Source organism: Burkholderia sp. AU32262 (genome assembly GCF_020419985.1).
Classification (GTDB): Bacteria; Pseudomonadota; Gammaproteobacteria; order Burkholderiales; family Burkholderiaceae; genus Burkholderia; species Burkholderia semiarida.
In genome coordinates this window covers 228881-285902 of the sequence record NZ_JAIZRS010000001.1, presented here as the reverse complement: position 1 = coordinate 285902, position 57022 = coordinate 228881, and the positions used below count along the sequence as shown (strand labels likewise).

The window sequence follows — 57022 nt, the reverse complement described above, 5'->3', positions numbered from 1 at the left end:
GGTCGATCGTGCGCTCATCCTGAAGGCCATCACGCGTTCGCGAGGCTCCCATGTCTGAAATGATTCCGCTCGGTACCTGGGTCGACCAGTCCGTTCACTACCTGCTCGACCACGACGCGAAGACGTTCGACGCGATCGGTCAAGCGATCGAAGGGCTCGCCGCATTCGTCGAGCATGGCCTGCAGGCGATCCCGATGTGGCTGATGATGGCGATCTTCATCGGCGTCGGGCTGTGGCGGGTGGGCTGGCGCTTCGCGCTGTTCACGACCGCGTCGCTGCTGCTGATCTTCGCGACGGGCTTCTGGGACCAGACGGTCATCACGCTCGGCCTCACGCTGTCGTCGACGATCATCAGCCTCGTGCTCGGCATCCCGCTCGGGATCTGGGCCGCGAAGAGCAAGTGGGTGGCCGCGATCGTGCGTCCGATCCTCGACCTGATGCAGACGATGCCGGCCTTCGTCTACCTGATTCCGGCCGCGATGCTGTTCGGTCTCGGCCGCGTGCCGGGGATCCTGTCGACGGTGATCTTCGCGATGCCGCCGGCGGTGCGCCTCACGAGCCTCGGCATCCGCCACGTGAACCGCGAGATCGTCGAAGCCGGCCAGGCATTCGGCTGCACGCCGTGGCAACTGCTGTACAAGGTGCAGTTCCCGAACGCGCTGCCGTCGATCATGCAGGGCGTGAACCAGACGATCATGATGGCGCTGTCGATGGTGATCATCGCGTCGATGGTCGGCGCGGGCGGCCTCGGCAACGACGTGCTCGCGAGTATCCAGCGCCTCGACATCGGTCTCGGCTTCGAAAGCGGTCTGTCGGTCGTGCTGCTCGCGATCATTCTCGACCGCATCACCGAGAGCTTCGGCCGCGCGCCGGGCACCGCGAAGGCGCCGCTGTTCTCGGGCCTCAAGCAGCTCTTTCGCGTGAAGGCTTCGCCCGCGCAGGCCTGATCTCCGGCGGCCGGCAACGCGCCGGCCGCTCACCCTGAATGGATAACGGCTCCCGCGGCGCAAGCCGCAGGGCTGACCTTCTGCAACCTCCTCGCCAGGAGACCGATGTGACGTCCGCCGTCGCTGTCGCGCCCGCCGCCTGCGTTTCACCGGTTTCGTCCCTCGCCCATTTCGGCTTTCTGACGCTGCCGAACTTCTCGATGATCGCGTTCTCGAGCGCGGTCGAAGTGCTTCGGATGGCGAACTACGTCGGGCGGGCGGATCACTACAAGTGGTCGATCTACTCGCTCGACGGCGCCCCCGCGCATGCCAGCAACGGCATCGCGGTGCGGCCCACGCAAGCGCTCGACTACGACGACCTGCCCGACGTGATGATCGTGTGCGGCGGCATCCGCATCCGCGACGTGGTCGACGACGGCGCGCGCGATACGCTCACGGCGCTCGCCGAGCGCGGGCTGCCGCTCGGCGGCATCTGCACGGGCGCGTACGCGCTGATGTCGAGCGGGCTGCTCGACGGCTATCGCTGCACCGTGCACTGGGAGAACCTGTCCGCGCTGCATTCCGAATTTCCGCAGGTGGGTTTCGCCGACGAGTTGTTCGTCGTCGATCGCGACCGGCTGACCTGCACCGGCGGCACCGCTCCGCTCGACCTGATGCTGAACCTCGTCGGCATGCGGTTCGGCCAGCAACTGGCCGCGCAGGTCTCCGAGCAGTTCATCCTCGAGCGCATCCGCAGCTCCACCGATACGCAGCCGATTCCCGTCGATGCGCGGGTCGGCTTCTCGCGCGCGGAGCTGATCGAGGTCGTGCGGCTGATGGAGGCGAACATCGAGGAGCCGCTGTCGCTCGAGGAACTCGCGCGGCTCGTGCGGTTGTCGCAGCGGCATCTGCAGCGCATGTTCAAGGTGTACCTGAACGTGTCGCCGACCCACTATTACCTGACGCTGCGCCTGAAGCGCGCACGCGACCTGCTGCGCACGACCGATGCGTCGATCGCACGCGTGACGGCGGTCTGCGGCTTTCATTCGCCGTGTCATTTCAGCAAGGCATACCGCGCGCAGTTCGGCCATGCGCCGAGCTACGAGCGCCGGCTGCCGGGGCGCTGAGCCGGGGCAATCGGACGGTCCGCGACGTCGCCGGGATCGCGGCGCGCGGCTTCAACAAACGATCCCGCATTCAAGCAAACGACATCACTTTGAGGAGAAGCAAGATGAAGCGCCTATTGATCGCAGCGGTGTGCGGAATCGGGATGACCGCGCCGATGTCGGCCGTTTATGCGGCCGATCCGCCCGTGTGCAAGAACGTGCGCTTCGCGGATGTCGGTTGGTCCGACATCGCGGCGACCACGGGCCTCGCGTCGACGATGCTGCAGGGGCTCGGCTACAACCCGACGAAGACGATCGCGTCGGTGCCGATCACGTTCGCGGGGATCAAGAGCAAGCAGATCGACGTGTTCCTCGGCTACTGGTCGCCGACGATGGACCCGATCATCCAGCCGTTCACGAAGGCCGGCACGATCAAGGTGCTCGCGACGCCGAACCTGACCGGCGCGAAATACACGCTCGCGGTGCCCGACTACGTGTACCAGGGCGGCCTGAAGTCGTTCGCGGACATCCAGAAGTACGCGGACAAGCTCAACGGCAAGATCTACGGGATCGAACCGGGCAACGACGGCAATGCGCTGATCAAGAAGATGATCGACGGCAACCAGTTCGGCCTCGGCAAGTTCAAGCTGGTCGAGTCGAGCGAGGCCGGGATGCTGGTCGAGGTGAATCGCGCCATCCGCGACAAGCAGTGGATCGTGTTCCTCGGCTGGGAACCGCATCCGATGAACGTGCAGATGAAGATCGACTACCTGACCGGCGGCGACGACGTGTTCGGCCCGAACTACGGCGAAGCGAAGGTGCTGACGGCGACGCCGCCCGACTACGCGCAGCGCTGCCCGAACGTCGCGAAGTTCGTGTCGAACCTGCAGTTCACGACGGCGATCGAGAACCACGTGATGGTGCCGATCATGAACAAGCAGGACCCGAACAAGGCCGCCGCCGCGTGGCTGAAGGCGAACCCGGAGGCGCTCGACAAGTGGCTGGCCGGCGTGACGACGATCGACGGCAAGCCGGGCCTGCCGGCGGTGAAGGCGTATCTCGGCGCGCATTGACGGTGACGTGTCGGGCTGGGCGGCCGCGGCGCGAAGCCTGACCTGAATGTTGAGCCGGCGTAAGCGGGGTGACCTGCTTGCGCCGGCTTTTTGCTGCCCGCTTCACGCTCGCGCCGACGGCCAGCGCAAGCCCGTTATTAGCGTGAACAGGCCCTATACTGCTCGATCCCCGATCGAGGAGACGGCAATGATCCGCAACCCGCTTGATGCATCCGGACGGCAACACGCAGCCGGCACGCGGCCGAATGGCGCGACCGTTTCGGCCGACACAGGCTGCGACCGGACAATCCGGTACGTCGGCCGTTCATTCGCATGAAGCGCATCGAACAAGTCGTGCTCGCGGCGGATCTCGCGGGCACGGCGGTGTTCGCGATCGAGGGCGCCAATGCGGCGATCGGCGCCGGACTCGACCTGTTCGGGGTGATGGTGCTGTCGCTCGTCGTCGCGCTCGGCGGCGGCGTGATTCGCGACCTGCTGATCGGCGCCCGCCCGCCGAGCGCCGTGAGCGACTGGCGTTATCCGGCGCTCGCGTTCGCGGCCGGGCTGTTCGCATTCGTGTTCCATGCGCGGGTCGCGTCGTTCTCGCCGTCGCTGCTGACGATGCTCGATGCGGCCGGCCTCGCGCTGTTCGCGGTCGCGGGCGCGGTGAAGGCGCTCGAATTCCGCGTCCACCCGTTCATTGCCACGCTGATGGGCGCCGTGACCGGCTGCGGGGGCGGCGTCGTGCGCGATCTGCTGCTCGCACGGATACCGGTCGTGCTGGTCACCGACATCTACGCGAGCGCGGCGCTGCTCGGCGCGGTCGTCGTCGTGCTGTGCCGGCGGCTCGGTTGCCCGCCCGTCGTCGCGGCCTTGCTGGGCGGGCTAGCGTGCTTCGCGCTGCGGATGGCGGCGGTGCGTTTCGGCTGGCAGTTGCCGAAAATCGCCGCGGGGGCGTAGGCCCCGGCTCACGACCCCTTCGTCGCCGCCGGCACGTCGAACACGCGATCGAACGCCCACTGGAACACGAACGCGTAGCAGAAGAAGAACGCGAACAGCCCGATATCGACGACGAATGCGTCGAACCACGAGATGTCGAGCCACCACGATACGACCGGCACGAGGATGAAGATCAGCCCGCCCTCGAATCCGGTCGCGTGCAGAATCCGCCGCCCGAGCGTACGTGCCGGCTGCCGGCGCGATGCTTCCCAGCGCTCGAACAGCGCGTTGAAGATCATGTTCCACAGCATCGCGATCGCCGACATCGTCGCCGACAGCGCGCCGGAGTAGACGAGGTCCTGCTTGAAGATCGCCGCGATCGCGGGCGAGATGCAGGAAATGGCGATCGCTTCGTAGAGCACCGCCTGTGTGATGCTGCGCGGTAGGCCTTGCACGGGTTCCTCCGGTTCGAGGTCGACCGTCGCGGCACCATGCCGCGACGCCCCGCAAGGCTAGTCGCGTTGCGCAGCCGCTTCAATTCACCTAATCTCACCCCGATTGAATCGAATTCAACCCGGCCGCATCTGGCCCGCGAGGCCCCGTGTTCTCGAAAATTCCCCTGACCGCATTGCGTGTATTCGAATCGTCGGCGCGGCTCGGCACGTTCAAGGCCGCCGCAGACGAGCTGTCCGTGACGCCGGCTGCCGTGTCGCACCAGATCAAGTCGCTCGAGAGCCGCGTCGGCGTGCTGCTGTTCGAGCGCGGCGCAGGCGGCGTGCGGCTGACGGAAGAAGGCGAGCGGCTGTTTCGCGCGAGTCACGATGCGTTGCTGGCATTGAGCCGCGGGCTCGATGCGGTGCGTCCCGATGCGGCCGACGAGCGCCCGCTCGTGCTGACCACCACGCCCGCGTTTGCGGCGATGTGGCTGATTCCGCGTCTCGGCGCGTTTCGACGCGTCGATCCGCACCTGCACATCAAGGTCGAAACAGGGAATGCGCTCGTCGATCTCGAACGCGATGCACGCGTCGATCTCGCGATTCGCGCGACGTCGCGCACGTTTCCCGCGCTGCACGAGATAGCGTTGATCGACGAGTATTTCGGCGCGTATGCGGCCGCCGGGTTCGATGCGCATCGCGCGGACGCGCCGCTCGACCTGATCGAGACCGTGTGGGATACGCCGCTGCCGGTGTCGGTCGACTGGGCGTCGTGGTGTCGTGCGGCGGGGCGAGAAGCGTGGCTCGAACGCGCGGTGTTTCGCCATTACGACGACGAGCATTACGCGTTGCAGGCCGTGCTGCACGGGCAGGGTATCGCGCTGCTCAGCTCGGTGCTGGCCGCCGAGCATGTCGAGCGCGGCGCGTTGATGCCGATCGAGCCCACGGTGCGGCTCGACGGTGCGCGCTTCGTCGCGTTGTGCCGGCCGGGGCGCGAGCGCGAGCCGCAGGTCAGGCGGTTTCTCGACTGGCTCGAAGCCGAAATCGCACGGACGCGCGATGCGGTGGCGCGGATGGCGCCGGACGAGCACCGCGCCGCTACCCGAACCTGACGCAATACACCGGCGGCAAATGCGCCGATACCTGCTGCCAGCGCTCGCCGCCATCATCGGACGTCCATAGCCCGCCGGTCGTCGACGCCATCGCGAGGCGCGTGCCGGAATCGTCCACCGCGAGCCCGTGCCGGTACACGAGGTCGTACGCGGGCGCGGCCGGCAATCCGTTCGACAGGCTCTCGAAACTGCGGCCGCCGTCGCGCGTACGCGTGACGACGAACCGGCCGTTCACCGGAATCCGGCACGCGTCCTTCACGGCCGGCACGAACCACGCGGTATCCGGTTCGTGCGGATGCGCGGCCACCGCGAAACCGAAGCTCGACGGTTGTGCTTCGATCCGCCGCCAGTGTTCGCCGCCGTCGGTCGAGCGGAAGATCGCGCAGTGATGCTGCGTCCACAGCACGTCCGGATTGGCCGCGCACTGCACGACGCGGTGCGGGTCCTGCATGTTCGGTTCGCCGCGTCGCTCGGGCGGCATGTAGTCGGCTTCCATGCCTTCCGCGGTCACGCGCCACGTCGCGCCGCCGTCCGCGGTCTGCCACACGCCGCCGCACGAGATGCCGACGGCAACGTGCCGGCTGTCGCGCGGATCGACCATCACCGAATGGATGCCCGGCGCGTCGTACCCGCCGCCGCCCCATTCGGCGCGTTCGGGGCGATCCCACAGCGGGCGGTTGAGTGCCCACGAATCGCCGTGATCGTCGGAACGGAACAGGCCGCCGGGAATCGTGCCGGCCCACAGCACGCCGGGCTCGTCCGTGCCGCCGGTTTCGAGCGACCAGATTTGCTGAAGGGTCCACGGCGGCTGCGGCGACCCGGCAGGCTCGTCGTCGGTGTCGCCGCTGCCTGCGTGCGGATCGGCACGGGTCGGCGACGCGTCGGCGGGCTGCGGCGGATAAACCGGGGCTGCACATTCCTCCCAGTCGGTGGCGCCTGCGCGCAGGCGATGCAGTTTCACGCCGAAATGGCCGAGATTGAGCGCCGCATACAGCGTGCCGTCGCGCGGGTCGGCGAGCGCCATGCTGACGGGCTCGCCGATGAAATGCGGTTCGCCGAGCGTCCAGCCGCCATGACCGTCTGGTTGCAGGACGAACAGGCCCTTGCGGGTGGCGACGAGCAGTCGATCGTTCATGTGCAGTGTCTCCGGATGGTCCGCCTTGGCGCGACGGCGTTTGGTATCGGGGATGCGCCCGTACATCGGTCCCTTTATCCGCCCGTCAGCGCCTGCACGACATACACGCGGCTGGCGTCGCCGAGCGCATCGGACAGATGCTGCCGGTCGCGGATCGGCTGGCCGTCGATGAATACCGACAGGTGCTTTCGCAGCGCGCCCTGGTCGTCGACGATGTAGCCGCGCAGCCGCGGCTGCTCGCTGAAAATGGTGTCGAATGCTTCGCCGACCGTATGCGCGTCGATGTCGCGCTCGGGCGTTTCGACATGCCGCTGGATCGACGCGGCGAAAAAGAGGTGCGCCATGGCGGTAGCTGGCAGGAGCCGCACGAAGGGACGGCTTGTAGTGTAGGCGATCCGGCGGGCGCCGAAAGGCGGAACGGAGCCGCCGTGCGCGGCGCGCGCGGGGTGGCGGCGGCTAAACCGGAATCGACCGCCCCCTGATCCGGATCCCGAGCCGCACGACGCCGATCACCGCATTCGACAGCCACGTGAGCCAGCGCGGCATCCCGCGCCGGCGGATATCGAGCAGCAGCACGATCCGCACGGCGTCGCTGTCGTTCCACACCTCGTGCGTGAACGTGTCGTCCCACAGCAGGAAGCGGCCTTCGTCAAGCCGGTATTCGCGGCCGTCGACCTTCAGCACGGCGGCCGGCGTGCCGTCCGCGCGCTGCGGCATCGACAGCACGAGATAACCGCGCAGGATGCCGCGAAACGGCCCGCGATGCGGCGGGATGTGTTTGCCGGGCGCGAGGAACGACAGCGATGCTGACAACACGTCCGGGGACGCCGCGACGAGCGACGCGACGGTCGGGCAGCGCGACAGGTTGCGCACGAACGGCTGGCCGTACGCCTGCATGATGAACATGCGCCAGTCGCGTGCGTCGTTGGCCGAGATGTCGTACTGCTCGCGCATGATTTCGTGAAAGCGCGGGATGCGCGGCATGTCGCGTGCGACGTCGAGCGCCTCCGCGCGGATCGCGGGCCATGCGCGCACGAAACGCTCGGCATCCGGGAATGCGGCCGCGTCGAGCACCGCGCCGCTGTCGATATGGCGGTCGTACAGCGTGCGCAGCAGGGCGGCTGCATGGTCGTAAGCGGCGGACATGGTCGATCGACGGGTGGCCCGGATGAAGAGGTGATCAGTCTGCCCGAAGCACGGCGGGCATTGCGTTACGTCAGGTTACGCCGGCTGACGAATGAATGACAGTTCGGTGAAGGTCCGGCAGGTGCGAATGGAAAGGCCGGGAATAAACCGCGTTCCTCCGTCGTCATACGCGTGTAGCACGTCGTCTCATTGACTGATGAAGGAGTGGAACATGAACACGCACTGGCTGGTGGCCGCCACGGTGGCGGCGATTTCTCTCGCAGGTGTCGCGACGCAAGCGTCGGCACAGGCGCTCACGCGCGAGCAGGTCCGGCAGGAACTGATCGATGCCGAAAACAACGGACTGCGCTTCGTGACCGATACGTCGTATCCGGACGTGAGCCCGCTGTTCCAGCAGCAGGCCGAACGGATGCCGGAGCGTCAGGCCAGCACGGCCGTCGGCGGCGATCCGGCCACGTCGTCCGAAGCGGGCAAGCCGGCGGCGACGTCGCCGCGTCGAGGCGCCGCCGCATGCGTCGGCCCCGCGAGCTTCTGCGCGATCTATTTCGGAAGCTGATCCATCCGCCTGCCTCCGCAGGTCACGCATGTCCCGTGGTTGATCGCTACGTCACATTGAAGGAGTTCATGATGAAAATTTATATCGCAGTACTGATGATGGTCGGTACGATCGCCGGTCAGTCGGCATTCGCGCAAGCGGCCGCGCCGCTGACGCGTGCGCAGGTTCGGGACGAACTGATGCGCGTCGAAGCGGCCGGGTACGACCCGGCGAAGGGTGACGACGGCGCGTATCCGGCCGATATCCAGGCCGCTCAAGCGAAGCTCGCCGAGCAGGACCGGGCGCGGATGGCGGCGTCCGCCGCACCGGAGGCCGGACCCGGCATGCCGGCGCAGGTCGCCAACTAGGTGCCGACATGTACCCGTATTGCGCGAGGCCGTCGGCATTGCGACAGAGCGAGGCACGCGCGCAGCGTGTCGCGCGGAGACGAATCGTGGGGAGCGGTGGTGCGGCGTCATCGCGGCGCCGATGCGCGCTTCATGCAGGCGGGTGTGGTGCGACGCGCGTCGTCGCGCGTCGAAAAAACGCCCGGGCCGCGTCGATGCGGCCCGGCGCGCCGCAAATCAGCGCCGTTCGTCCGCGATATGGCTGCGGATCACGTCCGCGAACGACGTGTCGCCCTTCAGCCCGAGCGCTTCCGCGCGCGACGTATCCCAGCGGCCCGGCCAACTGCCGACGATCTTCTCGACGCGTTCGTCGGGCACGTGGCGGATCAGCTTCACGACCTCGTCGCCCGCGACTTCGCGCAGCGCCGCGATCATCTCGTCGACCGACACCGACAGCCCCGGCAGGTTGATCACGCGCTTGCTGCCGAGCTTCGCTCCGTCGATTTCGCATCCGGCGACGAGCGCGTCGATCGCGCCGCGCGGCGACAGCAGCCACAGCCGCGTCGAGCCCGGCACCGGGCACACGCTTTCCTCGCCGTTCAGCGGCTCGCGGATGATGCCGCTTGCGAACGACGACGCGGCCGCGTTCGGGCGGCCGGGCCGTACGCTGATCGTCGGCAGCCGCAGCACGCGGCCGTCGACGAAGCCGCGCCGCGCGTAGTCGCACAGCAGCAGTTCGGCGATCGCCTTCTCGGCGCCGTACGACGATTGCGGATTCAGCGCGGTGTCGTCCTGCACGACGTCGGGCAGCGTGCCGCCGTATACCGCGACGGAGCTCGTGAACACGACGCGCGGCCGGTGGCCGCGTGCGCGGCACACTTCGAGCAGCGTGCGCGACGCGTCGAGGTTGATCCGCATGCCGAGATCGAAGTCGGCTTCGGCCTGCCCGCTGACGATCGCCGCGAGGTGGAAGATCGCGCCCGTCTGCGTGTCGATCGCGCTGTCGAGCACCGCGCGATCGGCGATGTCGCCGACGATCGACGTCACGCGCGCGTCGCCGAAATCGCTGCCCTTGACGACGTCGAGCAGCACCAGTTCGTCGATCTTCTCGATACGGCCGTCGGGGCCGGTGAGTTCGCCGCGCTCGAGCAGCTTGCGCGCGAGACGCTGGCCGAGAAAGCCGGCGCCGCCGGTGATCAGTACTTTCATGTTCGTTGCCCTATGTGGAATACGGGAATCACAGGTACGGCTTGATCCAGCCGAGACCTTCGGACGTGCCGGCCTTCGGCCGATACTCGCAGCCGATCCAGCCGTCGTAGCCGAGCGCGTCGATCAGCGCGAACAGATACGGGTAGTTGAGTTCGCCGACATCCGGCTCGTGGCGTTCCGGCACGCCCGCGATCTGGATATGGCCGATGCCCGCGAAATCGCGCTTGAGCTTCATCGCGAGATCGCCTTCGACGATCTGGCAGTGGTAGCAGTCGAACTGCACCTTCACGTTCGGCGCGCCGACTTCCGCGCGGATCGCCTGCGCGTCGTCCTGGCGGCTCAGGAAATAGCCGGGCATGTCGCGCTGGTTGATCGGCTCGATCAGGATCGTGATGCCGTGCGCGGCGGCGGCCTGCGCGGCATGGCGCAGGTTCGCCAGATAGGTGTCGCGATGGCGCGCGCGGTCGGCGCCCTGCGGCACCATGCCGGCCATCACGTGCAGCTTCTTGTTGCCGATCACGCGCGCATAGTCGAGCGCCTGGTCGATGCCGCGGCGGAATTCGTCCTCGCGGCCCGGCAGCGATGCAATGCCGCGTTCGCCCGCGGCCCAGTCGCCCGGCGGCGCGTTGAACAGCGCCTGTTCGAGGCCGTGCGCGTCGAGGCGCGCGCGGATGTCCTCGGCCGCGAAGTCGTACGGAAACAGGTACTCGACGGCCTTGAAGCCGTCGTGGGCGGCAGCGGCGAAGCGTTCGAGGAACGCATGCTCGGTGTACATCATCGAGAGGTTGGCGGCGAAGCGTGGCATGGCAGCGGGTCCTGTGTATGAATGGGGCGGGGCGCCGCGCGCCCCGCGTCGAATGACGGCGGCCGGATCAGCGGTTCACGAGTTTGGCGGGCGTGAGCCACACGGCGATCGCGCCGATCACGAGCATCGCCGCGAGCACGTACATGCCGGAGGCGGTGCTGTGCGTGACGTCCTTCAGGTAGCCGATCACGTACGGGCTCGCGAAACCGGCGAGGTTGCCGACCGAGTTGATGATCGCGATCCCGGCTGCGGCCGCGGAGCCTGCGAGAAATGCGGTCGGCAGCGACCAGAACAGCGGCGCGCAGGTCAGCACGCCGCCCGCCGCGAGCGACAGGAACACGATCGAAACCGCCGTATTGTGCGAGTACGACGCGGCGACCGCAAACCCGATCGCACCCATCAGCGCCGGCACGATCAGGTGCCAGCGGCGTTCGCGGCGCTTGTCCGCGCTGTGGCCGAAGACGTTCATCACGACGATCGCGACGACGAACGGAATCGCCGACAGCAGGCCGATCTGCAGCGTGTCGGTGATGCCGGTCGATTTCACGAGCGTCGGCATCCAGAACGTGAGCCCGTACTGGCCGGTGACGAACGCGAAGTAGATCAGCGACATCCACCACATGCGCGGGTCCGAGAACACGGCCTTCAGCGAATGGCCGTGCTGCTGCTGTTCCTGCGGCTGCGCGGCGATTTCGTCTTCGAGCAATTGCTTCTCGCGCTCGTCGAGCCACTTCGCGCCGCGGATGCTGTTGTCGAGATACAGGATCGTCGCGATGCCGACGAGCACGGCCGGCACGGCTTCGATCATGAACATCCATTGCCAGCCGTGGAAACCCGAGCCGCCGTGGAAGCGCTCCATGATCCAGCCCGACAGCGGGTTGCCGAAGATGCCCGACACCGGAATCGCGGACATGAACACCGCGATGATCTTCGCGCGGCGATGCGACGGGAACCAGTAGGTGAGGTACAGGATCACGCCCGGATAGAAGCCGGCTTCCGCGAGGCCGAGCAGGAAGCGCAGCACGTAGAACTGCGTCGGCGTCTTCACGAACGCGAACAGCGCGGACAGCAGGCCCCACGTGATCATGATCCGCGCGATCCAGATGCGCGCGCCAATGCGGTGCATCAGCAGGTTGCTTGGCAGTTCGAATAGAAAGTAGCCAAGAAAGAAAATCCCCGCGCCGAGCCCGAACACGGTTTCGCTGAACGCGAGATCCTGCGACATCTGCAGCTTGGCGAAGCCGACGTTCACGCGGTCGAGATACGCGACCACGTAGCAGAGCATCAGGAACGGCACGATGCGCCAGAACACTTTCTTGTAGGTGCGGTCGAGTTCGCCCGATTGGGCGGCCGCGGCGGGCGAGCGGCTTGCGGCCGCGTCGAGAGCAGTCATCGTCGTCTCCTGGACTATTGTGTGCCTGCGGCGCGTACGCCGCCGGATCGTGTGTGTGCTGACGGAAGGGCCCGCGCACACGGCGGGCATGGGAAGCAGTGCGTGATCCGTGCGGCGGCGCGTTACCAGCGCGCGCCGAAGGTCTCGCGCAGTTCGTCGAGCGCGGCGTCGGACAGCGGCTCGGGTTTCGGTTGCGTCATCAGCCACAGCCGCGCCGTTTCCTCCAGCTCCTCGAGCGCATATGACGCGTGCGACACCGATGACCCCCACATCACGGGGCCGAGGCGGTCGAGCAGCACGCCGCGCACCCGGTCGGCCAGCGCCGCGACTTCGGCCGCGACGGCCGGGTTGCCCGGGCGACGGTAACGGATCAGCGGAATGTGGCCGACCTTCATCACGTAGTACGGCGTGATCGGCGGCAGCACGTCGGTGTCGCGCCACACGCCCGCGAGCGTCAACGCGACCAGATGCGTCGAATGCGTGTGGACGACGCCGTTCGCTTCGGCATTGCGCGCGTAGATGCCGCGATGCAGCGCGAGCGTCTTCGACGGCTTGCCGCCCGATACGGGCTGACCGTCGGTCCCGACCTTCGCGATGTCGTTCGGATCGAGCCGCCCGAGGCACGCGTCGGTCGGCGTGATCAGCCAGCCGTCATCCAGACGCGCGCTGATGTTGCCGGCGCTGCCGACCGCATGGCCGCGCGCATACAGGCTCGCGCCGATCACGCAGATCTCTTCGCGCAGTTTTGCTTCGTCGCTCATCATGCGGCTCCGTCGAGCGCGCGCAGCGCCTTGTCGAAAAAGTCCGTGGTGCCGAAATTGCCGGATTTCAGCGCGAGGCCGAGCGGCTGCGCATCGATGGTGGCGGTGGCCGGTACGCCCGGATCGATCTGCGCGCCGATCTGCAGCGACTTCACGTCGAGCGCCTGCACGACCGCGCCGGACGTCTCGCCGCCGGCGACGACGAACTTGCGCACGCCGAGTGCGCGCAGCCCGCGCGCGATCGCCGCGAGCGTGCTTTCGACGAGATGGCCGGCCGCTTCGACGCCGAGCGTTTGCTGCACGGCCTTCACTTCGTCGGGCGTCGCGGTCGCGTAGATCAGCACGGGCTGCGGCAGGTGCGAGCGCGCAAAGGCGAGCGCCTGGTCGACGACGGGTTCGCCGCGCGATGCCGCGAGCGGATCGATGCGGAAGCTCGGCCGCGCCGCGCGCCATGCGGCGACCTGCGCGTTGGTGGCTTTCGATGCGCTGCCGGCGAGTACGGCCGACGGGCCTTCGATGCGCGGCAGCGACGCCGCGTTGTCGCGCTCGGGCAATTGCTCCGCGCGGCGGAAATTCGCGGGCAGGCCGAGCGCGATGCCCGAGCCGCCGGTGACGAGCGGCAGGCCCGCGCACGCTTCGCCGAGCACGTAGAGATCGCGGTCCGACAGCGCGTCGGCGATCGCGAAACGCGCGCCTTCCGCGCGCAACTGGTCGATCCGCGCGCGCACGGCGGCCGCGCCGAGCGCGATCGTATCGTAGCGGATCAGGCCGACCGCGGACTGCGTCTGCCGTTGCAGCACGCGCACGAGGTTCGCGTCCGTCATCGGCGTGAGCGGATGATTTTCCATCCCCGATTCGTTCAGCAGCACGTCGCCGACGAACAGGTGGCCGCGATAGATCGTGCGGCCGTTCTCCGGGAACGCCGGGCACGCGATCGTGAAGTCGCCGCCGGCCGCATCGAGCAGCGCGTCGGCCACTGGCCCGATGTTGCCCGCGTCGGTCGAATCGAACGTCGAGCAGTACTTGAAGAAGAACTGGCGGCACCCTTGCGCGCGCAACCATTCGTACGCGGCGAGCGATTGCGCGACGGCGTCGGCGGCGGGGATCGTGCGCGACTTCAGCGCGACGACGATCGCGTCGGCGTCGACGATCGTGTCGGCGGCGGCGCCGTCGGCGGGCACGCCGATCGTCTGCACGGTGCGCATGCCGCTCTTGACGAGCATGTTCGCGAGATCGGTCGCGCCGGTGAAATCGTCGGCGATGCAGCCGAGCAGGGGACGGGAAGCGGAAGCGGTCATGGCAGGCACGTCGTTCGAATCAGCGGGCGGGCGGCAGCGTGATGCCGGGGAAAGTCTTGATCACGGCGGAATCGTCCTCGCCGCCGTGGCCGGCGCTCGATGCGCTCATGAACATCTGGTGCGCGGTGGCCGACAGCGGCAGCGGGAATTTGCTGCGGCGCGCGGTGTCGAGCACGAGGCCGAGATCCTTCACGAAGATGTCGACGGCCGACAGCGGCGTGTAGTCGCCGTTCAGGATGTGCGGCACGCGGTTCTCGAACATCCACGAATTGCCGGCGCTGTGCGTGATCACGTCGTACAGCGCGTCGGCATCGACACCTTCGCGCAGGCCCAGCGCCATCGCCTCGGCGGCGGCCGCGATATGCACGCCGGCCAGCAACTGGTTGATGATCTTCACTTTCGAGCCGATGCCGTGCGCATCGCCCAGGCGGTACACCTTGCCGGCGATCGCGGCGAGCACGTCCTCGCAGCCCGCATACGCGGCGGCCGGGCCCGACGTCATCATCGTCATCTCGCCGGAGGCCGCGCGCGCGGCGCCGCCGGACACCGGCGCGTCGAGCATCTGCAGGCCGGCGGCCTCGATGCGTGCGCCGAGCGCGACCGCGAATTCGGGCGCGACGGTCGCGCTCGCGATCACGACGCCGCCCGGCTTCATCGCCGCGACCGCGCCGTGTTCGCCGAACAGCACCGTTTCCGTTTGCGCGGCATTGACGACGAGCGTGACGACGACGTCGCACCGCGCACCCAGTTCGGCCGGCGTCGCGCACGCGATGCCGCCTTCGGCGGCGAACGCCTGCAGCACGGTGTCGCGCACGTCGCATGCGTGCACGCGCAGGCCGGCGCGCAACAGCGAACGGGCGACGCCGAGGCCCATCGCGCCGAGGCCGATGACTCCAACATTTCGTGACATGGTCAACCTTGATCGATTCGGTAGAGGTTCTGGACAACGGCGGCGGGCGCCGCCGGCTTCAGCAGATGCCGGCTTCCGCGAGACGGCGGGCGGCGTTGTACATGTGCGTTCGCGCCGCGTTGCGGGCGGCCATCGGGTCGCGCGCGCGGATCGCGTCGGCGATCGCCGCGTGTTCGTCGCGCACCTGGCGCGAGAAATCCTCGCGCGTCGCTTCGTTGCTGCGCGTGACCTTCACGCCGGCTTCGAGATACTGGTTCAGGAACTGCAGCGTCTTCAGGAAATACGGATTGCCGGTGACGGCCGCGATCGTGCGGTGGAACGCGACGTCTTCCGCGACGCCGTCGCGCCCTTCGGCCACCGCTTCGTCGATCTTGCGCAGCGCGTCGTCGATGTCGGCCATGTCGTCGTCGGTGTGGTGCAGCGCGGCTTCGGCGGCGACTTCGGCCTCGATCGCGCGGCGCACCGCGAGCAGATGCGGCAGCGAGCTTGCCTCGACGGCTTCCGCGTAGTCGATCCGCAGCGGCCGGATCGCGCCGTGCTGGTTCACGAACACGCCGCTGCCCTGGCGCGGCTCGACCACGCCTTCGTTCTTCAGCCGCGAGATCGCCTCGCGGATCACGGTGCGGCTCACGCCGAATTCCTGCGCGAGCACGGCCTCGGTCGGCAGCTTGCCGGTGGCCGAGAAGCTGCCCACTTCGATCTGCTTGAGCAGTTGCTGCGCGACATGGTCGCTCATCGCGCGGGCCGGAATTTTCTCGAACATGATGCTCTGGTTTGTAAGGTGATGTGGTCATCATACAAATTTGAGCGAACATCAGCATCCGGGATAACCCGCGCTTTGCAGCGAATAACGTCGGCTAAATTGGTTGGAACCGGTTCCAAATCGCGCCTAAACCGATGCGAACATGCGCGGTTCCGCATCGGTCAGGAAAGGGCGCGCACCCTTGGAGCGGTCAGTCGGCGATGTCCTCGACCGGGTCGGCCGACGCATCGGGCATCGCGGCCACTTCAGCCACGTCGCCGCCGCGCTCGCGATAGGTCGCCGGCGGCACGCCGAACTGCTTGCGGAATTCGCGCCCGAGGTGCGACGCATCGGCGAATCCGCAGCTCGATGCGATATCGGCGACGGTGCGGTCCGAGCTCGTCAGCAGCCACGCGGCCGTGCGCAGCCGCACCTGCTTCGCGAAGGCCTGCGGGCTCTTGCCGGTCTCGGCCTTGAACAGCCGCTCGAGCTGCCGCGTCGACAGGTCGAGCTTGCACGCGAGTTCCTCGAGCGGCAGCGCGCGCCCGACGTGCTGTTCCATCAGAAGAATCGCGCGCTTGACCTTCGGGTGTGTCGCCGGCTCGAGGCCCGGCGGATGCGGTTGCGGCGCATTGCCTTTCTGCATCTCGCCGACGAGCAGGATGCGCAGCGCCTTCTGCACGGTCGCGTGATCGAAATGGCGCAGCAGGATCGCGGCGGCGACGTCGATCGATGCGCGACCGCCCGAGCACGTGATCCGGCGCCGGTCGATCACGAACAGGCGGTCGGCGATCAGCAGGTCGGGATCGGCGGACGGGAAGCGTTCGATGAAATCCCAGTAATGGAACCAGCTCACGCAGGTGCGGTAGCCGTCGAGCACGCCGGCGCGCATCAGCGCGAACACGCCCGTGCAGATGCCGACGACCGTCGCGCCGCCCGTCGCCGCGCGGCGGATGAAGTCGAGCGTTTCAGGGCCGGCCTGCGGCCCCGAATGCAGCAAGCCGCCGACTACCACCACGTAGTCGAACGGCTCGGCCGCGTCGAACGTCTCCCACGGCGTGATCTGGATCCCGCAGCTCGCGCGCACCGGCGCGAGCGTCTCGCCGATCACGCTCCATGCGCAGCGCACGGGCTTGCTGTAGTCGCCGTCGTCGGCCGACAGCCGCAGCATGTCGACGAAGCCGGAGAAGGCCGTCAGCGTGAAGTTCGGCAGCAGCACGATGCCGAAGCGGATGCGCCGCGGCGCGGGTTCTGCGAGGGGGGAAGCGGGTACGTCGGGGGTCATCGCGGCCAATCTCGTCACGCCGGGCAGGCGGTCTCACTCGTTTCAGTCTGTTTGCGGGTTGCGGCTGCCGGAGGCGGCGCGGATGCAGCCAGCGTCGCCGATCGGCCGCGGCCGGACTTGTGGTTTTCCGTCGCGAACCATCGCCAAAACGCACTTTCCGGGCGGCCGGTGCGCCGCTTGGCGGCGCTATCCCACGCCGATGCCGTTTTTGTTCTATCGGCCGATTTTACGCTTTGATGTACTGGGGCCCAACGACATTTCACGCATGCAACCCAAAGGAAGCCAGATGAACGTCAGCGCGTTCGACTTGTTCAAGATCGGCATCGGCCCGTCCAGTTCGCATACGGTCGGCCCGATGATCGCCGCGTGCCGCTTCGCGTCGCACGTCGAGGACGCGAACCTGCTCGGCTTCGTGCGCCGCGTGCGGGTCGAGCTGTACGGCTCGCTCGGCGCGACCGGCAAGGGCCACGGCACCGACAAGGCCGTGCTGCTCGGCCTCGAGGGCCACCTGCCCGACACGATCGATCCGGACCTGATCGAGCCGCGGCTCGCCGCGATCCGCGCGGAGAAGTCGCTGTCGCTGCTCGGCAAGCAGACGGTGCGCTTCGACGAGAAGGAACACATCGGCTTCTATCGCAAGCTGATGAGCGGCACGAGCATCGTGCATCCGAACGGGATGCGCTTCCAGGCATTCGACGAGCACGGCCAACTGCTCGTCGAGAAGGAGTATTACTCGGTCGGCGGCGGCTTCGTCGTGAACCGCGACGGCGACCGCGTGAACGGCGTGCGCGCGGCCGTCGAAGTGCCGTATCCGTTCCGCACCGGTGACGACCTGATGCGCCAGTGCCGCGAACACGGGCTGTCGATCGCCGAGCTGATGCTGCGCAACGAATGCGCGCTGCGCCCTGCCGACGAAGTGCGCGCCGGGCTGCTCGCGATCTGGCGCACGATGGCTGCTTGCGTCGAACGCGGCTGCAAGGTCGAGGGCGACCTGCCGGGCCCGATGCGCGTGAAGCGCCGCGCGGCCGAACTGTACGGCCGCCTGCGCGCGCGTTCGGAAGAGTCGCTGCGCGACCCGCTGTCGATGCTCGACTGGGTCAACCTGTATGCGATGGCCGTCAACGAAGAGAACGCGGCCGGCGGCCGGGTCGTCACCGCGCCGACCAACGGCGCGGCTGGCGTGATCCCCGCGGTGCTGCACTACTACGTGAAGTTCGTGCCGGGCTCGAACGAAGCCGGCATCGTCGAATTCCTGCTGACGGCCGCGGCGATCGGGATCATCTACAAGGAAACCGCGTCGATCTCCGGCGCGGAAGTCGGCTGCCAGGGCGAAGTGGGCGTCGCGTGCTCGATGGCCGCGGCCGCGCTCGCCGCGGTGATGGGCGGCACGCCGGACCAGGTCGAGAACGCGGCCGAGATCGGCATGGAGCACAACCTCGGGATGACCTGCGACCCCGTGGGCGGGCTCGTGCAGATCCCGTGCATCGAGCGCAACGCGATGGGCGCGATCAAGGCGCTGAACGCGTCGCGCATGGCGCTCAAGGGTAACGGCCAGCACTACGTGTCGCTCGATTCGGTCATCAAGACGATGCGCGAGACGGGTGCCGACATGAAGACGAAATACAAGGAAACGTCGCGCGGCGGTCTTGCCGTGAACGTCATCGAATGCTAACGAAGGATCACTAACATGAGCCGCTACTCGATATTCAGCCTGTTCCGCAACGGCCTCTCGTATCACGAGAACTGGGAAAAGCAGTGGAAGAGCCCGGAGCCGAAGAAGGAATACGACGTCGTGATCGTCGGCGGCGGCGGCCACGGCCTCGCGACCGCCTACTACCTCGCGAAGGAGCACGGCATCACCAACGTCGCGATCCTCGAGAAGGGCTGGATCGGCGGCGGCAACACCGCGCGCAACACGACGATCGTGCGCTCGAACTATCTGTGGGACGAATCGGCCGCGCTGTACGAGAAGGCGATGAAGCTGTGGGAAGGGCTGTCGCAGGATCTGAACTACAACGTGATGTTCAGCCAGCGCGGCGTGATGAACCTGGCCCACACGCTGCAGGACGTGCGCGACACCGAGCGCCGCGTGAACGCGAACCGGCTGAACGGCGTCGACGCCGAATTCCTGACGCCCGCGCAAATCAAGGAAATCGAGCCGACGATCAACCTGAACAGCCGCTACCCCGTGCTCGGCGCATCGATCCAGCGCCGTGCGGGCGTCGCGCGCCACGACGCGGTGGCCTGGGGCTTCGCGCGCGGCGCGGATCGCGCCGGCGTCGACATCATCCAGAACTGCCAGGTGACGGGCATTCGCCGCGAAGGCGGCGCGGTGGTCGGCGTCGATACGGTGAAGGGTTTCATCAAGGCGAAGAAGGTCGCGGTGGTCGCGGCCGGCAACACGACGACGCTCGCCGACATGGCCGGCATCCGCCTGTCGATCGAAAGCCACCCGCTGCAGGCGCTCGTGTCCGAGCCGATCAAGCCGGTGGTCAACTCGGTGATCATGTCGAACGCGGTGCACGCATACATCAGCCAGTCCGACAAGGGCGACCTCGTGATCGGCGCGGGTATCGACCAGTACACGGGCTTCGGCCAGCGCGGCAGCTTCCACATCATCGAAAGCACGCTGCAGGCGATCATCGAGATGTTCCCGGTGTTCTCGCGCGTGCGGATGAACCGCCAGTGGGGCGGCATCGTCGACGTGTCGCCGGACGCGTGCCCGATCATCACCAAGACCGACGTGAAGGGCCTCTATTTCAACTGCGGCTGGGGCACCGGCGGCTTCAAGGCGACGCCGGGCTCGGGCTGGGTGTTCGCGCACACGATCGCCCGCGACGAACCGCATCCGCTGAACGCGCCGTTCGCGCTCGACCGCTTCTATACGGGCCACCTGATCGACGAGCACGGCGCAGCCGCCGTCGCGCACTAACCACCGCACTGAAGGAGAAGGAAACATGTTGCTGATCGAATGTCCGTGGTGCGGGCCGCGCGCCGAATCCGAGTTCACGTGCGGCGGTGAAGCCGACATCGTGCGCCCGGTGGCGAACGAGACCATGACCGACCGCGAATGGGGCGAATACGTGTTCATGCGCGAGAACAAGCGCGGGCTGCACAAGGAGCAATGGCTGCATACGCAGGGCTGCCGCCGCTGGTTCAAGGTCACGCGCGACACGGTCACCTACGATATCAAGGGCTACGAAAAGTTCGGCGGCGCATCTGCCGGCAACGCACACGAAGAGGGCACGAGCAAATGAGCCAGAAAGACCGCCTCGGCACCGGTGGCCGCATCAATCGCGCGATTCCGTTGACGTTCACGTTCAACGGCCGCACGTACCAGGGCTTCCAGGGCGACACGCTCGCGTCCGCGCTGCTCGCGAACGGCGTGCACTTCGTCGCGCGCAGCTTCAAGTACCACCGTCCGCGCGGGATCGTGACGGCCGACGTCGCGGAACCGAATGCCGTCGTGCAGCTCGAAACCGGCCCGTACACGGTGCCGAACGCGCGCGCGACCGAAATCGAGCTGTACCAGGGCCTCGTCGCGACGAGCGTGAACGCGGAGCCGTCGCTCGAGAACGACAAGTACGCGATCAACCAGAAGCTGTCGCGTTTCATGCCGGCCGGGTTCTACTACAAGACGTTCATGTGGCCGCGCAACATGTGGCCGAAGTACGAAGAGAAGATCCGCGAAGCGGCCGGCCTCGGCAAGGCGCCCGAGGTGCTCGACGCCGATCGATACGACAAGTGCTACGCGCACTGCGACGTGCTCGTGGTCGGCGGTGGCCCGTCGGGCCTCGCCGCCGCGCATGCGGCCGCCACGGCCGGCGCGCGCGTGATCCTCGTCGACGACCAGCGCGAACTCGGCGGCAGCCTGCTGTCGTGCCGCGCGGAGATCGACGCGAAGCCCGCGATGCAATGGGTCGAGAAAATCGAAGCCGAGCTGCGCAAGCTGCCCGACGTGACGATCCTGTCGCGCAGCACCGCGTTCGGTTACCAGGACCACAACCTCGTGACGGTCACGCAGCGCCTGACCGATCACCTGCCGGTATCGATGCGCAAGGGCACGCGCGAGCTGCTGTGGAAGGTCCGCGCGAAGCGCGTGATTCTCGCGACCGGCGCGCACGAGCGGCCGATCGTGTTCGGCAACAACGACCTGCCGGGCGTGATGCTCGCGGGTGCGGTCTCCACCTACGTGCACCGCTTCGGCGTGCTGCCGGGCCGCAACGTGGTGGTGTTCACGAACAACGACCGTGCCTACCAGACCGCGCTCGACCTGAAGGCGTGCGGCGCGAAGGTGACGGTCGTCGATTCGCGCGCGTCGTCGAACGGCGCGCTGCCGGCCGCCGCGAAGCGGCAGGGCGTGACGGTGATGAGCGGCGCGGTCGTCACGGCCGCATCGGGCAAGTGGCGCGTATCGTCGGTCGACGTCGCGTCCTACTCGAACGGCCAGACGGGCGGCAAGATGCAGACGCTGCCGTGCGACCTCGTCGCGATGTCGGGCGGCTTCAGCCCGGTGCTGCACCTGTTCGCGCAATCGGGCGGCAAGGCGTGCTGGAACGACGAGAAGGCGTGTTTCCTGCCGGGCAAGCCGGTGCAGGCGGAAACCAGCATCGGCGCGGCGGCCGGCGAATTCGGGCTCGCCCGTGCGTTGCGGCTCGCGGTCGATGCGGGCGTGGAAGCGGCGAAGGCCGCGGGCTTCGCGGCCGCGCAGCGTCCGGCCGCACCGCAGGTCGCCGAAACCGTCGAAGGCGCGCTGCAGCCGTTGTGGCTCGTCGGCAGCCGCGAGGCGGCCGCGCGTGGGCCGAAGCAGTTCGTCGATTTCCAGAACGACGTCGCGGCGGCCGACATCCTGCTCGCCGCGCGCGAAGGCTTCGAGTCGGTCGAGCATGTGAAGCGCTACACGGCGATGGGTTTCGGCACCGACCAGGGCAAGCTCGGCAACATCAACGGGATGGCGATCCTCGCGGGCGCGCTCGGCAAGACGATTCCGGAAACGGGCACGACGACGTTCCGCCCGAACTACACGCCCGTGTCGTTCGGCACGTTCGCGGGCCGCGAGACGGGCGATTTCCTCGACCCGATCCGCAAGACGGCCGTGCATGAATGGCACGTCGAGCACGGCGCGATGTTCGAGGACGTCGGCAACTGGAAGCGGCCGTGGTATTTCCCGAAGAACGGCGAGGATCTCCATGCGGCCGTGAAGCGCGAATGCCTCGCGGTGCGCAACGGCGTCGGCATTCTCGATGCATCGACGCTCGGCAAGATCGACATCCAGGGCCCGGACGCGGTGAAGCTGCTGAACTGGATGTACACGAACCCGTGGAACAAGCTCGAAATCGGCAAGTGCCGCTACGGGCTGATGCTCGACGAAAACGGGATGGTGTTCGACGACGGCGTGACCGTGCGCCTCGCCGACCAGCATTTCATGATGACGACCACCACCGGCGGCGCCGCGCGCGTGCTGACGTGGCTCGAGCGCTGGCTGCAGACCGAATGGCCCGACATGAAGGTGCGGCTCGCGTCCGTCACCGATCACTGGGCGACGTTCGCGGTGGTCGGCCCGAAGAGCCGCAAGGTCGTGCAGAAGGTGTGCCAGGACATCGACTTCGGCAATGAAGCGTTCCCGTTCATGAGCTACCGCAACGGCACGGTTGCCGGCGCGAAGGCGCGCGTGATGCGGATCAGCTTCTCGGGCGAGCTGGCCTACGAAGTGAACGTGCCGGCGAATGCGGGCCGCGCGGTGTGGGAAGCGCTGATGGCGGCCGGTGCCGAGTTCGACATCACGCCGTACGGCACCGAGACGATGCACGTGCTGCGCGCCGAGAAGGGTTACATCATCGTCGGGCAGGACACCGACGGCTCGATCACGCCGTACGACCTCGGGATGGGCGGGCTCGTCGCGAAGTCGAAGGACTTCCTCGGCAAGCGCTCGCTGACGCGCTCGGATACCGCGAAGGAAGGCCGCAAGCAGTTCGTCGGCCTGCTGACCGAAGACGAACAGTTCGTGCTGCCGGAAGGCGCGCAGATCATCGCGAAGGACACGCAGGTGTCGGCAACCGATCCGACGCCGATGATCGGTCACGTGACGTCGAGCTACTACAGCCCGATCCTGAAGCGCTCGATCGCGCTCGCGGTGGTGAAGGGCGGCCTGAGCAAGATGGGCGAGAGCGTCGTGATCCCGCTGGCCACCGGCCGCCGCGTCACCGCGAAGATCTCGAGCCCGGTTTTCTACGATACCGAAGGGGTGCGTCAGCATGTGGAATGAAACGAGAAACCAGGCGCCGGTGGCGGGCGCGGCCGGCGTGACGCTTGAATCGCCGTTCGTCGGCGCGGCCGACGTGCTGAAGGCGCACCAGGCGCGCGCATCGAAGAAGTTCACGCTGCGCGAGCGGCCGTTCCTCGATCTCGTCAACGTGCGCGGCGAGTTGAGCGACCCGGCATTCGTCGCCGCGTTCGAGCGCGTGGTCGGCTGCCGGCCGCCCGCGACGCCGAACACGGTCGCGCGCGGCGCCGAGTACGACGTGCTGTGGCTCGGGCCCGACGAATGGCTCGTGCGGTCGAACGGGCCGGTTCAGGCCGGCGTGCTCGAGGCCAAGCTGGCGGAAGCCGTGCAGGGCTTGTACGCGGCCGCCGTCGACGTCGGCAGCGGCTACACGGTGGTCGAGATCAGCGGCGAACGCGTGCGCGACGTGATCGCGCGCGGCTGCCCGCTCGACGTGCATCCGCGCGTGTTCAAGCCGGGCCAGTGCGCGCAGTCGCACTACTTCAAGTCGCCGATCACGCTGATCCCGACCGGCGACGACTCGTTCGAGATCGTCCTGCGTCGCAGCTTCGCCGACTATTTCGTGCGCATCATGCTCGACGCCGCGGCGCCGCTCGCATCATGAAGCCGTTCGACGAACCGTTCGTGGCGATCGACGCGCCGCGCCTGCGCGGGCGCGGCTGGAGCGTGTTCGTCGACGAACTGAAGGTGCCCGCGCGGATCGGCATCCATGCGCACGAGCACGAGGCGCCGCAGCCGATCGTGATCGATGCGCGGCTCGGGTATCGCTGCGAGCCGAGCGAGCAGGGCGAGTGGATCGACTACGACGGCTATTGCGCGCGCGTCGCGTCGTTCCTGTCGCACAAGCCGCATACGCGGCTGCTGGAGACGCTCGTTGCGGATATCGCGGTGCTGTCGTTTCGCGAATGGCCGGCGCTGGAATCGCTGACGCTGTCGGTGTACAAGCCGAAGATCCGGCCGGGGACGAAACGCGTCGGCGTGTCGCTGGACTGGACGCGCGGCGATTACCTGCGGTGGACGGGAGCCGCGGGGCAGCTTTGATCGAAGGGGGCTGGATCAAGGCACGAGGGAGGTGATCCGGTGACTCCATGGGCGGCGGCGCGAATGCGCCGCCGCACTCGTTTATAGTTCCTGAAATATGAGAACAACGGCCCGTCGCCCGCCTTTGGTGTTTTTGTTCCTGAAATATAGGAACAATTGGCGATCTGGCGGACGATTCACTATAATTCCGATATTCTCGTAACTATGCTGTCGATCGACTTCGATGGCGCTTTGTTCCTGAAATTCCGGAATTATGGCCCGCACCTTACCGCAACCCGTCGCGATACCTGACCCGCTCGCACTGGATCTCACCGCCTTGGGGGCGCTCGTGCGCAACCGGCGCGCGCAGAACCAGATGCGGATCGACGATGCAGCCGACATGCTTGGCGTCTCCAAGGACGTCCTGTCACGCCTCGAAAACGGGCGCGCGGTGAGTCTCGACAAGTTGTTCAAGGTGTTGGACGGCTTTGGCCTGAATTTGCTCGTCGTGCCGAAACGCGACGTCCAGGTGGCGCGCAAGGCAGTGCGCGATCATGCGACGATACGTGCCGCTTCGCCTGGCACGTCCCGTTCGTCCGAGGGGGGGTGATGATCCATCGCCTGCGGATTTCGGCTGACGGCTCGCCGGTCGGACAACTGACCTATGATGCCCGCCGCGACGACTACGGTTTTTCCTACGATCCGGCGTGGCTCGCGCGGGCAGACGCGTTTGCGTTGTCGCCGTGCATTCCGCTCGATGGCGGCAAGCCGCCGGCGGGCGCGATCCAGCGCTTCGTGGGCAATCTGCTTCCCGAGGGCCGCGCACTCGACGTGGCCGCATCGATGTATCAGATATCGAAGGACAACGTCTTCGGTCTGATCCGGATGCTTGGCAAGGAGCCCGTTGGTGCGTTGAGCTTCATTCCGGACGACGATGAGGCCGGGCGGGCGTCCGATCCTCTCGAACCCGTGCGCCGACCGATCTCCGCGGAAGAACTGGCCGACCGTATTCACAAGCGCGATGCGATTCCGTTTCCCGTCTGGGACGATCGGGTGCGCCTGTCGATCGCCGGCCATCAGGACAAGCTGCAGGTGCTGGTCGAAGGCGAGCAGTTGGCCCTAGTGGACGGGGCGCTGAGCAGCTCGCATATTCTGAAGCCCGAGTCGCGCAGCGCGAACGCGCCGTTCATGGTCGCCAACGAGCATTTCTGCATGACGTTGGCGGCCCGCATGGGGTTGCCGGTCGCGCATGTCGAGATTCGACGCATCCCCGAGCCCATTCTGCTGATCGAGCGATTCGACCGGCTCGTGACGACCGATCCGGACGACCCGCAGCGCGCGAGCGCTGTGCAGCGGCTTCATGTCATTGATGGATGCCAGGCCCTCGACTTGCCGGCGACGCTCAAATACGAACGCAATCTCGGCAACAACGCGGACGTGCGCAATATTCGCGAAGGCGTGAGCTTCGAGAAGCTGTTTTCGCTGACATCGTCTCTGGAGACACCGGTCGCCGCGCGCACGGTCATGCTGCGCTGGGCGTTGCTGCAACTGCTGATCGGCAACAGCGACGCGCATGGCAAGAACATTTCGTTTTTTGTCAGCAGCAGCGGGCTCGAGCCGGCGCCGTTTTACGATCTGGTATGCGTGAACGTGTACGGCGACGCTTATGTGCAGGACATGGCGATGGCGTACGGAGATGTATTCCGCACCGAGGAACTGACCGCTTTCGCGCTCGCGGACTTCGCGCATCGCGTGCAGATCCGGCCGGCACTCGTTGCGCGTGAAATGACGCGGATGGCGACGCTGGCGGCGGAACTGGCCCCCGGGCTGGCGGAGTCGGGCGTCTATATGGGTGACGAGCGTGCGTGGGTGCGTCGTATCGCCGAGTACGTGCGAGTGCAGGCGGAACGCGTCATGCGTATTGCGCCCATGGTGCCCAAGGTCGACGTTACGCTACTCTGAGCGTGTGCTTCATCAACCATCGGCACGCCCCGTTTGCGCGCGCGTCGCAAAAACCGGCCTGACTAACGCTATCCGCCGTATTGCGTTCAGGTGCGTGAGAGCCGATGCTGCATCGGCACCGATCGCTGGCGCGCGCGTTGCGTGCAGGAATGACGGGTGACACGGGGCGGGCGGCAGTTCAGTTCGGCTGCGTCAATTGGGCTTCCCACTTCTTCAGGATGCGCACGCGTGCCTGACTGAAACCCACCCAACAATTCAGCCAGGCGTCACTCGGAATCGTCTGCTGCAGATTGGCGGTCTTCACGTAGTCACAAGTATCGCCGGCAAAGTCGGCCCAACTCGTTTGCGATTTCGCCAGCTGGGCGGCAGCGTCGGGGTTGCGTTGGCGGAGCTTGCGAGCAAGCGACCGGTACGCGCTGTCGACTTGCTTCTGCTGCTGATCGAGCACGCAGCGCCTCACGGCTTCCATCGTCGGCCCCGCCTGTTCGCAGTCGACGACAGCGAAAGCCGATACAGGGCTGGCCGACAGCGCGACGATGGCGAGCAGCCGGGCCGCGCGGCGTCGGGCCGGAGCAGTGTGAACGCGGGTGCCCATTGCTTACTTCGCGTTGCGGTTCGCGGCGGGCGCAGGGCCGGACGGATCGCTGACGGGCACCATGTGCGCCTTCCCGTCGTTCACGGTATTGGGGCTTTTCGCGTCGTCATCGGGTTCGAGCACGAACCGGAACGAATCGACCCGCTGCATGACCTTCGCCGCATATGCACTGGATCCGCCGCTGTAGCTCTTCAGCCCGGCCAGCACGTTGCCGCCGGCCGCTTTCACGTAGCCCGACAGGATCCGCGAGCCGACCTCGACGTTCGCATTCGGCTCGGTGAGATCCTTCACGTCGCGCAGCATGCCGCGGTGCGCGGACGGCACGACCTGCATCAATCCGGTCGCGCCATGCTGGCCGCGCGCTTTTTCCTGGAAGCGCGATTCGATCGAAATAATCGCGTAAACGAGTGCCGGCGGCAGCGAATATTTCGTCGCAGTCACGCTCACGATATCCGCGAGCTTCGCGGCCTTTTCTCTTGCGACGCCGAATTTCTTCGTCAGGTAGGTGGTGATGCGGCGGTTTGCTTCGTTAGGCTGATCGTTGGCGTTCGCGAGCGGCGCGGAGGCGACGGTCGGCGCCGATGCCAGCGCGTCGGGCGCGGACGCAGGCACTGCGGGCGCCTGCTGCGCCGCGGCCTGTTGCGCAATGCCGAGCGAGAGCACGATCAGCCAGAAAAACCGTCGTCGCATGGTGGAGTGCGGGGAAATGGGAGGCGCATAGTATATCGGCCAATTGCCACCGATGTTCGAGCGCCGGTTCGAATGAAAGCACGCTGTAGGCTTGTGTCGATTCGGGTGGGCCGGCAAGCCGATCGTTGCGCGGACACGCATCGCAGTCCGCACGAACGCTAGTTGATGATCTCGCCGATGCCGGTTTCGATGCGGCTTCTGAGCTGCTGAATGAACTCCGGATCGTAGGGTTCCCAGCTATCGAGTTCGCCAACGATCTTCAACGGCGATGTGCTTCGATACGATCGCGTCGGATTGCCGGGGAATTTCTTGTCCGTGACGTTCGGGTCGTTTTCGAATTCGCCGGTAGGCTCGACGATGTAGACCCGCGGCCGGCCTTCGCCTTTGGCCATTTCCGCCGCCAGGCCGGCGCCTTTCGGCAGCGCCGTGAAATAAACGTGATTCATCACGACGTCATCGCGATAATTCGATCTGAAGCCTGCCGTCAGCAAGTCGCCGATCCGCAAATCCGCCTTCGTGCCATGAAAAAACGGGCCGGTGTCTAATACAGTCATGGCTTCTCCTTCGAAACATTCCGCAACGGTTTCTAGGCGCGCCGCGCGCTCGCCATCCGCGCAATCGCGCCGATCGCATCGCTGACGAGCACCGCGAGCAAGCCGACGATCACGCCGCCTTGCAGCACGAACGCGGTGTTGGACGTCTGCAGGCCCGCGATGATCACGTCGCCGAGCCCGCGCGCGGCGACCGTCGAGCCGATCGTCGCGGTGCCGAGATTGATCACGACCGCGAGCCGGATGCCGTTGACGATCACCGGGAACGCGAGCGGCAGCTCGACGGACACCAGTTGCTGCCACCCGCTCATCCCCATTCCGCGCGCGGCGTCGACGACGTCGCGCGGCACGTCCTCGAGCCCCGCGATCGTGCTTTCGAAAACCGGCAGGAGTCCGTACAGCACGAGCGCGATCAGCACGGGTTTCAAGCCGAAGCCGACGGCCGGCACGGCCAGCGCGAGCACGGCGACCGGCGGGAAGGTCTGGCCGATGTCGACGACGCTGCGCGCGACCGGCAGGAAATCCGCGCCGAACGGCCGCGTGACCGCGATGCCGGCCGCGACCGCGACGATCGTGCCGATCAGGCTCGACAGCGCGACCGTGCCGAGATGCGCGAGCGTGAGATCGAGCAGGCTCGCGCGATCGTAGATCACCGGCGCGCCGTTGTCCGCGAACGGCTCGAACAGACCCTGCAGCCACCCGGGGCGCAACAGCAGCACGAGCAGCAGCGCGAGCGCGGCCGCACGGGCGACGTACGCGGGGAGCGAAGACCGCTTGGGCCGCACGCTGCTGCGCGTCGTCATGCGGGCTTCCTCGCGTGCGAGCGGATCGCGTCGAGCGTGATGCGGCGAGGGCCGTGTGCGTGACGGTTGCCGTCGGCCGTATCGTCGACGGGCAGCGCATCGACACCGCGCCACAACAATTCGGATACCGCATCGCGCAGCGTGCGCGTCGCCGCGATCGGTTCGCCGTCGGCGTGGCCGGCTTCGGCCACCGTGTCGATCGGCGTCAGCGCGAGCAGGCGCAGCGGCCGATCGACGCCCGCGACGAGCTGTTCGACGACACCTGCCGCCGGCTTGCCGAGAATCTCGGCCGGCGTCGCGACCTGCAGCAGCCGGCCGCCGTCCATCACCGCGATCGTGTCGCCGAGCTTCAGCGCTTCCTCGATATCGTGCGTGACGATCACGACCGTGATGCCGAGGCGGCGCTGCAGCGCGAACAGGTCGTCCTGCGCCTTGTTGCGGATGATCGGGTCGAGCGCGCCGAACGGTTCGTCCATCAGCAGCATCGCGGGCTCGGCGGCGAGTGCGCGCGCCACGCCGACGCGTTGCTGCTGGCCGCCCGACAGTTCATGCGGCAGCTTGCCTGCGAACTCGGCCGGCGCGAGATGGAACAGATCGAGCAGTTCGTTCACGCGCGCGTCGATGCGCTCGGCCGGCCAGCCGAGCAGGCGCGGCACGGTCGCGATGTTGCGCGCGACGCTCCAGTGCGGAAACAGCCCGTGCCCCTGGATCGCGTAGCCGATGCCGCGCCGCAACTGTTCGGGCGCGACGCTTGCCGTATCGACGCCGTCGATGCGGATCGTGCCGCTGGTCGGCGCGATCAGCCGGTTGATCATGCGCAGGAGCGTCGACTTGCCGCTGCCCGATGCGCCGACGAGCGCGGTGATCGTGCCGCGCTGCACCGTCAGCGATACGTCGTCGACGGCGACCACGTCGCCGAAGCGTTTGCCGACCCGCTCTATCTCGATCATCCTGCACGTCCCTTCGCGAGCGACGTCGCGGCTTCGAACACGACGGCGGCCGGCAGTGCGAGCGCGATCGTCGGGATCGCGCCGAGCAGCACGAGATCGGCGGCCGATTGCCCGATCCCCTGGAAGATGAAGGTGCCGAATCCGCCGCCGCCGATCAGCGCGGCCACCGCGGTCAGGCCGATGTTCTGCACGAGCACGATCCGCACGCCGCTGAGGATCACCGGCAGCGCGAGCACGAGATCGACGCGCAGCAGCCGCTGCGCACGCGTCATGCCCATCGCGCGCGCGGCTTCGGTCACGTGCGGCGGCACCTGTTCGAGCCCGACCACGACGCTCGATGCGATCGGCAGCAGCGAGTAGAGGAACAGCGCGAATACGGCCGGCGCGACGCCGATGCCGCGGATGCCGAGCGCGGCCGCGAGCGGCACGTGCGCGGCGAGCAGGCCGAGCGGCGCCATCATCAGCCCGTACATCGCGATGCTGGGGATCGTCTGGACGATATTGAGCACGGGCATCGCGACGGTGCGCACCGTCGCGATGCGCGCGCAGGCGATGCCGAGCGGCACGCCCGCGACGAGCGCGGCGGCGACCGAGCCGCCGGCGAGCGACACGTGACGGATCGCTTCGCGCCAGAAATCGTCGCTGCGCACCGCGTATTCGCGCATCACCGAGAGGCCGTCCCACCAGCCGCTCGCGAGCGGCACCGAAACCGCCGCGATCGCGACGGCGAGCGCGGCGAGCCGCCGCCACGGGCCGAACGCGAGGCGCGCGAGCGCGTCGGCGATGAGCACGGCCCACGCGAACAGCAGCAGCCAGACGCCGGCGTCGGGCGACACGCGGGCCAGCATGTCGTCGGGCGCGACGACGTGTGCCGCGGCCGCGCCGATCGCGTACGCGAGCGTCGCGAGCCCCGCGCAGCCGGCCGCGAGCCGCCACGCGGGACGGCTCGCCGTCATCACCCACAGCGCGCCGACGGTCCACAGCGCGGCGAGCGCGGCGCCCTGCATGGCGGGCAGCGCGGCGAACACTGACAGCCCGGTGCCGGCCGCGATCCGGTTCGGCCGCAGCACCGCGAACGACAGGCCGAACACCGCGACGAGCGTGAGTACACCGATCAGGACACCGACCTTGTCGAGCGTGATGCGCCGCGCGGACGCCGCCGCGCGGCCCGTCATTTCACGAAACCCTTCGCTTTCAGATAGCTTTTCGCGACGCCGGCGGCCGGCTCGCCGTTGAGCTGGATGCGGGCGTTCAGCGATTGCAGCGTCTTCAGGTCGAGGCTCGCGAACACGGGCTTCAGCAAGTCGGCGATCTGCGGATGCGCTTTCAGCGCGGCTTCTCGGATCACCGGCGCCGGCGCGTAGACGGGCTGCACGTGCTTGTCGTCGTCGAGCACCGCGAGGCCGCTCGACGCGATGCCGCCGTCGGTGCCGTAGACCATCGCGGCGTTCACGCCGTCGGTCTGGTTCGCGGCGGCCTTGATCGTCGCGGCCGTGTCGCCGCCGGACAGCACGACGAGCTGCTCGGGCTTCAGCTTGAAGCCGTACGCCTTCTCGAACGACGGCAGCGCCGACGCGCTGTTCACGAATTCGGCCGAAGCCGCGAGCTTGACCTTGCCGCCGCCGGCCACCCACTTGCCGAAGTCGGAGAAGGTCTTCAGGTGCTGCGACTGCGCGACGGGCGCGAGCAGCGCGACGCCCCACGTGTTGTTCGCGGGCGCCGGTGCGAGCCACACGAGATGGTTCGCCGCGTAGTCGAGCTTCCTGGCGGTGTCGTAGCCTTGGCTCGCGTTCTTCCATACCGGGTCGTCGGCCTTGTTGAAGAAGAACGCGGCGTTGCCCGTGTATTCGGGGTAGATGTCGATCTCGCCGCTCGTGAGCGCCTTGCGCACGATCGGCGTCGTGCCGAGCGCGATCTTTTCGGTGACGGGAACGCCGTGGGCCTTCAGCACCTGTGAAATGAGGTTGCCGAGCAGGTTGCCTTCGGTGTCGATCTTCGACGACACCACGACGGGCGTGTCGGCATGCGCGCCGGGCGCGACGATCGCGGCGGCGAACGCGAGGCCCAGGATCCGGGCGGGCAGGGCGAGCTTCATCGGGGCCAATCTCCAGGACGGGGGCGTACGCCGAAAGTTACTTGACTGAGCCGGCTTTGGCAAACCGCGTGCGGCCGCGTGTCCACAGACGGCGTGGGGATAACCCGCATCCATCGTGCGGGCTTGTTACACTGAAATTCACTCCCGCCTGCGGACATTTGCTGACATGAAGCCCGAGCTGCTGGTCCTCATCGCGCTGCGCGGCGACGCGCATCGCGAGATCGCCGCGTCGTTCGACGTGCGTTACGCGCCGACTCCCGATGCGCGCGAACGCGCGATCGCCGAGCACGGCAGCACGATCCGAGCGGTGCTGACCAACGGCAGCACGGGGTTGAGCGCCGCCGAGATCGACCGGCTGCCGCGCGTGACGTTCGTCAGCGCGCTCGGCGCGGGCTACGAGCACATCGACGTCGTGCATGCGAAGGCGCGCGGCATCACGGTGGTGACGGGCGCCGGCACCAACGACGATTGCGTCGCCGATCACGCGTTCGCGCTGCTGCTGGCGGCGGTGCGCAACGTCGTGCAGCTCGATGCGAAAACCCGCGCGGGCGTGTGGCGCGACGGGCTGTCGATGCCGCCGAACGTGTCGGGCAAGAAGCTCGGCATCGTCGGGCTCGGCAAGATCGGCGAGAAGTGCGCGCGTCGCGCGGCCGGCTTCGATATCGAGATCGGTTATCACAACCGCTCGGAGAAGCCGGTGCCGTACCGCTATTTCGACCGGGTCGACGCACTCGCGCAGTGGGCCGATTTCCTGATCGTCGCGACGCCGGGCGGTGCAGGCACGCGGCATCTGATCGATCGCGCGGTGCTCGACGCGCTCGGCCCGGGCGGTTTCCTCGTGAACGTGTCGCGCGGCAGCGTTGTCGATACCGCTGCTTTGGCGGACGCGTTGCGTGAACGGCGCATCGCGGGCGCGGGGCTCGACGTGTACGAAGGCGAACCGGCGCCGCCGCGTGCGCTGACCGATCTCGACAGCGTCGTGCTCACGCCGCACATGGGCGGCTGGTCGCCCGAGGCGCTCGATCGTTCGGTGCGGCAGTTTCTCGACAACGCGGCGCGGCATTTCGCGGGGCAGCCGGTATTGACGCCGGTGTAGGCGGCGATCGGTGTTGCCGGTGCGAAACGCGGTCGCGCCGGTCGCGAGACGGCGTGGTTCGGACCGCTTGCACGCCTTGCAGGCCCTCGTGAACCGAACCCGGCACCGTCATCGATCGAATCAGCTTGCGGGGCGGCCGCCCGCGAGATCCGCGGCCGCCACTTCATCGGTGGACGGTAGCGGTCGAATGGTCACCTCGCCCGAAATGAACCGTTTTCCTTTGAAATCCCTGCCGTGGTAACGCGTGCTGATCGCGTGAAATTCGGCATTGCCGGACGCCAGATGCTCCAGTTCGGTCACGTAGGCGCGCACATCCGCGTCGTCTCCGAGCGGGCCGGCGAGGACGCGGTCGCGCGCGGCGATCAGCTTGCGTTCGTTCTCGGCAACCAGCGTGGCCAGCTTGTTCAGCGCGTCCTGGAGCGTCAGGCCGTCGCGGTACATCAGCAGCCAGACGGAATTGACCGAATCGGCGATATGAATCTCTTTCCGGAATGAATACGGGTCGTTGACCAGCGTGATCGAATCGATGGCGGCCGTTCTCATTTCCGCCAGCGACCGGTCGGCAGCCAGGTGGTCGGTCATGTCCACGTCGATCGCGTATTCCGTCATGATGGCTGCCCATTCCCCGTAATTGTCGATGCGCCGCATCTCCAGATAGGCGTCGAACGTGAGCTCGTCCATCTTCAAGGCCAACGGATCCGTCTGCCTGACGATCAAGGTACGCAGCGATTCCTCCAGCCGTTGCCAGACGCGGGGCTTCGACGCCAACTGTGCCTTGACGGGCAGCAGCCCCTCGTACAGCAACTGCGCGATCGGGGCGCTGTCCGGCGGGCGCACGCCGGCGATCGCGTCGAAGTAATGCTGCCGCAACGTCGCACGCCTGTGCGCCTGGTCCAGCATGTCGGGGTTGGTGATGGTGTCGTCGATCAGCGTGGTGATGCTCATCATCCGTTCGAGATCGTAGATCCGGTCGTCTCGCGTGTGCGGGTAGCACAGGCCGCCGAATGACGGCATGCTTTGCGCCAGATAATGTTCGACCGCCTTCTGGCTACCGTAGTACGCGAGGATGTACGGGCTGTCGGTGAGCGCGATTCGGCGTTCCGCCTCGTCGTGGCGCGGATGCCACATGGGCTTCAATTGCAGATGGAAGTCCGGGTGGAAGATTTTTTCCCCCGGTTTCGGCAGGCCGGGGAGATCGCGAACGAAGTTGGGAATCTCTTTCATGGCGGATTCTCGGGCTCGAGGTCGGGGGCCGGAAACGGCGGCCTTCAGCGATCGCGCCTGAGCACGAAGCTGTAGATGGAAACCTGGCGCTTCACGATGGCGACGGCCAGGCTCTCGCACATCACGCGGAGTTCTTCCAGCGCGCCGACCGCACCGCGCGGAAAATGACGCTCGATGTTCTCCTGCACGCTCAGCAGCCAGCGCGTCGCGTCCATCCGGTCCGGCAGGATTCTCATGTCGTGGACCACAAACCCGCTCTGCTCGAACACCTGGCGCAGGTACGCGGGCGTCTTGCGATACTTGCATGCCAGCCTGTCGACGAGATCGGGCGTATCTGACCGGTAGTCCTGCAGGTCGACGTTATACAGGTTGTCCGAAACGATGACCGTTCCGTTCGCGGACAGCCGTTGCCGCAATTTGGCCATCACGATTTCGAAAAGGTCGTAGGGGAAGTGGGAAATCACCCCGCGCATGATCGCAAGGTCGTAGGGCTGGCCGAAATCCGGCAGCAAATCGATATCGAGCGCATTGCACCGGAACAGGTTGATGCGGTCCGACAAGGCTCGCGCGGCATTGACTTCGGCGCAGTATTCGAGCTGGCGTTCGCTGATGTTGATGCCGTCCAGGCGATGACAGTCGGGAAACCGCTCGGACAGATCCCGCAGCACCGTTCCCCAGCCGCACCCGATATCGAGTATCCGGTCGACGGGCTGGCGGCCGGGCCTATCCAGGCCGGCGAGCTCGAGTTGCCGCTCGAAATACCGGAGGCCGGATTCGTCGAGGCCGATCGGCTCCGGCGATCGGGCCGGGTCATAGATACCGAACTGGAACCAGAGGCGATCGCCGATCACGCTGCTCCAGCTTTCCGGGTCGTCCTGGTAAGCCAGTGCGACCCGCGACTCGTAATCGTTTCGTTCCCGGCCCCGTATCGAAGCGAACGGCTTGACGGTCCGGCCATTCAATGGCGATCCCGATCCGACGGCGGTGTCCGTGCCGATATTGCTCATAGCCATTCTCCGAGGTGGGGGTACGACGTCATGCACGGGATAGCCGGACTTCCGTGTCCGGCGAGCGCGGTTGCTGCCGAATCACGGTTGCATGATCGAAGCGGGCGACATCCCCTTTCCTCGACCAGGACAGAAAATCAGCGGCACCCGATTCAAAAAAGACGAGCGATTACCGTGGGCCGCGACTCGGCGGCCGCCGGTCGGGCTGGAAACGGCATACAGGCGAAGGGAATCCCCGGGGGCAACCGGTTACGAATTTCCGGATTATTGAATTCCCAATCTAGTCGATCGGGTTTCGATGTCAAGCGACAGAATGCTGTTTCATTTCCCGATTTAAACAATCGCTTGATTCACGAAATGCGGAATGATCATTCCGACGGGGCGGCCTTTTTAAAGAAACAGAAAATCGAGCCGGACGATGGGAAACGATCCGGGATGCGGAGGTACCGGCATCCCGGATCGTGTCGAGGGGGTACCGCGGGCTGCCGCGGCTCAGGAAGCCGCGAGCGGCACCGTCACCGACGTGCCGGCCGGATCGAGCGTCAGCCCCGTGCCCGGCGTCGGCCGCAGCGTCGCCTCATAGTCGCTGGAGAGGACCACGAGCCCCAGCCGGTGGCCGGCTTCCAGCTTGTAGTCGCGCGGCATGAACGTCAGCTTCAGGTCGTACGGCATGCCGGGCAGCACGGGCTGCGACACCCACTCGGACAGCCGGTTGCGCGGGTCGGTCCATGCGCGTGTGACGATCGTCGCCGTGCCGTCCGGCGCGCGGTCGACCAGCAGCGCCGTCACGTTCGCCACGCCCGTGAAGGTCAGCCTGACGCGCGCGGTCGCCGTGCCGGACAGGCGTGCCGCGGCCGTCAGCGGGGCCGTCTCGAAGCGGCTGCGGTTTTCGCCGGTCGCCGTGTTCGCCAGCGTCAGCGCGGGAATGCGCGCATCGTCGGTGAAGCGCGCGAGCGGGCCGCCGGTCGGCTGCCGCAGCAGCGTGCCGGTGGTTGCGCCGTCGCCGCCGGCGAAGTACGTGACCGGCGTGGCGCGACGCGCGGCCCAGTCGGCTTCCTTCAGCAGCGAGCCGTCGGCCTGAGCGATCACCGCGCGCGGATCCTGCTCGACGCCGTTGTCGTAGCCGATCAGGTAGCGCGTGAACCAGCGGTTCACCTCGGCGGTCCACGCGTCGGCCATCCCCGGCACGCGGGTCGGATCGGTGTGCTTCAGTCGATGCAGCCACAGCTGGGTCGGCACGCCCTGGCGCCGCATCGCCAGATACCACGACGTCGACTGGTCTACGCGCACGTTGTCGTCGGTCAGCCCTTGCGCGACGAGCGCCGGCGCGACCGCGAACGCGGTCGGAATGTCGCGCGCGGCCCAGAACGGCGAATAGTCGCCGGTCTTGCGGTCTTCCTGCTGCAGCGCTTCGTCGATCAGGTGCGTGCAGCGCTCCGGATGCGCGTTCGTCAGCAGCGCCTTGATGTACACGTCGACATCCTCGCCCTGATAGCCTTCCGGCGCGCGCACGAGGCCGCCCGAGCGGTAGTAGCCGTACATGTTCGACAGCCCGGCGATCGGCACGATCGCGTCGAGCCCGCGCGTGCGCAGGCTCGCGACCATCTTCGGCAGCGTGCCGTCGTACGACACGCCGTACATGCCGACGTGGCCAGTCGACCAGTTCGCGACGACCGTCTTGCCGTTCGCGTCCTTCGCGGTCGCGTCGCGGCCGAGCCAGCGGATCACCGACGCCATCGCGACCGATTCGTCGCGCGTGAGGATCGTCGGGCAGCCGTCCGAGCCGGCGGTGCCAAGCGAATCCGCATAGACGATCGTGAAGCCGCGCGGCACGAAGTAGCTCTCGATCCACGAGCGGCCGGCGGCCGCCGCCTCGACTTGCTGCAGCATCCGGGTTTGCGGTGCGGCGGCCAGGATGCGCGTGGACGCCGATGCCGCGGCGCCGGCGGTCGCGGCCGGATGCGGGGTGCCGTCGAGTTCGACGTCGACGTCGTGGTTGGGGCTGTCGGCGAGCCCCGCGTAATACGGGCTCGCGAGCACGATGACCGGCGTGCGCGCGCCGGTCGCGGTCTCGGCCGGCCGCACGATGCGCACGTGGATGCGGTCGCGCGTGCCGTCGCCGTCGGAATCGACCGGCGTGTCGACCCACGCGTTCTCCTCGATCGTGCCGCCCGACAGCGACGGCTGCACCTGGCCGTTGCTGATCACCGGCTTGTAGCGTCCGCCGCTCGCCGGATTCGCGTACGGGACGCCGGACGGTGAAAAGCGCGACGCGAGCGATTGCGTATTGGACTGATCGGCCGCGGCGGCGGCCCCCTCCTGTTGGCCCTGTGCGAGCGCTGACACGCCCGCCACGCTACCGCCGTCGTCACCGCCGCACGCGGCGAGCGTCGCGGCCGCCACGAGCGCGGGCAGCCACGCGCGCCGGAATCCGGTTCGATGAATGTTCATTGCAGCGACCTCGTCTCTTGTGATTGTGTGGAACCGGTCGGCTCGCGATACGCCCCCTGCGGCCTGGCCGGGTACTGCATCGGATGAAGCGGAACTGCACCATCAAAAACGGCGGGCGAGACGGAAGGGGATCTCGCCCGATGCCGGCGTGCGTCAGGCGGCGCGCATCCGGCCGGCGTCGAGGCGAGCGCATCGCCCCGAGCGGAATGCGTCAGTGCGGCGGTTCGATACGAAAGCAGGAGTGCGAATCAAACAGAAGCATGCCCGAGCTCCCTTCAGGTTTCGGATGAAACGGAACGGCACGATGCGAAGAGGCGGAAATGTTGCGAACGGCGGTGCTGCAACGGCAGGAAAGCGCGACGCGAGCCGGCACGCTGTTGGCCGGGATTGCTTTCCGGAAGCTTGCGCAAAAGTTATCTCAGTGAAATGCGCGTGTCAAACTTTTTTAGCTTAAGTCAAACAAAGTTTCTGTATGCGTGTGGCCGGCGACCTCAACTTCCATGGAATCCGTCCGTAAACAGCAAAAAACAGGCTGAAAACGAGAGAGAGGGCAATGACGATTCCAGTCACGGCGGCGGGCGACCTGTCGCTCGCGCAAATGGCGCAGGCGGTGCTCGACGGGCGCCAGGCATCGGACACGACCGCGTCCGGCGCGTCGCCAGACGAGCCGATCGGCGTTCGGGCAGTCGATCCGCAGGCGATGCAGGCGGCGCTGGCGAAACAGTTGTCGATGGTGGGCGACCTGACGATGAAGCTGCGCGGCGTCGCCGACGCGCTCGCGACGAGCCTGCAGGACATCGTCGCGAAGCGCCCCGATCTGGCCGACGCGCCATTCGACTTCGTGACCGACGACGGCCGGATCAAGGTCGTATCGAAGACGCTGACCGACAGCGATCGCGCGTGGGTCGAATCGACGCTGAACGCGAACGCCGGCCTCGTGCTCGCGACGCGCGATTTTCACGAGCAGGCGGTCGATATCGCCGCGCAAGGCGTGGCCGTGCGCGGCGACACGTTCGCGGACAGCGAGCGCGCGGCGGCCAGTCAGGGCGCCGATGCGCGCTTTCATTTCATGAGCCTGCTCAACCGGTCGGTCGCGGACAATCCGCCGCCCGTGCCGCCGGGCGGGCACTTCACCACGCAGGACGGCACGACGCTGCGGATCGAGCCGTCGGCCGGCACCGCGCGCGGCACGCTCGCGCTGCTGAATACCGCGCGCCAGTTGTCGTCGGGCGCGGCGATCTTCGTCGACTCATCCGGCAAGAAGTCCTACGGGATGCGCGCGGAACTCGTCAACGTCGGCTTCGACGTGCTCGCCGCCTACGCGCCGGACGGCGGCAACAGCGTCGGTTTCCACGAGATCGCGTAACGCCGCGCCAATCGAGCCGCTCGCGGCTACTCGTCGCGCAGCGCGTCGGCCGGCCCGCGCCGGTTCAGACGCTGTAGCCGATCCGCAGGACGCCCCATGGCCGTCCGCCGACGACGATCGGCGCGGACACGTCCTTCATCAGCGCGAACTGGCCGTTGCCCATGTCGCGCCGATAGGTCTGCAACAGGAACGGCTTGTCGTGCGACACGGACATGCGCGCCGTCCGGTCCGTGTAGATCCGGCGATTCCGTGAGTTCGCCGCGTTCCAGGCGGCGTCCGCGCGCTGCGGCAGCGAAAACTTCCGGTTGTGGGTCGGAAGGTAGCACTGCCGGTCGAAACTCGCGCAGTAGACGATCCGTTCGTCGAGATCGAGCACCGGTTCCTGGATGGCCGGCAGCACGCGATCGGTGAACGCCGTGAAGCGCGTCATGAACTGCTGCGGGTCGGTGCCCGGAATCGGTTCGTAGTGCGTGTCGAAGAGCGCGTCGAGCGCGATATCGCCGCGGCCGACCGCGTCCTCGAATAGCTTGCTGATCGCGGCGGCCGTGCTCCGCGCGGTGTCGATCAGGCGCGTGTCGGGCGATTCGATGCCGGTCGCGGCCGTGAGCTCGATCAGCGTTTCGGAAACGGAGAGCAGGTTGCCGAGCCGGTCCTTGGCCTGCGAGAAATTGTCGGCCGAGTTCTCGACGCCGGACGCCATCTCGCCCACCTGCTCGTCGAGACGGTGGCACTGTGCCTCGATCTCGTCCGTCAGCGATGCGATCTGTTCGGCCTCGCCCGCGAGCTCGGTGATCGCGTGCCCGGTTGCGTGCACGACCTCGCCGATCGTGCGGGTGCCCTCGCGCACGCGGTGCGCGCGGGCGGCGTTGTCGGTGCCTTCCGCGAGCAGGTGCTCGGTCTGCTCGGCGAGCCGCGCGAGCGTCGTCTCGATCTGGGCCGTGGCCTGCCCGGTCTTCGCGGACAGGTTCTTGACCTCGGCCGCGACGACCGCGAAGCTGCGGCCGGATTCGCCGGCGCGCGCGGCCTCGATCGCGGCGTTCAGCGCGAGCAGGTGAGTCTGTCGGGCGATCACCGAGATCTCCTCGGAGACGGCCCGCACGTGATCGAGCGCGTCGCGCAGCGCGCCCATCTGGTCGCTGATCGTGGTGACGCCCTCGACGAGGCCGTGAATGTCGGCGAGCGACGCCTCGATCGTCTGCTGCGACTGCCGGACCGCGTTCGATGCGTTGGCGCTGACGTCGCGCACCTGCTGCGCGGCCTCGGCGATCCGGTGGTTGCCGCGCAGCGTGAGGGCGGCCGATTCGCGCAGCGTGTGGCAGACCTCCGCCTGCCGGGCGACGCGGGCCGCGACTTCCTCGACGTGGCCCGATACGTCGCAGATCTCGATGCCGAGCCGGCCTGCCTGCTCGGCGATGTCGCCGACGAGCGCGCGCGACGAACGGCGGCCGCGGCCGATTCCGAAGAAGTTCACGTTGGTGGGTCTCCTTGAGGCATGCGCGCCGGGCTCCCGGCGGATATTGGGCGTGCGTTCCTGACTTGACGGCAGCACGGCCGCGGACTTGAGGCCGGGTAAACATCGAGATCGGCATGCGGGACGGCCGGGCGGGCGCCGTCCAGGACGCGTTTGCGCCGCGTTGCCGTCGCGGCCGCGCCGAGATCCGGCGCCGAACGGGCGGCGCGCGGCGGCCGCCCGTGTACACGCGTTGCGTCAGAACACGTGGTGGATGCCGGCGTTGACGCCGACCGTCGTGCCCGGCAACCCGTACAACGCGCCGCCCGTGATGCCGAGGCCCGTGTTCATCGCGCCGTGGTTGTTGACGACGCCGACCTGCGCATACAGGCCCGTGCGCTTCGACAGGCTGTAGTCGGCGCCGATCGCGGCAAGCAGCGAATGATTGTGCGAATCGTTGCGGTCGGTCGTGTACCACGCGCCGGTGTTCAGGTCGAGCGCCGGCGTGACGCGATAGTCGAGGCCGGCGCTGTACACGTTGTTGCTGAACGAGCCGGCGACCTTGTAGCTCGTGAACGACGCCTTGCCGGTCACCGGCCCGAACGTGTAGGCGGCGCCGATCGTGCGGCCGACGAACGCGACCGTGCTCGGCACCGGCGTCGGGGACGTGCCGCCGTTGCCGTCGTAGAGCGCCGCGTTGAGCATGAAGCCGCCGTTCGTATAGGTAAGGCTGCCGGAATACTGGCGTCCCGCCTGGAAGTCGCCGGCCTTGCCGCCGAAGCCGAACATCGCGCTGGCCGTCAGCCCGGCGATCGTCGGGCTCGTGTACGAAATCGCGTTCGGGTTGAAGAGGCCCGTGACGAGTACGTTGTCGACGTACGGCACCAGCGCGGCGCCGAAGTGCGAGACGTTGCGCGGATCCGATCCGAGTATCGCGAGCACGAATGGCGAGAACTGCAGGCCGACCTTCGTTTCGCCGAAGCCGCCGTCGATCCCGACCCACGCCTGGCGGCCGAAGAAGTTGCCGTTCGAATGGCCGAACGCGCCGTCCGTGATGTTGAAGCCGCTCTCCAGCTTGAATTTCGCGTGCAGCCCGCCGCCGAGATCCTCGGTACCCGTGATGCCGAAGTTGGTCGGCGTCATGCCCGTGTCGGTCAGCGCGAATTGACGTCCGGCGTTGCCGGCGGTTGCCGAATCGAGCGATCGACTCGTATAGAGCAACGCGGCGTCGAGGTCGCCGTACAGCGTGACGCTGCTCTGCGCGAAACTGCTCGTGCTGGTGGCCGCACCGAACAGCGCCGCGCAAATCGTCCATGTCTTGCTCTTCATCGTCTGTCTCCGTTTTGTGAGTGTTGTAATACGTACAACTAATTGAAAAGGCGGCGAAAGCGATGCGAGCCGCCTGCATGCCGTACCGTCGGGGAACGCACGGCGATGCCTGTCGCCGGCGCGAAGGCGGCCGCGAGCCCGGCGTGGGAAACGGGATCGCGGCCGTGCCGCGGCGCCGCGTTGAAGCGATACGCCCGCCGTGGCGGGCGATGTCACATCGAGCGGTTCAACTGCTCGAGGATGGCCGGATTCTCGAGCGTGGACGTATCCTGCGTGATCGCCTCGCCCTTCGCGAGCGAGCGCAAGAGGCGCCGCATGATCTTGCCCGAGCGCGTCTTCGGCAGGTTGTCGCCGAAGCGGATGTCCTTCGGCTTCGCGATCGGCCCGATCTGCTTGCCGACCCAGTCGCGCAGCGCCTTCGCGAGCGCCGCCGCTTCGTCGCCTTCCGGGCGCGAACGCTTCAGCACCACGAATGCCACGACCGCCTCGCCCGTCGTGTCGTCCGGGCGGCCGACCACCGCCGCCTCGGCAACCAGCTCATGCGACACCAGCGCCGATTCGATCTCCATCGTGCCCAGCCGGTGGCCCGACACGTTGAGCACGTCGTCGATCCGGCCCATGATCGTGAAGTAGCCGGTCTCCTTGTCGCGCACGGTGCCGTCGCCAGCCAGATAGAGCGTGCCGCCGAGTTCTTCCGGGTAGTAACTCTTCTTGAAGCGCTCCGGATCGCCCCAGATCGTGCGGATCATCGCGGGCCACGGGCGCTTGACGACCAGAATCCCGCCTTGCCCGTTCGGCACGTCCTGGCCCGTCTCGTCGACCACCGCGGCCATGATGCCCGGCAACGGCAGCGTGCACGAACCCGGCACGGTCGGCGTCGCGCCCGGCAGCGGCGTGATCATGTGGCCGCCGGTTTCGGTCTGCCACCACGTATCGACGATCGGGCAGCGCTCGTGGCCGACGTGCTTGTGGTACCACATCCACGCTTCCGGATTGATCGGCTCGCCAACCGTGCCGATGATGCGCAGGCTCGACAGGTCATAGCTCTTCGGATGAACCTTGTCGTCGGCTTCGGCCGCCTTGATCAGCGAACGGATCGCGGTCGGCGCGGTGTAGAACACGGTCACCTTGTGGTCGCCGATCATCTTCCAGAAGCGCCCGGCGTCCGGATACGTCGGCACGCCCTCGAATACGACCTGCGTGCCGCCGCACGCGAGCGGCCCGTATGTGATGTACGTATGGCCCGTGACCCAGCCGATGTCGGCCGTGCACCAGAACACGTCGTCGGGTTTCCAGTCGAAGGTCCACTTCATCGTCTGCGCGGCCCACAGCAGGTAGCCGCCCGTGCTGTGCTGCACGCCCTTCGGCTTGCCGGTCGAGCCCGACGTATACAGGATGAACAGCGGATGCTCGGCGCCGACCCAGGTCGGCTCGCAGCGGTCGGATTCGCCGTCGGTCAGCTCGTGCATCCACAGGTCGCGGCCCGCGTGCCAGTCGATCTTGCCGCCGGTGCGACGATAGACGATCACGCTCTTGACCGCTTCGCAGCCGCCCAGCGCGATCGCCTCGTCGGCGATGCTCTTGAGCGGCAGCGTCTTGCCGCCGCGCGCCTGTTCGTCGGCGGTGATGAGCGCCACGGCGCCGACGTCGACGAGCCGCTCGTTGAGCGATTTCGCGGAGAAGCCGCCGAACACGACCGAGTGCGTCGCGCCGATGCGCGCGCAGGCCTGCATCGCGACGATGCCTTCGATCGACATCGGGATATAGATGACGACGCGATCGCCCTTGCCGATCCCGCGTTTCTTCAGCGCATTGGCGAAGCGCGACACGCGTGCGAGGAGGTCCGCATAGGTGACGCGGGTGACGGTGCCGTCGTCGGCCTCGAAGATCACCGCGACGCGCTCGCCGTGGCCGGCTTCGACGTGACGGTCGAGGCAGTTGTACGACGCGTTGAGCTCGCCGTCGTCGAACCATGTGTAGAACGGTGCGTTACGCTCGTCGAGCACCTTGGTGAACGGCTTGTGCCACGTGAGGCCTTCGCGCGCGAGCCGCGCCCAGAAGCCTTCGTAATCCTGCTCGGCCTCGGCGACGAGCGCGCGATAGGCCGGCATGCCGGAAATGGTCGCCGTCTTCTCGAGCGCCGCGGGCGGCGCGAACTGACGGGTTTCGTGAAGAACCGATTCGATCTTGGACAAGCGTGTCTCCATGCGTTCGTGTGATTCCTGCTGCGCTCGTGAAAACGCAACATGCATGCCAGTTGCGCGACCGGGGCGCGACTGCGGCGAAAACCGCGGCAGTCGGGCGGGTGGCACCCGATCCGATCGGCCCTGCGGTGTTGCGAATGACGGCGCGAGGCGGCGCGGCGTTCAAAAATGCAGCAGGTCGTGTTGCAGTCCTGAGCAGTGGATGGGCGAGCCGGCAGGCGGTCGCCCCGGCATGGCCGTGTCAGGCGAGCAGTGAACGCAGCGCCGGCGCGTGCCGGAATTGCCGGATGCGTTCGAGCGCCGCTACCTCGAGCTGGCGGACGCGCTCGGCCGACAGGTTCAGTTGCCGGCCGATCTCGCGCAGCGAATACTCGTTGTCGACATCGATGCCGTACCTCAGGCGGAGAATCCACGCTTCGCGTGCGGGGAGGCGGTCGATCAGTTCGGCGACCGCCGTGCGCAACTGACCGGCGCTCGCCGCTTCTTCGGGCGTCGGCGCGTCGGGGTCGATCGTGACGTCGCACAGCGTCAGATCGTGATCGGGCGAAACCGGCAAATCGGCGGAGATCGGCTCGCGCACGATGCTCATCAGCTCGCGCACCTTGTCGACCGGCAGCCGCATCTGCGTGGAGAGCACCCGCGCGTCGGCGACGTCGCCAGTCCGTTGCCGGTGGATTCGCGCGAGCCGCGACAACTTGTTGAGCGTATCGACCGTATGCGCGGGTACGCGTATCGTGCGCCCCAGATCGGCGAGCGCATGCGTGATCGCCTGCCGGATCCACCATGTCGCATACGTCGAGAATTTGAAGCCGCGCCGGTGGTCGTAGCGATCGACGGCCTTCATCAGGCCGATATTGCCTTCCTGGATCAGATCGGGGAACGGCAGGCCGCGATCGGCATAGCGCTTGGCGACCGACACGACGAGCCGTAGATTGCTCTGGAACAGCTTCGTTCTCGCGGGTTGCATCGCACGCTCGATACGCGAGAGCCGCGCATCGAGCGCAATCGCGATGTCGAGCGGCAGCGGAGACTCGGCGGCCAGGCGCGCGAGCGCGGTGCGCGCGTCGATCAACGCCGGCGCGTGGCGGGCGAGGGCGGTCGCGCAATCGGGGTGCGCGGCGCTGTATGCGTGTAGCCACGCGCGTACGTCGTCGCACCGCGTGAATAGATCGTGGCGCGTGGAATCGACGCGTATGCCCGCGGCGGCCAGCGTGTCGACGAGCCGTTTTTCGAATGTGCGCGCTTGCGTCGCGCGCTCGCGGTTCGTCTGTCCGATGCGTTCGATCGCGCGCGAGGTGAAGCGGATGCTGCCGGTCAACGCGCCAGTGTCGCGCAGCAGCGCGCGGTAAGTCGCCGACTCGAAACCGTCCGCTCGCAATGCGTGCTGCATCGCCGATGCCAACGCACCGGCACGCTCGAGCGCCCCGACGACCGTATCGCGCCACGCCGGGCTGTCGAGGGAAAGACCGGCGTCGTCGTCGGGCGCGGGCGGTGCCATGATCGGCTCGTCGGACGACATCGTCGCCGCATTCGCGGGCGGCTCGGCTTCACCGGCGAACCCCGTCACGTAAGCCGATGCCGCCACCTTGCCGGCGCGGACGTCGTCCGCGATCGCCGCGACGACGGCGAGTGCCGCCGGATCGCGGCTCAATGCGTCGACGCATGCGGCGCGGCCGCTTTCCAGACGAAGCGCGAGCGCGATTTCCTCGTCGCGTTCGAGCAACGGCGTCGCGCTCATTTCCCGCAGATAGAGCCGGACCGGGTCGTTGGTCCGGCCCGCGAGCAGGTCGTCGGCCGCGAGCGGCGTCGACGCGTCGGCCAGCGTCGACGCGACTTCCGTCACCTGCGAAAAATGGCCGTCGAGCGTCCACGCGGTGCGCGCGCCGGCATGCTCGCGTACGTCGATGCCGAACTCGCGCAGCATCGACGCTGCTGCGTCGAAATCCGCGCCGTCGGCCGCATCGTCGGGCAGCGCGTCGGCGATTTCACCGTGCGTCACGTAGCCGCGATCGAAGCCCAGCGCGATCAGCGCATGCAGATGCGCGGCGCGATCGGGGGCCGCGCCGCGACGCGACACGCCGTCGCGCTCGCGAGCGGGCCCGGCGTCAGGCGAGCTTTGCATAGACGTTGCACCAGCCTTCGGCGGCAACCGTCTTGCCCGCGAACATCGGGCACGTACCGAAGGATTCGCCCGCGGCAGCCTTGTAGAAGCGGCAGTTCGAACACGTCTGGCCAGCCTGATACTTCGGGAACTTGCCTGCGTCGACGGCGGCCGCCTTGGCGCGGTAGCCGAGCGTCTTCGCCGTCGCATCGTTTTCGTCGACGGGCGGGGCGGCCGCGAATGCACGGGGGCCGGCCGCGAGCGCGGCGCACAGGCCGGCGGCCTGAACGAAGAAGGTTCTGCGATGACGGGAGATCATGATGGGGTCCTGAATGAAATGAAAAGAAAAAGTCCGGCTCGCGCGCCGGACAAACTGCCCGGCGCGGTGGTCGATCGAAACGAAGGTGGGCGGGCGGATTACTTGCGCGGCCCGGCGATGAGCGGCGCCTTCGATGCGTTGGCGATCTCGGCGGTCAGCTTGCTCTTCGACGCGTCGTAGCCGTTCGAGTAAAGCAGGAACGCCATCAGGTCCTCGTACTCCTGTGCGGTCATCTTGCCGGGGCGATCGGCGGGCATGTTGCTCGACATGTACAGGAAGATGCCGCCGACCGTGATATGCGACTTGCCCTCGGGCGCGAACGATTCTCCGCTCAGCGCGGGCGCGGTATTGCCCTCGAGCTGATCGCCGTGGCATTTCGCGCACGCGTCGCCGTAGAGCTTCTTGCCGTGCTGCACCTGTGCCTGATCGAACGACGGGACGCCGCCGCCTTCGCTCGTCGACACCTTGATGAAGCCGCTCCTTGCCGGCCGCTGTGCGGACGCGATCGCGCCGTCGAGAAACCGGCCGGGCACGCGTGTGGCGGCTTGCGCGATGTCGTCGGGCAGCGTCCAGCCGCGCGTGAGCGACGCGAGACGACCGTTGCCGCTCATCTGCGACAGCGTGGCGTCGATGCGCTTTTGCAGTGCGTCCTTGCCCGGCCCGAACGCGAACGACAGTTGCCAGTCGGAGTACGGCGACGACGTCGCCGCGACCTGGAACCGTTGTTTCGGATGGGCTCGCTCGTACGCGACGACGCTCGGATACCAGACGATCGCGCGCTGCGCACGGCCCGCGGCGAGCGCGCCGATCGTTTTCTCGCTGGTGTTCTCGAGGTCGAAGCGGGCGTTCGTCTGCTGCGCGGCGATCAGTTGCGACGGGCTGCCGTACGTGGCCGCGATCGTTTCCTTGGCGCCGGTCGGCGCTGGCGCGTCGCGCAGCGACACGCTGACGTAGCCGGAGCGCAGATAGCCCTGCGAGAACGTCATCCTGGATCCCGACGCATCGGCGATCGCCGAACGCGGGAAGCCGGCGATCACGTCGCAGTCGCGTTCGAGCGATTTCGTCAGCTCGCTGGCGGAGATGCCGTCGTCGTCGCCGTTGTCGTCCACGCCGTGTTTGTTGAAGGTCGCGGCGATGCCCGCGGCGCGGAATACTTCGCGCGCAACGGAGCGGTCGAGCGCGGTGGTCGGGCTGCCGGGCAGCGTGCAGACGCGCACGCCGGCCGACGCGGCTGCCGGTGTCAGCGCCACGCCCACGGCGAGCAGACTGGCGACGGTAACGGAAGTGAGGCGAGTATTCATGATCGTATGTCCGGTTGAAGCAGGTGGGACGTCGCGCCCGCATCGGGCGCATGCGGGCGCGACTCGGGCGTGGCGCGTGTTCAGTTCAGCGCGAACACGTACAGCGTGCCGCCGCGCGGAACGTCCTTCGCGATGTCGGCCATCGGGCCACCCCAGATCGGGTTCGCGCCGCCGTAGCCGGCGAGCACGGCGACATATTCCTTGCCGTCGACTTCATACACCGACGGTTGGGAAATGATGCCGCTCGCCAGTTGCGGGCTTTCCCACAGCACCTTGCCGGTCGCCGTGTCGAACGCGTACAGGTGGCCGTCGAGCGAGCCGCTGAACGCGAGGCCGCTCGCCGTGGTCGCGACGCCGCCGTTCCACGGCTTCTTCGACCAGTGGCTCCACAGCTTCTTGCCGGTGTTCACGTCGATGGCCGTCAGTTCGCCGTAGCCTTCGCTGCCCGGTTCGGGCTTGATCTCGAAGCCTTCGCCGAGATACGGCAGGCCTTCCATGTAGCTGACCGACTTGCCGGTCAGGCTCATGCACGCATGCAGCGCGGGCACGACCGCGATGTTGCGTTCCTGGTCGTACGAGATCGACCACCAGTTCTTGCCGCCGAGGAAGCTCGGGCACGTCTCGATCGTCGTGCCGGCCTTCGGGAACTTCGATGCGTCCTGGATCGGCTTGCCGTCGGCCGTGTAGCCGGTGACCGACAGCGCTTTCACGAACGGCGTCGCGTAGATCAGCTTGCCGGTCGTGCGGTCGATCGCATGGAAGAAGCCGTTGCGGTCCGCGTGGATGATCGCGTCGTAGTCCTTGCCCTTGTACTTGATGTCCGCGAGGACGGCCGCGTTCACGCCGTCGTAGTCCCACGTGTCGTTGTTCGTGTACTGGTAGTGCCACTTCAGGTTGCCGCTCTTCGCATCGAGCGCCAGCAGCGAGTCGGAATACAGATTGTCGCCGGGGCGCAGCGCGGCGAGCCACGGGCCGGGGTTGCCGACGCCCCAGTACAGCGTGCGGGACGCGGCGTCGTACGTGCCGGTGAGCCACGCGGCGCCGCCGCCGTGGCTTTGCATGCCGTCGGGCCAGGTTTCCGCGCCCTTTTCGCCGGCGGCGGGGATCGTGTAGCGTTTCCAGACCTGCGAGCCGTCCTCCGGATTCAGCGCGGCGATGTAGCCGCGAATGCCGTATTCGCCGCCGGACGTGCCGACGACGATCGCACCGTCGATCGCGAGCGGCGCGAGCGAGAACGCGTAGCCGAGGCCCGGCTCGAACATCTGCTTCTTCCACACGAGATTGCCGGTCTGCGCGTCGAGCGCCGCGACTTCGCCGTTCAGCATCGCGATATAGACGTTCTTGCCGTACAGCGCGACGCCGCGGTTCACTACGTCGCAGCACGCGGTCTTGAACGAGGCCGCGCCGAGCTTCGGCTCGTATTTCCACAGCTGCTTGCCGGTCTTCGCATCGAACGCGTAGACGTTGTCCTTCGGCGTCGTCACGAACAGATAGTTGCCGTTGACGATCGGCGTGGCCTCGAAGCCCTGCTTCAGGTCGGCGGGGAACTTGTATGCCCACACCTGCTTGAGATCCTTCGCGTTCGACGTGTCGATCTGCTTGAGCGGCGAGTGCGAGCGGCCGTCGTAGGTGCGGTAGTAGGTCAGCCAGCCCGGATCGCCGTGCGCATCGGTCAGGCGCTGGTAGGTCACGGCCGGGTAGTCCGCGGCCGCTTCGACGAGGCCGGGGTTCAGCGCGACGGCCGCCGCCGCCGCGATGCCGATCGTCGCCAGCCGGCTCGCTGAAGCCGAGAGTTTCTTCATGGTTGTCTCCTGAGTCATTGTGGTCGCACCGCCGCGAACGATTCGTCGCGCCGGCACGGTTGGGGTTTCCGGGCCGAGTGCACTGTCCGTTACGCAAGTCGCATGCCATCGGTGTCGCATGCCGGTATGACGCGGCATACCGGCGTATCGCAGGGGAAGCACGCAAGGGCGGTTCGCGCCATCGCGTCGACGCAGGTGTTGCATTCAGGTACACCGTCGCGCGCGAAGTGTTGCCAAACATGACAGGTGGCGCAGCCCGCGCAACAGCGGCGAGTCGGTCGCCCACATTGGATACCGACGCGATGTGCGGCGCAGCGCGCGCCACGCGTGCTCGCGGCGCTGGCACGGTTCTCGCACGCCGGCTTCGCGACAACCCGTCGCCGCGCGATGCCTCGCACGCGCCGGCGGAACATGAATGCGGAGACAACGTAGATGATCAGGAGACCAAAGGCCGCCGCGCGCGACGCCGCGACGCGGCGCGGCCGGTGTGCGCGATGCGTCGGCACGGCCCTCGGCGCGCTCGCGCTGGTCGGCTTGCCGGCCGGCAGCGTGTGCGCGCAGCCGCAGGCGGACGGAGCCGCGCTCGAGCCGGACGTCGTGCTGCCCGCGGTGGTCGTCGTCGGCACCACGCCGCTGCTCGGGATCGGCACGCCGCTGTCGAAGGTGCCGGCGAACGTGCAGACGGTGCGTGCGGCGGAACTCGACGCGCAGCACCGCGCGACGCTCGCCGATTTCTTCGCGGCGAACCTGCCGAGCGTGACGATCTCGGATGCGCAGGGCAACCCGTATCAGACGGACGTCAACTATCGCGGCTTCACCGCGTCGCCGCTGCTCGGCACGCCGCAGGGGCTGTCGGTGTTCGTCGACGGCGTGCGCGTGAACGAGCCGTTCGGCGACGTCGTGAACTGGGACATCCTGCCCATGCAGGCGATCGACCGCGTGCAATTGATTCCGGGCTCCAATCCGGTGTACGGGCTCAACACGCTCGGCGGTGCGCTCGCGATCACGACGAAGGACGGCAGGTCGAATCCGGGCGGCGAAGCGGAGGTGTCGGGCGGTGCGTGGGGCCGCAAGAGCACCAGCGTCGAGCAGGGCGGCACGATCGGCCCGAACCTCGACTACTACGCGACCGCGAACGTCGCGAACGACGGCGGCTGGGCCGACCATAACGCGAGCCGCGTGCGGCAGGCGTTCGGCAAGCTGCGCTACACCGATGCGGACACGACGCTGTCGCTCGCGGCGGGCGGCGCGGACAACACGCTGTCCGGCTCCCAGACGATCCCGCGCTCGTTCCTCGACAACCGCAAGCAGGCGTATACGTATCCGGACCGGAACCGCAACAGCGCCGGCTACCTGACGCTGTCGGGCGACCGCTTCTTCGGCGAAAACGTCGAATTGAGCGGCAACGCGTACTACCGACACCTGCGCAACACGAACACGAGCAGCAACAACAATACGGATTACGGATCGGTGGACGAGGACGGTACGGTCGACACGGTGCAGGGCAGCAACGCGCAATCGACGATCGTCACCGACAGCTACGGCGGCAGCGTGCAGCTGACGCTGCTCGGCAAGCTCGGCGGGATGGCGAACCGGCTCGTCGCGGGCGTCTCGGCCGATATCGCGAACTCGAGCTACGTCGCGTCGTCGCAGGACGCGTCTTTCACCGATGCGCGCGCGGCGCTCGGCATCGGCGATTTCGTGCAGCAGACCCGCGCCAAGACGCGCAACACGAATTTCGGCGTGTACCTGAGCGACGCGCTGTCGCTGACGCCGCACTGGACGCTCACGCTGTCGGGCCGCTACGACTGGTCGAAAGCGCAGATCGGCGACGAGAGCGGCGTGCAGCCGCTGCTCGACGGCAACCACGTGTTCTCGCGCTTCAACCCGGCGGTCGGGCTCAACTGGAACCCGGTTCCGGGTTTTACCGCGTATGCGACGTACAACGAAGGCATGCGTTCGCCGACCGCGATCGAGCTCGCGTGCGCGGACCCGGCCGCGCCGTGTTCGCTGCCGAACGACTTCATCGCCGACCCGGCGCTCAAACCCGTGATCTCGAGGACGCTCGAGGCCGGCGTGCGCGGCCGCATCGGCGCCGCGACGACCTGGAGCGCCGCGGCCTATCGCACGACATTGACCGATGACATACAGTTCATCAGCAGCCCGGCCAGCGCGCAGGGCTATTTCCGCAACGTCGGCGATACGCGGCGGCAGGGTATCGAGCTCGCCGGCCGCACGCGGCTCGGCCCGCTCGGTGTCGGGCTGTCGTACAGCCATGTCGATGCGACCTACCGTTCGTCGTGGACCGAACACAGCCCGGCGAATTCGGCGGCCGACGCGAACGGCAACGTGACGGTCAAGCCGGGCGACCGCATCCCCGGCATTCCCGCGCATACGGTGAAGTTGCGGCTGGACTACGCGGCAACGCCTGCATGGGACATCGGCGCGAACGTCACGTGGCGCAGCGGCGTGTACGCGCGCGGCGACGAGAACAACGGCGACGTGAACGGCAGGATCGCGGGCTACGTGCTCGTCGATCTCGACATGCGTTACCGGGTCACGAAACGGTTCGAGGTATTCGCGAGCGTGACGAACCTGCTCGACAAGCGCTACGCGAGCTTCGGCGTACTCGGCCAGAATTTCTTCAACGGACCGAACCACACGTTTGACGGCGCCAACCCGGTGAACGAACCGTTCGTCGGGCCGGGCGCACCGCGCGGCGCGTGGGTCGGCGCGCGTTATGCGTGGGATTGAGCGTGTCGCCGCGTCGTGACACCAACGCGCGCGGGCCGTCACGTGAACGGCGCTGTCGCGAACATTGCGTTCACCGCGCGTGCGATGCTGCGCGCCAGCGCCGGGTCGCTTGCCAGATGCCCGGCCTTCACGCATTCGATTCGCGCTTCGGGCACGGCTCGCGCAAGGCGCTCGACGTTGCCGACCGGGCAAACGGGATCGTGTATCCCGTGCGCGGCGAACAGCGGCACGTGGGCCCGTGCGGCCCGTCGCGCGAGCGCGAGCACGCGGCGCTCGCCGAGCCAGCAATCGTGTTGCAGGTAGTGCGCCTGGATCCGGTATTTGTCGATCAGCCGGCGGATGGTCTCGTTCGAACGGACCGCGCGCATGGGCGAGCGGCGCGCGCGTGCCGACGCGAGGATCGCGCTTTCGTATGCGTGCCACGCGAGCGCCACCGCGCGCTGCCGGGCCGCGCTCGCGCCGTGGCGCAATCGTTGCGCGCAGCGCGACAGCAGGCGATCCGGCCGGCCCCCCCCGGCCGCTGCATTGAGGCGCCGCCATTCGCGCGGGGCACGCGTGCGGGACGTCATGAAGAGCCCGCGGACTTCGCGGCGCGACGTCAGGAACAGGCCGCGCAGCACGACGCCCGTCACCCGTTCCGGATGCGTGCCCGCATACGCGAGTGCGAGCGCGGCGCCCCACGATCCGCCGACGACGCCCCAGCGTGTCACGCCGAGCTGTTCGCGCACCGCCTCGAGATCCGCGATCAGCCGCGCGGTGTCGTTGTGACGCGTGCCGCCGCGCGGTGTCGACGCGCCCGCGCCGCGCTGGTCGACGAGCACGACGCGCACGCGGGTGAGGTCGAACAGCCGCAGGATGCCGGCCTGGCTGCCGCTGCCGGGGCCGCCGTGCAGCACGACGACCGGATGGCCGCGCGCGGCGCCGGCCACGGTGAAGGCGATCGATTGCGCATCGCGGCGCAGGCGCCAGCGAACGGGCGTGGGCGGCGACGCTGGCGTGTCGGGCAAGACCCGCATGGCGGGCGGCGGCGTGGATCGAATCGGGCGACGCGTCATGTCGATAGGGTTCGGGCGGAATCGGGGGGCGTAATCGTCGGCGGCCGGACGGTCGCCCGGCCCGCCCTGCGACAAAGCGAGAAGCGCGCCAGCCGCGAGGATCCGGATTCGCACGGGTAGTCACGCGCCGGGAAATCGCGGTATCACGCAGACAGGCCGTCGCGCGACGCGACACGCGCCGCCGCGCCCGGGCGATTCATTACATCCTCCTTTCGATCTGGTTGCGCGGCGCCAGCGTGGCCCGATGCTTGCTTGCAATGACGGCAAAGAGTCCGGCAGTTGACCGGAAGGATCCCCCGGAGGAGACAATGCGCGATGACGTAGAGCAGGCGGCCGGGACACGGGCCGCGCATCCCGCTGGCTGGCCCGCACCGTCGATCCAGAAGGCCCATGAGCGCTCGGAGACGTTCGGCCTGCAGGTATCGGCACGCCCCGATTACGACGTGCTGTCGAACGCGGCGCTGGTGCTCAAGCGCGAGCAGAGCCGGGTGCTGTGCGTGCACGCGATGCCGGTGATGGAAACGCTGCACGAGCAGATCGTCAATACGCAGAGCATGATCGTGCTGACCGACGCGGAAGGGCTGATCCTGCATTCGATCGGCGACGACGATTTCCTGCGCCGCGCGGAGAAGGTCGCGCTGCGCCCGGGCGCGAACTGGGCGGAGAACCGGCAGGGCACCAACGCGATCGGCACGGCGCTGGCCGAGCTGTGCCCGATGGTCGTCCACGGCGACCAGCACTTCCTGGCCGCGAACCGCTTCCTGACCTGTTCGAGCGTGCCGATCCTCGATCCGTACGGCGACGCGATCGGCGTGCTCGACGTGACGGGCGACCACCGCAGCTATCACCAGCACACGATGGCGCTCGCGAAGATGTCGGTGCAGATGATCGAGAATCATCTGTTTACGACGACCTTTCAGGAAACGCTGCAGGTGTCGTTCCATGGCCGCCCCGAATTTCTCGGCACGCTGATGGAGGGGATCGTCGCGTTCACCGCCGACGGCCGCTTCCTGTCGGCCAATCGCAGCGCGCAGTTCCAGCTCGGCATGCCGCTCGCCGCGCTGCGCGCGCACACGCTGTCGTCGCTGTTCGACATCACCAGTGCGCAACTGATCGACCGCATGCGCGCGAGCACCGACCGGCACCTGATGCTCAATCTCGGCAACGGCGCGGTGGTGTGCGCGCGCGTGCACTTTCGCCGCGCGACGCTCGCCGAAGGCAGCCGGCCGACGGACGTCCACGATGCGGGGGCGCCGGCCGCGCGCGCGAACGCGGCGCCCGCGCCGGCGGCGGGCACGTCGGCCGGCCTGTCGCGGCTCAACTATCTCGACACCGGCGATGCGCAGGTCGCCAGCGTGATCGCGAAGGTGCGCAAGGTGATCGGCAAGGACATCCCGATCCTGATCACGGGCGAGACCGGCACCGGCAAGGAACTGCTCGCGCAGGCGATCCACAACGACTCGCCGCGCCGCGACGCGCCGTTCGTCGCGGTCAACTGCGCGTCGATTCCGGAGACGCTGATCGAGTCCGAACTGTTCGGCTACGAGGAGGGCGCGTTTACCGGCGCGCGCCGCAAGGGGGCGATCGGCAAGCTGCTGCAGGCGAACGGCGGCACGCTGTTCCTCGACGAGATCGGCGACATGCCGTATCCGCTGCAGGTGCGGCTGCTGCGCGTGCTGCAGGAGCGTCTCGTCAACCCGCTCGGCTCGACGAAGACGATCCCCGTGGACATCGCGATCATCTGCGCGACGCACCGCGATTTGCGCGACATGATCGCGCAGAACCGTTTCCGCGAGGATCTCTACTACCGGCTGAACGGCCTCGTGGTGCGCCTGCCGCCGCTGCGCGACCGCACGGATCTCGCGGTCGTCGTGCAGAAGATGCTGCAGCGCGAAGCGTTCGCGGGCCCGGGCCGGCCGCCGCTGTCGGTCGCGCCGGACGTGATGGAGCTGTTCGTGCGCTGCACGTGGCCGGGCAACTTCCGGCAGCTCGGCAACCTGCTGCGCACGGCGGCCGCGATGGTCGACGACGACGGCGAAATCCGCCGCGAGCACCTGCCGGACGACTTCTTCGACGACCTGCGGCGCGGCGATGCGCAGGTCGTGCAGGCCGTCTCCGAGGCGTGCGCGTCGTCAGCCGCGCCCGCCCGGTCTGCCGTGGCGGGCGCGGGACCCTGCGGCGCGGACGCCTTCCCGCCCGCCGACACGCGTCTGCAGGATGTCGCGGCATCCGCGATCGCGGCCGCGCTGGCCCGTCACGGCGGCAATGTGTCCGCCGCCGCGCGCGCGCTCGGCGTGTCGCGCAACACGATCTACCGGAAGATGCCCGCGGCCGACGCGGCGCGGCACCCGTCTGAAGAAAGCTGATACGCGAGCCACGGCGCACCGGCCGGTGCGCCGGGTGCGCAACGTGTCACAGCCGGTGTGTCAAGTTGCAACACCGGTGTTCAACGATTCAACACCTGTCACCGCCCGGGCGCCTCGCGCCGTCCGGACGGCCGGGCGCATTCGCGCGAATCGTGTCGGCCATTCGTAAGGATTGCGTCCCGATGCCCGGATGACGGCCGTATGCCGCTGCGTGGCGGTGAAGGCAACGCATCGGCACGCTCCTTGCTGAAGAGGAAGCGACCGCTCGATCACCGCGGTTGTTCGACTCACGCAGCAACACATCGACTCATCGATTCATCAACTCAACAGGAGACACACCATGCAGTGGACGACACCGTCATACACCGACCTGCGCTTCGGCTTCGAAATCACGATGTACATCGCCAACCGCTGATCGCCGCGCGTGCCGCCCGTTTCGCCGTGGTCGGCGCGGGCGGCCTCGGGAGCTGACGCCCATGAAGATCAAGATACTCGGCTCGGGAGCCGGCGGCGGCCTGCCGCAATGGAACTGCAATTGCGCGAACTGCCGCCGTGCGCGCAGCGGAAGCGGCCACGTGGTGCCGCGCACGCAGTCGTCGATCGCGGTCAGCGAAGACGGCATCGACTGGGTTCTCGTCAATGCGTCGCCCGACATTCTTTCGCAGTTGCGCGCGGATCCGGACCTGCAACCGGCGCGTGCGATCCGCGACAGCGGCATCGCCGCCGTCGTGCTGTGCGACGCGCAGATCGATCACGTGACGGGCCTGCTGATGCTGCGCGAGCGCTCGACGCCGCTGCCGCTGTACGCGAGCGCGCCGGTGCTGGACGACCTGTCGACCGGCTTGCCGCTCGTGCCGCTGCTCGGCCATTACTGCGGCGTCGCCGCGCACACGATCGTGCCCGGCGAGCCATTTGAAGTGCCCGCGGCGCGCGGGATCCGTTTCACCGCGATCGCCGTCGACAGCAAGCCGCCGCCTTATTCGCCGCGGCGTGCGTCGGCCGCGCCCGGCGACAACATCGCGCTGTCGATCGAGGACGTCGCGAGCGGGCGGCGCGCGTTCTATGCGCCGGGGCTCGCGTCGGTCACCGACGACGTGCGCGCGGCCATGGACG

At 67.6% G+C, this 57022-nt stretch carries 52 protein-coding genes (2 of these 52 cut by a window edge); 22 read left to right on the top strand and 30 right to left on the bottom strand.

The annotated features are described in order from the left end of the window. The 5 genes from LGN10_RS01210 to LGN10_RS01190 all read left to right on the top strand — a co-directional run. Positions 1 to 58, top strand: the 3' portion of a protein-coding gene (locus tag LGN10_RS01210) for a quaternary amine ABC transporter ATP-binding protein (RefSeq protein ID WP_059575426.1). 1112 nt of this gene lie to the left of the window's left edge; 58 of the gene's 1170 nt are visible here — the last part of the coding sequence; its start codon lies beyond the left edge, outside the window; the stop codon is at positions 56 to 58. Next, complete coding sequence (choW, locus tag LGN10_RS01205; protein WP_059575424.1) at positions 51 to 947, top strand: choline ABC transporter permease subunit; 897 nt, start codon at positions 51 to 53, stop codon at positions 945 to 947. Before LGN10_RS01210 ends, choW begins: the two co-directional genes overlap by 8 nt. Positions 948 to 1054: 107 nt before the next feature. Then, complete coding sequence (locus LGN10_RS01200; protein ID WP_226221302.1) at positions 1055 to 2053, top strand: GlxA family transcriptional regulator; 999 nt, start codon at positions 1055 to 1057, stop codon at positions 2051 to 2053. A gap of 104 nt (positions 2054 to 2157) precedes the next feature. After that, positions 2158 to 3105 (top strand): choline ABC transporter substrate-binding protein, encoded by a 948-nt coding sequence (locus LGN10_RS01195; RefSeq protein WP_060314054.1) that lies wholly within the window; start codon positions 2158 to 2160, stop codon positions 3103 to 3105. 312 nt (positions 3106 to 3417) lie between these two features. After that, a complete protein-coding gene (locus LGN10_RS01190; protein WP_226221300.1) occupies positions 3418 to 4044 on the top strand; it encodes a trimeric intracellular cation channel family protein in 627 nt (208 codons plus the stop codon). Between the two features lie 8 nt (positions 4045 to 4052). Here the strand turns inward: LGN10_RS01190 and LGN10_RS01185 are convergent, their stop codons facing one another. Continuing rightward, positions 4053 to 4478, bottom strand: a complete 426-nt coding sequence (locus LGN10_RS01185; protein ID WP_226221297.1) for a PACE efflux transporter — start codon at positions 4476 to 4478, stop codon at positions 4053 to 4055. Between the two features lie 146 nt (positions 4479 to 4624). Here LGN10_RS01185 and LGN10_RS01180 point away from each other — a divergent pair, with 146 nt between their 5' ends. Beyond that, complete coding sequence (locus LGN10_RS01180) at positions 4625 to 5569, top strand: LysR substrate-binding domain-containing protein (RefSeq protein WP_226221293.1); 945 nt, start codon at positions 4625 to 4627, stop codon at positions 5567 to 5569. On the opposite strand, the gene LGN10_RS01175 is transcribed toward LGN10_RS01180, so the two are convergent. The 3 genes from LGN10_RS01175 to LGN10_RS01165 all read right to left on the bottom strand — a co-directional run bounded on the left by LGN10_RS01175 (position 5556) and on the right by LGN10_RS01165 (position 7850). After that, positions 5556 to 6704 (bottom strand): WD40/YVTN/BNR-like repeat-containing protein, encoded by a 1149-nt coding sequence (locus LGN10_RS01175; RefSeq protein WP_226221291.1) that lies wholly within the window; start codon positions 6702 to 6704, stop codon positions 5556 to 5558. The genes LGN10_RS01180 and LGN10_RS01175 overlap by 14 nt on opposite strands. Positions 6705 to 6778: 74 nt before the next feature. Continuing rightward, on the bottom strand, positions 6779 to 7048 hold the full coding sequence (locus LGN10_RS01170; protein WP_104012525.1) for a MoaD/ThiS family protein: 270 nt from the start codon (positions 7046 to 7048) through the stop codon (positions 6779 to 6781). Between the two features lie 112 nt (positions 7049 to 7160). Continuing rightward, the gene (locus LGN10_RS01165) at positions 7161 to 7850 is read right to left on the bottom strand and encodes an aspartyl/asparaginyl beta-hydroxylase domain-containing protein (protein WP_226221289.1); all 690 of its coding nucleotides are present in this window, start codon (positions 7848 to 7850) and stop codon (positions 7161 to 7163) included. Between the two features lie 211 nt (positions 7851 to 8061). Here LGN10_RS01165 and LGN10_RS01160 point away from each other — a divergent pair, with 211 nt between their 5' ends. Both LGN10_RS01160 and LGN10_RS01155 read left to right on the top strand, forming a co-directional pair. Further along, entirely contained in the window at positions 8062 to 8406 is a 345-nt protein-coding gene (locus tag LGN10_RS01160; RefSeq protein WP_059575591.1) for a DUF4148 domain-containing protein, read from the top strand. Positions 8407 to 8477: 71 nt separating this feature from the next. Further along, on the top strand, positions 8478 to 8753 hold the full coding sequence (locus tag LGN10_RS01155) for a DUF4148 domain-containing protein (RefSeq protein WP_060314128.1): 276 nt from the start codon (positions 8478 to 8480) through the stop codon (positions 8751 to 8753). A 216-nt stretch (positions 8754 to 8969) separates the two neighbouring features. Here LGN10_RS01155 and denD read toward each other — a convergent pair whose 3' ends face one another. From denD to LGN10_RS01115, 8 genes are all read right to left on the bottom strand, one after another. Then, a complete protein-coding gene (gene denD / locus LGN10_RS01150) occupies positions 8970 to 9941 on the bottom strand; it encodes a D-erythronate dehydrogenase (protein WP_226221287.1) in 972 nt (323 codons plus the stop codon). Positions 9942 to 9969: 28 nt separating this feature from the next. Next, positions 9970 to 10746 (bottom strand): 2-oxo-tetronate isomerase, encoded by a 777-nt coding sequence (gene otnI, locus LGN10_RS01145; RefSeq protein ID WP_226221285.1) that lies wholly within the window; start codon positions 10744 to 10746, stop codon positions 9970 to 9972. 67 nt (positions 10747 to 10813) lie between these two features. Beyond that, on the bottom strand, positions 10814 to 12139 hold the full coding sequence (locus LGN10_RS01140; protein WP_124658473.1) for an MFS transporter: 1326 nt from the start codon (positions 12137 to 12139) through the stop codon (positions 10814 to 10816). 122 nt (positions 12140 to 12261) lie between these two features. Beyond that, the gene (locus LGN10_RS01135; protein WP_413227131.1) at positions 12262 to 12903 is read right to left on the bottom strand and encodes an aldolase; all 642 of its coding nucleotides are present in this window, start codon (positions 12901 to 12903) and stop codon (positions 12262 to 12264) included. Next, positions 12900 to 14198, bottom strand: a complete 1299-nt coding sequence (gene otnK, locus LGN10_RS01130) for a 3-oxo-tetronate kinase (protein WP_226221281.1) — start codon at positions 14196 to 14198, stop codon at positions 12900 to 12902. The genes LGN10_RS01135 and otnK overlap by 4 nt, the downstream gene beginning before the upstream one ends. 19 nt (positions 14199 to 14217) lie before the next feature. Further along, positions 14218 to 15108 (bottom strand): L-threonate dehydrogenase, encoded by an 891-nt coding sequence (ltnD, locus tag LGN10_RS01125; protein WP_059575397.1) that lies wholly within the window; start codon positions 15106 to 15108, stop codon positions 14218 to 14220. A 58-nt stretch (positions 15109 to 15166) separates the two neighbouring features. Then, a complete protein-coding gene (locus tag LGN10_RS01120) occupies positions 15167 to 15871 on the bottom strand; it encodes a FadR/GntR family transcriptional regulator (RefSeq protein ID WP_059575396.1) in 705 nt (234 codons plus the stop codon). A 190-nt stretch (positions 15872 to 16061) separates the two neighbouring features. Continuing rightward, positions 16062 to 17135 carry a GlxA family transcriptional regulator gene (locus tag LGN10_RS01115; RefSeq protein ID WP_059643859.1) on the bottom strand — a complete coding sequence of 358 codons (1074 nt, stop codon included), beginning with the start codon at positions 17133 to 17135 and terminating at the stop codon, positions 16062 to 16064. A 286-nt stretch (positions 17136 to 17421) separates the two neighbouring features. On the opposite strand from LGN10_RS01115, the gene LGN10_RS01110 reads away from it, so the two are divergent. From LGN10_RS01110 to LGN10_RS01075, 8 genes are all read left to right on the top strand, one after another. Continuing rightward, positions 17422 to 18807, top strand: a complete 1386-nt coding sequence (locus LGN10_RS01110) for an L-serine ammonia-lyase (protein WP_059575392.1) — start codon at positions 17422 to 17424, stop codon at positions 18805 to 18807. 15 nt (positions 18808 to 18822) lie between these two features. Next, entirely contained in the window at positions 18823 to 20067 is a 1245-nt protein-coding gene (locus tag LGN10_RS01105; protein WP_226221280.1) for a sarcosine oxidase subunit beta family protein, read from the top strand. A gap of 25 nt (positions 20068 to 20092) precedes the next feature. Then, positions 20093 to 20392: a sarcosine oxidase subunit delta gene (locus tag LGN10_RS01100; RefSeq protein ID WP_011547035.1), complete on the top strand. Its 300-nt coding sequence runs from the start codon at positions 20093 to 20095 to the stop codon at positions 20390 to 20392. Next, positions 20389 to 23400 carry a sarcosine oxidase subunit alpha family protein gene (locus LGN10_RS01095; protein WP_226221278.1) on the top strand — a complete coding sequence of 1004 codons (3012 nt, stop codon included), beginning with the start codon at positions 20389 to 20391 and terminating at the stop codon, positions 23398 to 23400. Before LGN10_RS01100 ends, LGN10_RS01095 begins: the two co-directional genes overlap by 4 nt. Further along, positions 23390 to 24022, top strand: coding sequence for a sarcosine oxidase subunit gamma (locus tag LGN10_RS01090; protein ID WP_226221276.1), 633 nt, complete (start codon positions 23390 to 23392; stop codon positions 24020 to 24022). The genes LGN10_RS01095 and LGN10_RS01090 overlap by 11 nt, the downstream gene beginning before the upstream one ends. Then, entirely contained in the window at positions 24019 to 24459 is a 441-nt protein-coding gene (locus tag LGN10_RS01085) for a dihydroneopterin aldolase (protein WP_034186032.1), read from the top strand. The genes LGN10_RS01090 and LGN10_RS01085 overlap by 4 nt, the downstream gene beginning before the upstream one ends. A gap of 253 nt (positions 24460 to 24712) precedes the next feature. Continuing rightward, the gene (locus LGN10_RS01080; RefSeq protein WP_059575384.1) at positions 24713 to 25048 is read left to right on the top strand and encodes a helix-turn-helix domain-containing protein; all 336 of its coding nucleotides are present in this window, start codon (positions 24713 to 24715) and stop codon (positions 25046 to 25048) included. Next, a complete protein-coding gene (locus LGN10_RS01075) occupies positions 25048 to 26400 on the top strand; it encodes a HipA domain-containing protein (protein ID WP_226221274.1) in 1353 nt (450 codons plus the stop codon). Before LGN10_RS01080 ends, LGN10_RS01075 begins: the two co-directional genes overlap by 1 nt. A 178-nt stretch (positions 26401 to 26578) precedes the next feature. Here the strand turns inward: LGN10_RS01075 and LGN10_RS01070 are convergent, their stop codons facing one another. From LGN10_RS01070 to LGN10_RS01040, 7 genes are all read right to left on the bottom strand, one after another. Next, complete coding sequence (locus LGN10_RS01070) at positions 26579 to 26995, bottom strand: lysozyme inhibitor LprI family protein (RefSeq protein WP_104012529.1); 417 nt, start codon at positions 26993 to 26995, stop codon at positions 26579 to 26581. Positions 26996 to 26998: 3 nt separating this feature from the next. Next, positions 26999 to 27685, bottom strand: a complete 687-nt coding sequence (locus LGN10_RS01065; protein ID WP_099317802.1) for a lytic transglycosylase domain-containing protein — start codon at positions 27683 to 27685, stop codon at positions 26999 to 27001. Positions 27686 to 27843: 158 nt separating this feature from the next. Next, the gene (gene arr / locus LGN10_RS01060; RefSeq protein ID WP_226221272.1) at positions 27844 to 28239 is read right to left on the bottom strand and encodes an NAD(+)--rifampin ADP-ribosyltransferase; all 396 of its coding nucleotides are present in this window, start codon (positions 28237 to 28239) and stop codon (positions 27844 to 27846) included. A 32-nt stretch (positions 28240 to 28271) separates the two neighbouring features. Further along, the gene (locus tag LGN10_RS01055) at positions 28272 to 29039 is read right to left on the bottom strand and encodes an ABC transporter permease (protein ID WP_226221266.1); all 768 of its coding nucleotides are present in this window, start codon (positions 29037 to 29039) and stop codon (positions 28272 to 28274) included. Next, complete coding sequence (locus LGN10_RS01050) at positions 29036 to 29989, bottom strand: ABC transporter ATP-binding protein (RefSeq protein ID WP_060314103.1); 954 nt, start codon at positions 29987 to 29989, stop codon at positions 29036 to 29038. Before LGN10_RS01050 ends, LGN10_RS01055 begins: the two co-directional genes overlap by 4 nt. Then, a complete protein-coding gene (locus LGN10_RS01045) occupies positions 29986 to 31164 on the bottom strand; it encodes an ABC transporter permease (RefSeq protein WP_226221264.1) in 1179 nt (392 codons plus the stop codon). The genes LGN10_RS01050 and LGN10_RS01045 overlap by 4 nt, the downstream gene beginning before the upstream one ends. Further along, a complete protein-coding gene (locus LGN10_RS01040) occupies positions 31161 to 32084 on the bottom strand; it encodes an ABC transporter substrate-binding protein (RefSeq protein WP_059575367.1) in 924 nt (307 codons plus the stop codon). The genes LGN10_RS01045 and LGN10_RS01040 overlap by 4 nt, the downstream gene beginning before the upstream one ends. 166 nt (positions 32085 to 32250) lie before the next feature. On the opposite strand from LGN10_RS01040, the gene LGN10_RS01035 reads away from it, so the two are divergent. Beyond that, complete coding sequence (locus tag LGN10_RS01035) at positions 32251 to 33180, top strand: 2-hydroxyacid dehydrogenase (RefSeq protein ID WP_059643829.1); 930 nt, start codon at positions 32251 to 32253, stop codon at positions 33178 to 33180. Between the two features lie 120 nt (positions 33181 to 33300). Here LGN10_RS01035 and LGN10_RS01030 read toward each other — a convergent pair whose 3' ends face one another. From LGN10_RS01030 to LGN10_RS01020, 3 genes are all read right to left on the bottom strand, one after another. Next, the gene (locus LGN10_RS01030; RefSeq protein ID WP_226221262.1) at positions 33301 to 34404 is read right to left on the bottom strand and encodes a terpene synthase family protein; all 1104 of its coding nucleotides are present in this window, start codon (positions 34402 to 34404) and stop codon (positions 33301 to 33303) included. A gap of 44 nt (positions 34405 to 34448) precedes the next feature. After that, a complete protein-coding gene (locus LGN10_RS01025) occupies positions 34449 to 35411 on the bottom strand; it encodes an SAM-dependent methyltransferase (protein ID WP_226221260.1) in 963 nt (320 codons plus the stop codon). 492 nt (positions 35412 to 35903) lie between these two features. Continuing rightward, the gene (locus LGN10_RS01020) at positions 35904 to 37862 is read right to left on the bottom strand and encodes a Xaa-Pro dipeptidyl-peptidase (RefSeq protein WP_226221258.1); all 1959 of its coding nucleotides are present in this window, start codon (positions 37860 to 37862) and stop codon (positions 35904 to 35906) included. 553 nt (positions 37863 to 38415) lie between these two features. Between LGN10_RS01020 and LGN10_RS01015 the strand changes: the two genes are divergently transcribed. Continuing rightward, a complete protein-coding gene (locus LGN10_RS01015) occupies positions 38416 to 39228 on the top strand; it encodes a hypothetical protein (RefSeq protein ID WP_226221256.1) in 813 nt (270 codons plus the stop codon). Between the two features lie 64 nt (positions 39229 to 39292). On the opposite strand, the gene LGN10_RS01010 is transcribed toward LGN10_RS01015, so the two are convergent. From LGN10_RS01010 to LGN10_RS00980, 7 genes are all read right to left on the bottom strand, one after another. After that, on the bottom strand, positions 39293 to 40699 hold the full coding sequence (locus LGN10_RS01010) for a methyl-accepting chemotaxis protein (RefSeq protein ID WP_059575353.1): 1407 nt from the start codon (positions 40697 to 40699) through the stop codon (positions 39293 to 39295). Positions 40700 to 40936: 237 nt separating this feature from the next. Beyond that, a complete protein-coding gene (locus LGN10_RS01005) occupies positions 40937 to 42007 on the bottom strand; it encodes a porin (RefSeq protein ID WP_226221254.1) in 1071 nt (356 codons plus the stop codon). A 212-nt stretch (positions 42008 to 42219) separates the two neighbouring features. Beyond that, positions 42220 to 44202: an acetate--CoA ligase gene (gene acs, locus LGN10_RS01000; RefSeq protein WP_060968616.1), complete on the bottom strand. Its 1983-nt coding sequence runs from the start codon at positions 44200 to 44202 to the stop codon at positions 42220 to 42222. Positions 44203 to 44452: 250 nt separating this feature from the next. Next, positions 44453 to 46333 (bottom strand): sigma-70 family RNA polymerase sigma factor, encoded by a 1881-nt coding sequence (locus tag LGN10_RS00995; RefSeq protein ID WP_226221252.1) that lies wholly within the window; start codon positions 46331 to 46333, stop codon positions 44453 to 44455. After that, complete coding sequence (locus LGN10_RS00990) at positions 46317 to 46631, bottom strand: high-potential iron-sulfur protein (RefSeq protein WP_059583268.1); 315 nt, start codon at positions 46629 to 46631, stop codon at positions 46317 to 46319. The genes LGN10_RS00995 and LGN10_RS00990 overlap by 17 nt, the downstream gene beginning before the upstream one ends. A gap of 98 nt (positions 46632 to 46729) precedes the next feature. After that, entirely contained in the window at positions 46730 to 47932 is a 1203-nt protein-coding gene (locus tag LGN10_RS00985) for a c-type cytochrome (protein ID WP_059583266.1), read from the bottom strand. A gap of 80 nt (positions 47933 to 48012) precedes the next feature. Then, on the bottom strand, positions 48013 to 49734 hold the full coding sequence (locus LGN10_RS00980) for a methanol/ethanol family PQQ-dependent dehydrogenase (RefSeq protein WP_059583265.1): 1722 nt from the start codon (positions 49732 to 49734) through the stop codon (positions 48013 to 48015). 432 nt (positions 49735 to 50166) lie between these two features. Here LGN10_RS00980 and LGN10_RS00975 point away from each other — a divergent pair, with 432 nt between their 5' ends. Next, the gene (locus tag LGN10_RS00975) at positions 50167 to 52488 is read left to right on the top strand and encodes a TonB-dependent receptor (RefSeq protein WP_226221250.1); all 2322 of its coding nucleotides are present in this window, start codon (positions 50167 to 50169) and stop codon (positions 52486 to 52488) included. 38 nt (positions 52489 to 52526) lie between these two features. Here LGN10_RS00975 and LGN10_RS00970 read toward each other — a convergent pair whose 3' ends face one another. Continuing rightward, on the bottom strand, positions 52527 to 53543 hold the full coding sequence (locus LGN10_RS00970) for an alpha/beta fold hydrolase (RefSeq protein WP_413227130.1): 1017 nt from the start codon (positions 53541 to 53543) through the stop codon (positions 52527 to 52529). Between the two features lie 308 nt (positions 53544 to 53851). Here LGN10_RS00970 and LGN10_RS00965 point away from each other — a divergent pair, with 308 nt between their 5' ends. From LGN10_RS00965 to pqqB, 3 genes are all read left to right on the top strand, one after another. Beyond that, a complete protein-coding gene (locus LGN10_RS00965) occupies positions 53852 to 55909 on the top strand; it encodes a sigma-54-dependent Fis family transcriptional regulator (protein WP_226221246.1) in 2058 nt (685 codons plus the stop codon). Positions 55910 to 56249: 340 nt separating this feature from the next. After that, positions 56250 to 56324, top strand: a complete 75-nt coding sequence (gene pqqA, locus LGN10_RS00960) for a pyrroloquinoline quinone precursor peptide PqqA (RefSeq protein WP_006485436.1) — start codon at positions 56250 to 56252, stop codon at positions 56322 to 56324. A 61-nt stretch (positions 56325 to 56385) separates the two neighbouring features. Continuing rightward, positions 56386 to 57022, top strand: the 5' portion of a protein-coding gene (gene pqqB, locus LGN10_RS00955; RefSeq protein ID WP_059583258.1) for a pyrroloquinoline quinone biosynthesis protein PqqB. Its footprint extends 287 nt past the window's final position; the window shows 637 of its 924 coding nt (coding positions 1-637); its start codon is at positions 56386 to 56388; the stop codon falls past the right edge of the window.

Bases quoted from the DNA above. Each gene is read 5' to 3' on its own strand.
- LGN10_RS01105 (WP_226221280.1), top strand. From the start codon at position 18,823: ATGAGCCGCTACTCGATATTCAGCCTGTTCCGCAACGGCCTCTCGTAT.
- LGN10_RS01160 (WP_059575591.1), top strand. From the start codon at position 8,062: ATGAACACGCACTGGCTGGTGGCCGCCACGGTGGCGGCGATTTCTCTC.
- LGN10_RS01110 (WP_059575392.1), top strand. From the start codon at position 17,422: ATGAACGTCAGCGCGTTCGACTTGTTCAAGATCGGCATCGGCCCGTCC.
- LGN10_RS00990 (WP_059583268.1), bottom strand. From the start codon at position 46,631: ATGATCTCCCGTCATCGCAGAACCTTCTTCGTTCAGGCCGCCGGCCTG.
- LGN10_RS01140 (WP_124658473.1), bottom strand. From the start codon at position 12,139: ATGACTGCTCTCGACGCGGCCGCAAGCCGCTCGCCCGCCGCGGCCGCC.
- LGN10_RS01015 (WP_226221256.1), top strand. From the start codon at position 38,416: ATGACGATTCCAGTCACGGCGGCGGGCGACCTGTCGCTCGCGCAAATG.
- LGN10_RS01115 (WP_059643859.1), bottom strand. From the start codon at position 17,135: ATGACCCCCGACGTACCCGCTTCCCCCCTCGCAGAACCCGCGCCGCGG.
- LGN10_RS00980 (WP_059583265.1), bottom strand. From the start codon at position 49,734: ATGAAGAAACTCTCGGCTTCAGCGAGCCGGCTGGCGACGATCGGCATC.
- LGN10_RS01055 (WP_226221266.1), bottom strand. From the start codon at position 29,039: ATGACGACGCGCAGCAGCGTGCGGCCCAAGCGGTCTTCGCTCCCCGCG.
- LGN10_RS01095 (WP_226221278.1), top strand. From the start codon at position 20,389: ATGAGCCAGAAAGACCGCCTCGGCACCGGTGGCCGCATCAATCGCGCG.
- LGN10_RS01050 (WP_060314103.1), bottom strand. From the start codon at position 29,989: ATGATCGAGATAGAGCGGGTCGGCAAACGCTTCGGCGACGTGGTCGCC.
- LGN10_RS01025 (WP_226221260.1), bottom strand. From the start codon at position 35,411: ATGAGCAATATCGGCACGGACACCGCCGTCGGATCGGGATCGCCATTG.
- LGN10_RS00985 (WP_059583266.1), bottom strand. From the start codon at position 47,932: ATGAATACTCGCCTCACTTCCGTTACCGTCGCCAGTCTGCTCGCCGTG.
- LGN10_RS01100 (WP_011547035.1), top strand. From the start codon at position 20,093: ATGTTGCTGATCGAATGTCCGTGGTGCGGGCCGCGCGCCGAATCCGAG.
- choW (WP_059575424.1), top strand. From the start codon at position 51: ATGTCTGAAATGATTCCGCTCGGTACCTGGGTCGACCAGTCCGTTCAC.
- ltnD (WP_059575397.1), bottom strand. From the start codon at position 15,108: ATGTCACGAAATGTTGGAGTCATCGGCCTCGGCGCGATGGGCCTCGGC.
- denD (WP_226221287.1), bottom strand. From the start codon at position 9,941: ATGAAAGTACTGATCACCGGCGGCGCCGGCTTTCTCGGCCAGCGTCTC.
- LGN10_RS01070 (WP_104012529.1), bottom strand. From the start codon at position 26,995: ATGGGCACCCGCGTTCACACTGCTCCGGCCCGACGCCGCGCGGCCCGG.
- LGN10_RS01040 (WP_059575367.1), bottom strand. From the start codon at position 32,084: ATGAAGCTCGCCCTGCCCGCCCGGATCCTGGGCCTCGCGTTCGCCGCC.
- LGN10_RS01120 (WP_059575396.1), bottom strand. From the start codon at position 15,871: ATGTTCGAGAAAATTCCGGCCCGCGCGATGAGCGACCATGTCGCGCAG.
- LGN10_RS00970 (WP_413227130.1), bottom strand. From the start codon at position 53,543: ATGACGCGTCGCCCGATTCGATCCACGCCGCCGCCCGCCATGCGGGTC.
- LGN10_RS00995 (WP_226221252.1), bottom strand. From the start codon at position 46,333: ATGCAAAGCTCGCCTGACGCCGGGCCCGCTCGCGAGCGCGACGGCGTG.
- LGN10_RS00965 (WP_226221246.1), top strand. From the start codon at position 53,852: ATGCGCGATGACGTAGAGCAGGCGGCCGGGACACGGGCCGCGCATCCC.
- arr (WP_226221272.1), bottom strand. From the start codon at position 28,239: ATGACTGTATTAGACACCGGCCCGTTTTTTCATGGCACGAAGGCGGAT.
- LGN10_RS01165 (WP_226221289.1), bottom strand. From the start codon at position 7,850: ATGTCCGCCGCTTACGACCATGCAGCCGCCCTGCTGCGCACGCTGTAC.
- LGN10_RS01075 (WP_226221274.1), top strand. From the start codon at position 25,048: ATGATCCATCGCCTGCGGATTTCGGCTGACGGCTCGCCGGTCGGACAA.
- LGN10_RS01035 (WP_059643829.1), top strand. From the start codon at position 32,251: ATGAAGCCCGAGCTGCTGGTCCTCATCGCGCTGCGCGGCGACGCGCAT.
- LGN10_RS01195 (WP_060314054.1), top strand. From the start codon at position 2,158: ATGAAGCGCCTATTGATCGCAGCGGTGTGCGGAATCGGGATGACCGCG.
- otnK (WP_226221281.1), bottom strand. From the start codon at position 14,198: ATGACCGCTTCCGCTTCCCGTCCCCTGCTCGGCTGCATCGCCGACGAT.
- LGN10_RS01045 (WP_226221264.1), bottom strand. From the start codon at position 31,164: ATGACGGGCCGCGCGGCGGCGTCCGCGCGGCGCATCACGCTCGACAAG.
- LGN10_RS01080 (WP_059575384.1), top strand. From the start codon at position 24,713: ATGGCCCGCACCTTACCGCAACCCGTCGCGATACCTGACCCGCTCGCA.
- LGN10_RS01065 (WP_099317802.1), bottom strand. From the start codon at position 27,685: ATGCGACGACGGTTTTTCTGGCTGATCGTGCTCTCGCTCGGCATTGCG.
- LGN10_RS00975 (WP_226221250.1), top strand. From the start codon at position 50,167: ATGATCAGGAGACCAAAGGCCGCCGCGCGCGACGCCGCGACGCGGCGC.
- LGN10_RS01135 (WP_413227131.1), bottom strand. From the start codon at position 12,903: ATGATGAGCGACGAAGCAAAACTGCGCGAAGAGATCTGCGTGATCGGC.
- LGN10_RS01155 (WP_060314128.1), top strand. From the start codon at position 8,478: ATGAAAATTTATATCGCAGTACTGATGATGGTCGGTACGATCGCCGGT.
- LGN10_RS01090 (WP_226221276.1), top strand. From the start codon at position 23,390: ATGTGGAATGAAACGAGAAACCAGGCGCCGGTGGCGGGCGCGGCCGGC.
- LGN10_RS01005 (WP_226221254.1), bottom strand. From the start codon at position 42,007: ATGAAGAGCAAGACATGGACGATTTGCGCGGCGCTGTTCGGTGCGGCC.
- LGN10_RS01085 (WP_034186032.1), top strand. From the start codon at position 24,019: ATGAAGCCGTTCGACGAACCGTTCGTGGCGATCGACGCGCCGCGCCTG.
- otnI (WP_226221285.1), bottom strand. From the start codon at position 10,746: ATGCCACGCTTCGCCGCCAACCTCTCGATGATGTACACCGAGCATGCG.
- LGN10_RS01175 (WP_226221291.1), bottom strand. From the start codon at position 6,704: ATGAACGATCGACTGCTCGTCGCCACCCGCAAGGGCCTGTTCGTCCTG.
- LGN10_RS01020 (WP_226221258.1), bottom strand. From the start codon at position 37,862: ATGAACATTCATCGAACCGGATTCCGGCGCGCGTGGCTGCCCGCGCTC.
- LGN10_RS01030 (WP_226221262.1), bottom strand. From the start codon at position 34,404: ATGAAAGAGATTCCCAACTTCGTTCGCGATCTCCCCGGCCTGCCGAAA.
- LGN10_RS01190 (WP_226221300.1), top strand. From the start codon at position 3,418: ATGAAGCGCATCGAACAAGTCGTGCTCGCGGCGGATCTCGCGGGCACG.
- LGN10_RS01170 (WP_104012525.1), bottom strand. From the start codon at position 7,048: ATGGCGCACCTCTTTTTCGCCGCGTCGATCCAGCGGCATGTCGAAACG.